We start from the raw sequence: 57,671 nt of genomic DNA on the forward strand, positions 1-57,671 counted from the left end.
AAACCATGATTTCTCGTGGAGTAACTTGCGATGCTGATAATCTTGCGACTTCAGTCTTACAGCACAAGCACCCACACGAATTGCTTGATTCAGTTGTTAAAGAGCGGGTGGTTAAGATCTTTCGTCTCAACCGAGGCGCGCATTCTACAGCGTCTCTTGCCTCTGTCAAGCGGTTATTTTAAGAAGTTTTCAAAGTTTCCTTATCAACTTCAACCACTTGCGCTTCGTTCGACTTAACGTCCCACATCAGCGGGAGGCGAATTCTACAGCGTTACAACCTGCTGTCAACTGCCTTTTTCACCGCTGTCGATTCAAACATCTGAACCGAAGCATTCCTCACTACTTACTTCGTCCAACTCTTTGATTATCAAGGAGTTTTCCGTTTCGTCTGCGCCGGAAGTGGGGCGAATTATAGACACATCCGGAGGGGCGTCAAGCACTTATTTAAACTTTAGTGGGAACGCTACTGCTCTTGACCCGGCGACGCTGGATACGTCCAGCAATTACGGGAATCCTGAGCACTAGAAGCAATACGCCGATCGTTGCATATACAGACCACTCCTTCAGATCCGCCCGCACAATCCACAGCATATGCAGCAAACCCAAGCCCAGAATCAGGTAACTGAGCCGATGAAGTTTCTTCCAGCGGACTCCCAAACGGCGTTGGCTATAGCGATTGGAGGTGACCGCCAGCGACAACAGACCCAGAAAACCAAGCGCGCCGACAATGATGTAGGGCCGTTTGACCAGCTCCACACCCAGTTGGCCCCAGTCGAATCCCAGAATAAAGAAGCCATAGCCCAGCAGGTGCAGCGACACATAGGTGAAACACCACAACCCCAGCTGACGGCGAACCGAAATCCAGCCGGGCCAGCCGGTTGTGCGCTGTAACGGAGTCATGGCCAGTGTGATCAAAAGCAACACCAGCGTTCCCAACCCGAGGCGATCTACCAGCACCTTCCCCGGATCAGGCCCCAAAGCAAAAATCCACGCCTGGTAGAGCCAATACGCGGGTACTACAGCTGCAGCGATGAACACCGACACTCGCCAGTAGATGAAACGCATCAATAGTTTTTCCGTAAATCCAGGCCTGCATAGAGAGAAGCAACCTGCTCCCCATACCCGTTGAACATCTCGGTCTGGCGAATATTCGGGCTGAACAGCCCACTGGGAAGACGACGCTCGTGCGCCTGAGTCCAGCGTGGGTGGTCAACCGTCGGGTTCACATTGGCATAGAAACCGTATTCACTCGCGGCGATGCTCTGCCAGGTGGTCTTCGGCTGCTCGCTGGTCAGACTGATGCGCACGATGGACTTCACGCTTTTAAAGCCGTATTTCCAAGGCACCACCAGACGCAGCGGCGCGCCGTTTTGATTGGGCAGCTCCCGTCCGTACATGCCCACCGCCAGAATCGCGAGCGGGTTCATCGCCTCATCCAGGCGCAACCCCTCTACATAAGGCCAGTCGATCAAAGCAAAGCCGGAGCGCTGGCCGGGCATGGTCTTAGGGTCCTGCAGCGTTTCGAAGCGGATGTACTTGGCATTCGCCGTCGGTTCAACCTGCTTGAGCAACTCGGAGATCGGGAAACCCAGCCACGGAATCACCATCGACCACGCCTCCACGCAGCGCAGACGATAGATACGCTCCTCCAACTGATAAGGCTTCATGAAGTCTTCGAGTGCGTAGCGACCAGGCTTTGCCACCTCCCCGTCGATGACAACACTCCACGGCTCGGTTTTCAGTGAGCCGGCGTTTTGCGCAGGATCACCCTTGTCGGTGCCGAACTCGTAGAAATTGTTGTAGTGGGTCGCGTCCTTGAACGGCGTGATCGTCTCGTCCTTGACGGTAACGGCCTGCCACTTCGTCGCAGGCAATTTGCCTTTGAACCAGTCTGGGGCAGCGCCAGCTTCGACATCGGCGTAGCGCGAAGCTTCTTCGGCTTGGGCCCAACGGGGCATTGCACTGACGGCGAGCCCTGCAAGTGAGCTGCCGAGCAACGCGCGGCGGGAGAGATAAATAGATTCGGGCGTGACATCCGACTCTTTGCAATCGGATGTGGAGGGGATCTTGATCAGCATGATGACTCCGCAGCTATAGAGAACTGAAGCATCTATAGCTGCGGAGTATGCGGCAAATACCGGTCGGCCAACTACCTCTGACGGCGCAGACGCAGCAGGTACTGGATGGGACCAGACGCTGCGTAGCCGAGGAAGATCAGCAGCAGAATGCGCGGCGGATCACTGAACACCACGGCGAACACCAAAACAACGGCCAGAATCGCAACGAACGGCACGCGCCCCTTGAGATCCAGTTCCTTGAAGCTGTTGTACTTGATGTTGCTCACCATCAACATCCCGGCAGCAGCAACCAATAGCGCGACCAGAAACGACAATTTCGAGCCCTGAATGCCGTAATCGCTGAAGGCCCAGACGGTCCCCGCAACGACGCCTGCGGCGGCAGGACTCGCCAGACCAATGAAGTAACGCTTGTCGGCCTTACCCACCTGAGTATTGAAGCGGGCCAGGCGCAATGCTGCCCCCGCAACATAGATGAAGGCGACCATCCAGCCGACCTTGCCCATGTCACCCAGCGCCCAGCCAAACGCCAACAAAGCCGGTGCCACGCCGAAAGCGACCATATCGGACAGCGAGTCATACTCTGCGCCGAATGCGCTTTGGGTGTTGGTCATCCGCGCGACGCGGCCATCCAGACCATCCAGCACCATGGCAACGAAGATGGCGATGGCGGAAAACGCAAAGTACTTGCTCGCGCTCACCTGATCACCGGCACTCAACGCGCTCTGCGCACTCATGGCGCTGATGATTGCGTAGAAGCCGGCGAACAGGTTCGCGGTGGTGAACAGATTGGGCAGCAGATAGATGCCGCGATGGCGCACCTTGCGCCCTTCGGAGTCATGACCCTCTTCAATGTGTTCATCAATCGGTAGCAGGCTTTCGGCGTCAGAAGCCTTGTTCGGCTCTTCGGGACGTTCGCTCATGGACAATACCTTGCAGCTGAAGAATTTCGACAAATGCTTGCGACCGGTCGGCCGACAAACGATGCAGCTTTATACCAGATGAGCCCCCATAACGAAAAAACGCGACCCGAGGGCCGCGTTTTTTCATGCAGGAACTTGATCTGTGATCTTAGTTCTTGGCTTGGTCGACGATCTTGTTCTTCGCGATCCAAGGCATCATCGAGCGCAGTTGCTCACCGATGATTTCCAGGCCGTGCGCCTTGTTGTTGCGACGCTTGGCGGTCATCGACGGGTAGCCGCTGGCGCCTTCGGCGATGAACATCTTGGCGTATTCGCCGTCCTGGATGCGCTTCAGAGCGTTGCGCATGGCCTGACGGGATTCGGCGTTGATGACCTCCGGGCCGGTCACGTACTCGCCGTACTCGGCGTTGTTGGAGATTGAGTAGTTCATGTTGGCGATACCGCCTTCGTACATGAGGTCTACGATCAGCTTCAATTCGTGCAGGCACTCGAAGTAGGCCATTTCCGGCGCGTAACCGGCTTCAACCAGCGTCTCGAAACCGGCTTTGACGAGTTCAACGGTACCGCCGCACAGAACGGCTTGTTCGCCGAACAGGTCGGTTTCGGTCTCGTCCTTGAACGTGGTTTCGATGATGCCGGTACGGCCGCCGCCAACACCCGAAGCGTAAGACAGAGCGACGTTCTTGGCGTTGCCCGAGGCGTCCTGGTAAACGGCGATCAGGTCAGGGATGCCACCGCCTTTGACGAACTCGGTACGCACGGTGTGGCCCGGTGCTTTTGGGGCGATCATGATCACGTCAAGGTCGGCACGAGGAACGACCTGGTTGTAGTGAATCGCGAAACCGTGGGAGAAGGCCAGTGTTGCGCCCTTCTTGATGTTCGGCTCGATTTCGTTCTTGTACAGCTGGGACTGGAATTCGTCCGGGGTCAGGATCATGACCAGGTCTGCAGCGGCGACAGCGGAAGCGACGTCGGTCACTTTCAGGCCGTGAGCTTCAGCTTTGGCGACAGTAGCCGAACCCTTGCGCAGGCCAACGGTGACATCAACGCCGGAGTCTTTCAGGTTGCACGCTTGAGCGTGGCCCTGAGAACCGTAACCGATGATGGCAACTTTTTTGCCCTGAATGATCGAAAGGTCGCAGTCTTTGTCGTAATAAACTTTCATGAAATTCCCCTGATAACTTGGCCGCAAGGCCATTTGCAAAATTAGGTTAGATGCTCAGCACTTTGTCGCCGCGGGCGATACCCGTGACGCCGCTTCGTACGGTTTCCAGAATGGCCGTGGTGCCAATCGCCTGGATGAAGCTGTCCAGCTTGTCGCTTGTCCCGGTCAACTGCACGGTATAGACGCTGCTGGAGACGTCGACGATCTGGCCGCGGAAAATGTCGGTGGTGCGCTTGATCTCGGCACGCTGTGCGCCAGTGGCTTTCACCTTGATCAGCATCAGCTCGCGCTCAATGTGGGCGCTCTCCGACAGATCGACCAGCTTGACCACCTCGACCAGCTTGTTGAGGTTCTTGGTGATTTGCTCGATCACTTCATCATGGCCAACGGTGGTCAGCGTCAGACGCGACAGAGTCGGGTCCTCGGTTGGTGCCACCGTCAGGCTTTCGATGTTGTAGTTGCGCTGCGAAAACAGGCCGACCACACGAGACAGCGCGCCCGGTTCGTTTTCCAGCAATAGCGAAATGATGTGGCGCATGGTTATGTCCGCTCCGTCTTGCTCAGCCACATGTCGCGCATGGACCCGTCTCTGATCTGCATCGGATAGACGTGCTCACTGACGTCAACCTGAATGTCGAGGAATACCAGACGATCTTTCATGGCGAACGCCTCTTCCATCTTCGGCTTCAGGTCCTTGAGATCGGTGATGCGCATGCCGACATGCCCGTAGGCCTCGACCAGCTTCACGAAGTCAGGCAGCGACTCCATGTAGGAATGCGAGTGACGGCCGCTGTAGCTCATGTCCTGCCACTGACGGACCATGCCGAGCACGCCGTTGTTGAGCAGGATGATCTTCACCGGCAGGTTGTACTGCAGGCAGGTCGACAGTTCCTGGATGTTCATCTGAATGCTGCCTTCGCCGGTGACGCAGGCGACATTGTCATTCGGGAAGCTCAGCGCAACGCCCATCGCCGCCGGCAGGCCGAAGCCCATGGTGCCGAGACCGCCGGAGTTGATCCAGCGATTGGGTTTGTTGAAGCGGTAGTACTGAGCCGCGAACATCTGATGCTGACCCACATCGGAGGTGACGTAGGCATCGCCTTTGGTCACTTCACACAGCGTTTCGATCACGGTCTGCGGCTTGATAACGCTTCCGTCGCCGCGGTTGTACGGGAACAGGTCACCGCCGGCACGCCACTCTTCGATCTGCTTCCACCACGTCGCGACCGACTCCTTGTTAGGGGTTTCGGCAAGCTCTTTGAGGGTCGCAACCATTTCGGTCAGCACGCTCTCGACCGGCCCGACGATTGGCACGTCGGCCTTGATGGTCTTGGAGATGGATGCCGGGTCGATGTCGACGTGAATGATTTTGGCGTTGGGGCAGAACTTCGCCGGGCCGTTGATCACGCGATCGTCGAACCGCGCGCCGACCGCAAGAATCACGTCGGCGTGGTGCATCGCCAGGTTGGCTGTGTAGCTGCCATGCATGCCCAGCATGCCGACGAACTGGCGATCAGTGCCCGGATAGGCACCCAGCCCCATCAGCGTGTTGGTGACCGGGGCGTTCAATTGCTGCGCCAGTTCGGTCAATGGCGCCGAACCGTTGCCCATGATCACACCACCACCGGCGTATATGACCGGGCGCTTGGCCGCGACCAGCATTTCCACGGCTTTGCGGATCTGGCCGGAGTGGCCACGAACCGCCGGGCTGTAGGAGCGCAGCTTGGCTTTCTTGGGGAAGATGTATTCGAACTTCTCAGCCGGATTGGTCATGTCTTTCGGGATGTCGACGACGACAGGACCAGGACGACCGGATTGGGCGAGGTAGAACGCCTTCTTCAGGACTTCCGGGATTTCCGACGGGTGCTTGATCATGAAGCTGTGCTTCACGATCGGACGGGAGATACCGATCATGTCGGTCTCCTGAAACGCATCGGTACCGACCATGTTGCTCGGAACCTGGCCGGAGAGGACCACCATCGGAATCGAGTCCATGTAGGCGGTCGCGATACCGGTGATGGCATTGGTTGCGCCAGGACCCGAAGTCACCAGCACAACGCCTGCCTTGCCGGTAGCACGGGCATAACCATCAGCCATGTGAGTCGCGGCCTGTTCGTGACGAACGAGGATATGGCTCACAGCCGGCTCTTTGAACAGCGCGTCGTATATATGCAGGAGGGCACCGCCAGGGTACCCGTAGATGTGCTCTACGCCTTCGTCACGCAAAAAGCGGACGACCATTTCAGCGCCAGATAAAAGCTCCACGTTGTTCACCTCTAAAACGCCAGAATACCGTCCACACAAGCGAGGAGACGGGTCTTAATAGGTTTACTGCAAAGCAGAGCATGAGCGACGGTGGTCGCCGACTACGTCAGCACTGACTGAGCAAGTATTGGGATCGCCCCTTGAGTGTTTCGGGGTCTTCCCACCCAGCGCGAGGTAACGCGTTGCGGGTGTTACGGGTCGGCGCGGGTGTGCGCCTCATGATCTACCGAGACGGTCTGCTTCTGGCAGTCCCTCTACAGCGAACTTTGGATTGTTCGGATTCGCCCCTCCCAAGTCAAGTCATCGATGCGCTTTCTTCGTCCGCCGTCCGCCAAAAGGCACCGAATGAGGTCGTGGCGTCACGCTTGTGATAGGTTTCCGGCCATTGCCACAGAAGAAAGGAACCGGGAATGCGCTGGATGATGCTTGCAGCGACGCTGACACTTGCCGTTGCCCCGGCGGTCGGCCAGGCCGCGCAGATATACAAATGGGTCGACGCTCAGGGCGTCACGCATTTCGACGCACAGCCGCCTGCCGGGCAGACAGCACAGGAAATCGATACAGGGAAACCCGTTGCCGCACCACCTGCCCCGCCGCCGCAAAACCAGGACGGCGCACGTGAGCAGGAGGCGGTCGACGCCAAGGTCAGGAAGCAGGTCGCCGCTCAGGAAGAAAAGCGTAAAGAGGCATGCGACCAACAGCGCACCAACCTGGCCCAACTGCAAAACAACCCTCGGGTACGACAGGAAGTAAATGGCGAGTTCAGGCGGTTCACGGAAGAAGAGCGGCAGGCCCGCATCGCCGAGGTCAACAAGTACCTCGACGATCAGTGCAACTGAGGGTCAGACAGCTTCGGTAATCAACCGGTCGAAGTCTTTCAGCAGCGCCAGCAAGTTGCGCGCATCACGGATACGGCTGGCGTAAACCATCTCTGCCATTTCCAGGATGCCGGAAGCCGTGGGCAACGGCAGGTCCTGCTCAAGGATGATCTTCATGCGTGGCAGGAAGATCCATTGCAGCCACTGATCAAAATCCAGCGTGTCGACGCAGAAGGGTTCACGACTGGACAGCGACTCAGCGCTGGGCGGCACTTCCTTCCACCATCCCAGCACCCGTAATTCGCGCTCGATCAACAGCAACTGGTCGGCGATTTTCGGAAAGCGTTTATCCATTGGCTTTCTGCCGCGCCAGCGCTGCACCGGCAGCGTCACCCTGCTTTTCACGCGACTGCGCAATCAATCCCCAAAGACTGGCTTGAAGACTGGCGCGACCGTTGGCGTAGGTGAGAGCGCGACGGGCTAATTGCTCAGCCTGAGGCGCATCGCCCTGGGCCAGACGCACTTGCGCCAGACGGTAAAGAACCTGCGGCTCACGGGGGGCAACGCGTTGTGCACGTTCAAGGCTGGATGATGCGCCGTTGAGGTCACCACTGGATTGCTGTTGCTGAGCTGTGGTCAGCAACGCCAGCACCGGCCCATCCAGTTGCTCGTCTTCCGACAACCCGCCGCTGGACGCAGACGGAATACCTGTCGGTGCCGACGCCGGCATGTTGTAGGTATTGCTGGTCGCTGGTGGCTGTGTGTACGTGTTGTTAACCGGGGCCTGATTAACCGGCGCCGTATTGATCGGTGCAGTGCTGATCGGCGCCGTGGTCGGTGGCACAAATGTCGAAATAGGTGCGCCACTGGCGTTAGCGCCGCCGGGCACCATGACCGTGACGCCGGAATCTTCCTGGATCGTCTGCGACTGCGCGGGCGCCTGCACCGGCGCGCGATAGGTGTTGTTACGAGTCGAAGAAACGCGCTCGCCGTTTGAAACGCGTGACCCTGAATCCACCACCGGAATCGCACTGCGCGTCTGGGACGCGCAACCGTTGAGCAAAGCCAGAGCCGTTACAGCCGGAATCCACCACTTGTTCACGTCACATCCTCTTTGCTTAATTCAACCAGGCTTAGTTCAACCAGCCCTTGACCCAGTCCATGACCGAATCGGCAGGCGCTGCTGCACCACCGCAAGTCGGGCCGGGTTGCGGCTCACTGCCGCGAATATACGGCATCTGTACGGCGTTCGGGCAGCTGGCGTCGGTACCTTCGCCGGTACTGGCATTGACCCAGGCCTGCACGACGTTATCGGGCATCGCCATGTCCAGTGGCAGCGGATCGGCCTTCTTCATGAAGCTGGTCCAGATCTGCAGTGCGCCAGTGGCCCCGGTAAACGGCGTCTTGCCGTTGTCGTCGCGGCCCATCCAGACGATCGCCAGCAAGTCCTGACTGAAACCGGCAAACCAACTGTCGCGGGAGTCGTTGGTGGTACCCGACTTGCCCGCCAGATTCAGCGTGCTCGGCAGCACGTTGTACACCGATTTACCGGTACCTTCGCGCATCACCCGCTGCATGGCGTTCTGCAAGAGATAGATCGAACCCGGGTCGAAACGTTGCTGAATCTGGAACGGGTAGCGCTTGAGCGGTTCCCCTTCGGCGGTCAGTACGCTGCGAATCCCGCGCAACGGCGTGTTGAATCCGCCGCTGGCGATGGTCTGGTACATCGTCGCCACTTCGATTGGCGTCAACGCGCCAGCACCCAGGAGCATCGAAGGGAAAGCCGGCCACTCGCGGGTGACGCCCAGTTTGGTCAGGGTTTTGAAGACGTTCGGTATGCCCAGGTCCAGACCCAGCTTGGCGCTGGACAGGTTGTAGGAATGCGCCAGGCCCTGATACAGGAAAATGTTGCCGTGGGCTTTGTGATCGTAGTTCTGCGGTTTCCAGATCTGGCCGTCGGCGCCTTTCACCTGAAAAGGCTCGTCGGGAATCCAACTGGTCAGCGAATACTGCTGCGGACGCTCGAGAGCGGTGAGGTAGATGGCCGGCTTGACCAACGACCCGATCGGCCGAACGGCATCCAGCGCCCGGTTGAAACCCGCGAAACCTGCCTGGCGGCTGCCGATCAGCGCCTGGACTTCGCCGGTTTCCGGATTGGTCACGACCATGGCCGTTTCCATCTCATCCGCGCCTTTGCGGCCAGAAATTTTGGCGAAGCTTTCGCGCACGGCGGCTTCGGACTTCATCTGCAGAATCGGATCGAAGCTGGTGAATATCCGCAGGCCCTCTTCGGTCAAGTCTTCGTCGCGGTAGTCCTGACGCAACTGGCGTTTGACCAGATCGAGGAAATCCGGGAACGAGCTGTCGGCCAGCGACCCGACTTTGCTCACGCCCAGCGGCATCTTCTTCGCCGCAGCAACCACTTCAGGCGTCGCGACACCCTGTTGCTCCAGCAGATCGAGGACCAGATTGCGCCTTTCCAGCGCACGCTCCGGGTTGCGGCGCGGGTTGTAATAGGACGGCCCCTTGACCAGACCCACCAGCAAGGCGACCTGATGGAGCTTCAGTTCCGACAACGGCTGACTGAAGAAATACTGACTCGCCAGACCAAAACCATGAACGGCACGTTGACCGTCCTGGCCCACGAACACTTCGTTGAGGTAGGCCTCGAGAATCTCCTGCTTGCTGTAATGGATCTCCAGCAGAACAGCCATCATCGCTTCGGTCAGCTTGCGGGTGATGCTGCGCTCGTTGGTCAGGTAGAAGTTCTTGACCAGTTGCTGCGTCAGCGTGGATCCGCCCTGGCGCATCTGGCCAGCGGATGCGTTGATCCAGAAAGCTCGCAGGATCCCCTTTGGCGACACCCCAAAGTGATGATAGAAATCCCGATCTTCGACGGTCACCAGGGTGTCGAGCAAGTAAGGCGGCGCCTGATCGAGTTTGATCAGAATCCGGTCTTCCAGATTCTTCGGGTACAAGCCGCCGATCATCAGAGGCTCAAGCCGCGCGACAGCAAGCTTGGCGCCATTGGCGGCGGTCAGTTCCGCGACGTAATCGCCGGAGAAGCGCACATGGATCTGCTGCGCCGGGTCAGCACCTTCATAGAACTGAAAGCCGCGGGTATTGAGATCGACATTGTTTCCGTTGACTGCTGCAGCGCCCGGGCCGTTGGCCACGGCTTCGCGGCGGTAGCCCAGCGCATCGAGTTCCAGCAGGAAGTCGTCGCGTGAAAGCTTCTGGCCGACGAACAGCTCCAGTGGCCGTGCATAGACCTTAGCCGGAATGGTCCAGCGCTTGCCCGAGAATTTTTCCTGGACGATGGAATCCAGGTAAACGGCGAAGCAGCCAAGGATCACCAGCCCGACAAGACTGAGTTTCAGGGCCCAGCCCAACAGGCTGCGCAGGCGGCTGTTGCTGGGTTTGGGGGATTTTTTCGGGGTGCGGGATCGGGTCATGGCGGCGGATTATACGCACTTTCAAAGCCCCCGACAGACCACCCTTTAAGCGGTTTGCAGCAATGCCTCCAGCGGCCATAATGGCCGCCTTTCGCTACTTCTCTATCGACTTATCACCTTTCAAGGATCGTCCGTGAGCCAGACACTGATAGCCGCCCTGCAAAACCCCGCCCTGTTTCCTCACCCGGTCGAACAGTTTCAGGTCATCGAGACGCATATTTCCTGGGTGCTGCTCACCGGCCCGTACGTCTACAAGATGAAGAAGCCGGTCAATTTCGGTTTTCTGGACTTCACCAGCCTGCCGGCGCGCCAGCATTTCTGCGAGCAGGAGCTGATGCTGAACCAGCGCCTGACGAACGATCTGTACCTGGAAGTGTTGCCCATCACCGGCAGCATCGAGGCCCCGCAGTTGAATGGCGAAGGCGAAGCGATCGAGTACGTGCTGAAAATGCGCCAGTTCCCGCAGGACGGACTGCTCAGCACCTTGCAAGCCAAGGGCGAACTGACCACCGCGCACGTCGACGATATGGCCCGGCAAATCGCCGAGTTTCATCTCAAGTCGCCCAAAGTCCCAATGGAAAACCCGCTCGGCAGCGCCGACAGCGTCATGGCGCCGGTCACGCAGAATTTCGAGCAGATTCTGCCTTTCCTCAGCGAAAAATCCGACCTCATCCAGCTGGAAGCGCTGGAAGCGTGGGCCAACACCAGCTTCGAGCGTCTCAAACCGCTGATGAACCAGCGCAAGCTAGACGGTTTTGTTCGCGAATGCCACGGCGACATTCACTTGGGCAACGCCACACTGATCGATGGCAAGGTCGTGATTTTCGACTGCATCGAATTCAACGAGCCCTTCCGCATGACAGACGTCTATGCCGACATCGGCTTCCTGGCCATGGACCTTGAAGATCGCGGCCTGAAAAGCCTTTCCCGTCGGTTCGTCAGCCAGTATCTGGAGCTGACCGGCGACTGCGCAGGGCTGCAACTGCTCAATTTCTACAAAGCCTACCGCGCACTGGTCCGCGCCAAAGTGGCGCTGTTCAGCCTGAATGCCGACGCTGACCAGGTGCAGCGCGCCGCGACACTGCGCCAGTATCGCAACTACGCCAACCTGGCCGAAAGCTACAGCGCGATCCCTTCCAACTTTCTGGCCGTCACCCATGGCGTTTCCGCGGTCGGCAAAAGTCAGGTTGCGATGCGCTTGGTCGAAGCGCTCGGGGCGATCCGTCTGCGTTCAGATGTCGAGCGCAAGCGGGCATTTGCCGACCATAAAGACCTGTATTCCGCCGACGTCAGCGCTGCTACTTATCAACGCCTGAATGAGCTGGCCGGTGTTGTGCTCCGCGCAGGCTTGCCGGTGGTCATCGATGCAACCTATTTGAAGCTTGCACAGCGGCAGGCGACTGCGCAGATTGCCGAGGCGATGGGCGTTCCTTTCCTGATCATTGATTGCGCCGCGCCAAAGGCGGTTATCGAGGGTTGGCTGGCACAACGTCGGGCACAGAATCAGGACCCTTCCGACGCAACGATGGAAGTGATTGAGGCGCAGCTGGCCAGTCGCGAAGCGCTGACCGCCGACGAGATATTGCGCAGCCGGCACGTCGAGACCAACGTCAGCGGCGATCTGGACAAGCTGGTCGCGGACATCCGTCAGCATCTGCCGGGCCTGTAACACGCCAGCCAAACCAGTGGTCGAGTCGTGAAGGATATCGCTTCACGGCTCAATACTAGTGGCATTATAGTGGCGTCAGAATTCCAACAAAGGAGACGTCAGATGAACCAGCCCAAACAGCTCGACTCGCCTCTGTTCGCGCTACTGCGAAAGGACGACGTGGCCGCCTTCAACCTCGAACGGCCCAAGCAAGGCCCTGTTGATCTTTCGGCTGGGGATTTTCGTGGTCTCGACCTGCGCGAACTTAATGCCGAAGAGGTCGATTTCAGCGATGCCTACTTCAGGTCCGCAGACCTTCGTGGCGTTGACTTCCGGACAACCAGGCTCGAGGGTGCAAGCATCGCCCACGCTCAGATATCCGGGGCCTACTTCCCGCCAGAGCTGAGTGCTGACGAAATCCTCATGTCGGTCAATTTCGGTACGCGCCTGCGTTATCGCACCCGCTAACGTAATCGCAGCCGCCAAACCTCGCTCTATGCCTCGCCCCGCATGCGCCGCCGTGCCGGGCCCGTGCTCGTCTTTGCTCCTCACTTGATCCCTACCGTTCGGCGGCGCGTGCCGCATCCCACCGACGTTTCCCTGCAGACCGATTCGAGGGCATCTACGCTCAAGGGCAAGGCTCGCCTTTTCAGTTTGAGTCGAGCCTACGGAGAAGTTATTACATGGAATGACTGGAAAGGGCTGCAATCATGGACGACGAATTGTTGGGCATGAAGAATCTGGGGAGGACCTCGGTTCAATGGCTTCACGCTGCGGGTATTCACACTGTTGCTGACTTGCGGCGCCTTGGCGCTATCCAGGCCTTTCGGGCCGTCCAGGTCAGGGGCTTCCGGGTCTCTAAAGCGCTGCTGTATTCACTGGAAGGCGCGCTGTCGAATCGACCCTGGAGCGAGCTGCCCCAAGAGTACAAAGATTTCCTGAACATGGAATTGAAGAGCGCCAGTTCGAGAGCAATCGGGGAATACTAAGCTCACGCAGCGAAATAGTCTGCAGAACGGTCTTGACTTACAAATGAGAATCACTATGATTATCACATCCAGTCGCGAGACTGGCCGATAACCTGAAAGGCTCCTTGGTTCGGACTCTCAGATTATCTCCTCATCAGGCTAATCACGGTTTTTGACCCGGCTCTTTGCCGGGTCTTTTTTTGCCTGTGATTTAAGCGCCTACGCCCAAGTGGCCCAACAGATCATCCAGCAGGCTGGTCGCCCCGAGCCGCAGCCTCCCCTGTTCAAGCCAGCGTGGGCCGAATCGTGCCTTGACCAGATCCATGTGAACCCGCGCTTCGTCAAGCGTGCGCACGTTTCCGGAGACATTGATTCCTACATGCGCGCCCGACTCGGCGATAGCCGCAATCAAAATCCGGCTGGCCTGGGGCGTCGTGTTGAGGATGTGTTTCCCCGTGCTGGTTTTCAGGAAGTTGGCGCCCTCCTGAATCGCCATACAGCTTGCGCCGTGAATGACCTGCGGATCACGCAGCACGCCGGTTTCCAGCGTAACGGTCAATGCTGACCGACCGCACCTGGCTTTGCAGGCGCTGATGATGTCCGCGCCAATCTGCCTGTCCCCGCCAAGCAGAGCATGGAAGGGATAGACCAGATCGATCTCGTCGGCACCCGCGAGGATCGCCGCCTGGGTTTCCGACTCGGCGGAACTCACTGAAGGCGAACCGCTCGGAAAGTTAACCGCGGCCACGACCTTGATCTCCCGCGCATGAAGGCTGTCGAGCGTGCGCCGCGCCAGTCCCACGAATCTGGGCATGACGCAGACGGCGGCAACATACCCCACAGGTGTCAGGGCTCGATGACACAACGCGATAATCTTTTCCGGCGTGTCATCGGCATTCAACGAAGCCAATTCCATCAGGCCAACCGCCAGCTCCGCCAGTGATGCATCGGCCTCGTGCACGTCAATTGCCTCATTTATCTCGTTCATTACACACCCTCAATGCCTTTGCTTGAGGCGACGATAATCGAGAACGGCTGTGCCTGAACGGCCACAAAGACGCAAAAGAGCCGGCCTACGTGATTACAAGAATTGTCCGAAGGACATTGCCCGCACGAGGCTCGGAAATGGGGGGCAAGGTAGAGAAAAGCAGCTCATGCCGGTCGATACGAGCCCATTTCAGCGAGCGATGACCAGCGGATGTCCACGCTCGGGATGGGGCTGCACCAGAACCTCCAGACCAAATACCTGATTCAGCGCTTCAGGCGTCAGCACTTGCTCTGGTGTGCCGGATAAATGCGCGCGACCTTGATCCAGCAACAACAGGTGATCGCAATAACGGGCAGCCAGGTTCAAGTCATGCAGGATGACCATCACCGCGCCACCACGGTCGGCGAACGCGCGAACGGCCAACAGCGTGGTGTGCTGATGCAGCGGGTCGAGCGCCGATGTGGGTTCGTCCAGCAAGAGAATCTGGCCCTCCTCGCCCGGCCACACCTGAGCCAGCACGCGCGCCAGATGAACCCGCTGACGCTCGCCACCCGACAGCGTCAGATAGCTGCGACCCAGCAGGTGAAGCCCATCGGCCGCCGCAAGGGCGCGCTGGATAATTTCACCGTCGCGTTGCTGACCGCTGTCATGGGGCAAGCGGCCCATCGCGACCACTTCCTCGACCTTGAACGCGAAATTCAAAGTCGAGGCCTGCGGAAGTACAGCCAGTCGCCGCGCCCGCTCGGGGCCACGCCATTGATTCAGGGGAATGTCGTCCAGCAGCACCCGGCCGCGGGTCGGGGCAAGCTCGCCGCACAGGGCCGCCATCAGCGTACTTTTGCCGGCACCGTTGGGGCCCAGGACGCCGAGCATCTGACCAGGCGCCAATGCCAGGCCGATGTCCGCAACTACCTGTTTGCCATCACGCATAACGCCCAGGTCATTGGCGATCAACATCAACGACGCCCTCGAACCAGCAGGAAAAGAAAAAACGGTGCGCCAATGAACACGGTGACAATCCCGATCGGCAGCTCCGCCGGCGCCATCACCAGTCGGGCGAAAATGTCTGCGAAGAGCAGTAACGTTGCGCCTGCCAGCGCTGAGGCGGGAAGCACAACGCGGTGGTCCGGCCCGGTCAGCAGTCGCACCAGGTGCGGCACAATCAGACCGATGAAGCCGATCAGCCCCGCCGCTGCAACGGCGGCCCCGACACCGAGCGCGATGCACAGGATCAGCTCTCGCTTGAGGCGTTCGACCTCGATGCCCAGATGGCGCGCCTCCGATTCGCCGAGCAGCAGCGCATTGAGCGCCTTGGCCCGGCGCGGCAGCCAGAGGATCACCGCCATGCAAACCAGCAAAAGAGGCCAGAGCCGGGCATAGCTGGCACCGTTGAGCGTGCCCAGGTTCCAGAAGGTCAGTGTCCGCAGGCTGGCGTCGTCGGCCAGATACGTGAACAGGCCGATCACCGAGCCGGCCAGCGCTGTCATCGCCACACCCGCCAACAGCATAGTGCTGACGCTGGTTCGGCCACTGCGGCGTCCAAGCTGATAGACGATTGCGGTCACGCCTAGCCCACCGACGAAGGCGCAGATTGACAGAAGATACGGCTGGAACGGTTCAGGCATTCCGCCCAGGGATGCTCCGGCGACAATGGCCACCGCAGCGCCCAACGCCGCGCCACTGGAAACACCGACCAGACCGGGATCGGCGAGGGGATTGCGAAACAAACCCTGCATCGCCACGCCGGACAAGGCGAGCACTGCACCTACCGCCAATCCAAGCAAAGTGCGAGGGAGGCGGATCTGGCCCACGATCAGCTCCGCCTGTTGCAGGGTGTCCTCCGCCACAGGCACGCCCACCAGATGAAGAACCGCGCGCAAGGTGTCCATCATTGGCAGGCTGACCGGCCCGAGCGCGAGTGACAGCCATATCGCCAGCAAACAGGCCAAGCCCAGCACGATGAACAGCATTTTGGGGGCGAGATCAAGCTTCATTGAGCGTTCGAGACCCTGGCGTTGAGCGGTGCGGCGTCCGGATACAAGGCCTCTGCCAACGACTTCACGGCGTCCGGCAATCGAGGCCCAAGACCGCCCACCAATAACGTCGGATCAATCTCGATCACGCGTTTATCGCGAACGGCCGCGGTTGCCCCGAGTACCGGGTTTTCACGCAGCAATGCCTCGCGGGGCTGGACGCCGTTTTGAACCCGATCGCTGACGACCAGCACTTCAGGATTCAGCCCGCTCAGTGCCTCAGTGGAAAACACTTTGTAGCCCGTGTGGATCGCCAGGTTGCGGCCGCCAGCCTGGGTGATCAGCCAGTCGCCGACAGTACCCGCGCCAGCGACCATCGGTGCGCTGCCCGCATGGCTGACCAGCAACAGAACACCGGGCGCGGCACGCTTGAGTTGCGTCACGCGCTCATGCTCCGCCGCGAGCCGCTGGATGTATTGGTCGCCCACCTGCCGCGCCTCGCCTTCCTTGCCCAATAAAGCGCCGAGCCTTTCAAGAGTGGCCCGCAGCGCAGGCAATTCTGCATTCGCCGACAGCACCTCTACCTGCACGCCGGCCGTGCGCAGTTGCTGGATGACCGGCGGAGGCCCCATCTCTTCGGTGCCTATCAGAACCTTCGGGCGCAACGTGAGAATGCCTTCCGCCGACAATTGCCGTTGGTAACCAATGCCAGGTAACGACTTGACCGACGGCGGATGCTGGCTGGTGCTGTCCACGCCCATCAGACGCGACTCCCCGCCCAGCGCGACGATCCATTCCGTCAAGGCGCCGCCGGCGCTGACCCAACGCTGCGGCTCGGGTGAAGCGGCCGCTGCCAGGTGGGCGATAAACAGCCCTGCTACGATCGCGATCAATTGAGAGGTGAAGCGCATAAAGGGTGCGTCCTCTATATAAGGAAGGCAAAGTCGATCAACTCAGGGCGCGACTGGCTGGATTTCGTTCATCGACTGGCGGGTTTGACTGCTGGCAGAATGCGCAGCCTGCTACGGCCAAGCATTTGATAATTATTTGCATTTGAGCGTCAAGCGCCAAGGAGACCATGCTGAAATACCTGTGCGACAGCGCTGCGCTGATTGAAGGCAACAGCCTCGGGTTCGAGGTCGATGAGCTCAAGATTCTGGCCGTCCGGCGAGCGGGTCAGGTTTACGTGTACGCCAATCGGTGCCCCCATCGCGGGGTGGCGCTGGAATGGCAGGCCGATGAGTTTCTCGATGCCAGCGCCAGTCTGATCCAGTGCGCCACTCACGGTGCGCTGTTCCTGATCGAGACCGGCGAGTGCGTGGCCGGCCCTTGCGAGGGCAAATCCCTGAGGGCTATCGACTGCGGCGAGGACGCTCAGGGCATCTGGATCAACCCGGTTGCACCGGACTGAGCGGGCGCGCTTCGGTGAGGTGAATCTCAAGGCGCCGATCAAGGCGCACTTCGTCAGGGGTCAGCTCCACGCCATACGCCAGGACTTCTACCCCTGCCGCAGCCGCCTCAAGCAAGGCAGCGGCGTAGGCAGCGTCGATTTCGGCAGCGGGCCGCACGGCATCGATGCCTGTCAGGTTCACGCAATACAGCAACACCGCGCGCACGCCCTCCCGGGCCAAGGCCGCCAACTCGCGAAGGTGCTTTGCGCCGCGCTGAGTGACCGCATCGGGAAACGCAGCGACCCGGCTGTCATCAAAGCCCAGGGTCACGCTTTTGACTTCCAGGTACAGAGGGCCCTCGGGGTAATCCAGACGGAAGTCGACGCGGCTGTTTTCCTGACCGTAGGCGACTTCGCGCTTGAGCGCCGTAAACCCCGCCAACTCCGTGATCACGCCGGCCAGAAGTGCTTCTTCCACCAGCCTGTTGGCGCGCGCGGTGTTGACGCAGGCGAGCCGGCCCTGTGGTGTTTCGGTGATCTCCCAGGTACCCGGCAGCTTTCGCTTGGGGTCATTGGATCGGCTGAACCAGACCCGGCCACCCGGCATCATGCAGTTGAACATGGAGCCCGTGTTGGGGCAGTGAATCGTCAGCCGTTCGCCGCTGGCGGTCTCGATGTCGGCAAGGAAGCGCTTGTAGCGTTGAATCAGCCGGCCTTCTTCAAGGGGAGGAGAGAATCGCATCAGCCTTGCCAGCTCCGCAGGCCACGACCTATTCGCTCGACCGCCTTCTGAAGCCGAGGCAGGCTCTGGGTATAGGCGAAGCGCACATGATGGCCGGCACGGTATCGACCGAAATCCAGCCCGGGAGTAAATGCGACGTGCTCGGTTTCCAGAAAGTGATGACAGAACGCGAACGCGTCGCCGCCGAACGCGCTGATGTCTGCGTATAGATAGAAGGCACCTTCTGGCTCCACGGCAATGTTGAAGCCCAGTTCGCGCAGTGCCGGAAGCAGGAAGTCGCGACGGCGGGCAAACTCGGCACGACGTTGCTCCAGGATCTCCAGGGTCTGCGGCTCGAAACAGGCAAGTGCCGCACTTTGCGCCATGCTCGGCGCGCTGATGTAAAGATTCTGCGCCAGCTTTTCCAGATCACTGACCGCCGCCTCAGGGGCAACCAGCCAACCGAGTCGCCAACCGGTCATGCCGAAATACTTGGAAAAACTATTCAGCACGAAGGCGTCGTTATCGACCTCCAGCACGCTGCTAGCGTCCGTGCCGTAGGTAAGACCGTGATAGATCTCGTCAACCACGAGGTGGCCATCCCGTGCCTTGAGCGACGCGGAAAGCGCGGCCAGCTCATCGCGTTGCAGCAAGGTCCCGGTTGGATTGGCCGGAGAAGCCACCAGCGCACCGACGCTGTCCTCGTTCCAGTATTGAGCGACCAGATCGGCCGTCAGCTGATAACGCACGTCCGGCCCCACGGGCACCAACTGCGCGGCCCCCTCCACAAGACGCAGAAAATGCCGGTTGCACGGGTAACCCGGATCGGCCAGCAGCCAGTGCTTGCCGGGATCGACCAGCAGACTTGCCGCCAGCAGCAACGCGCCCGAACCGCCCGGCGTAATCAGAATTCTGCCCGGATCGACGTTCACGCCGTAACGCTGTGCGTAAAAGCCCGAGATCGCTTCGCGCAACTCCGGCAGACCACGGGCCGCCGTGTAACGGGTCTTGCCAGCGGCCAACGCTGCCTGACCGGCCTTGATGATCGGCTCGGCCGTGGTGAAATCCGGCTCGCCGATTTCCAGGTGGATAACGTCATGCCCCGCCGCTTGCAGTTCATTCGCCCGCGCCAGCAGCGCCATGACATGAAAGGGTTCTATGGCGCGGCTACGCGCACTGTAGGGCTGGGGCATGGGCCTTCCTTTGGTGAGGGGTGGCGAGATAATCCGCCGATTCTACTCATCCGCCCGGGCGGGCTACAGCGTTTATCAGGCTGAGCAGCAGCGACTTGAAGCCGGCAGTCCAGAAAACCGGGGGGTTATGTCGCAGGCGCTAAACTCAGCGCACTGCAAAATAGATAAAACCGGGCGCTCAGGCTGTGGTCATAGTCCACGTGCGTGCTGCGGGCCATCCTCGACAACCGGGAGTAGCGCGCTCCGATTCGATCTGGTAAGTTCGCCCGCTTGCAGCCGCAGGGCCGGCAGGTGTCGGCGATGGATCTTAACCTGTGTAATGGCTTAGAAGAGTGAGAGGCGGTCCGTTCATGCCCACCGAAGAAAAGCAAAAGAGCACCCCGGCAATCAGTGGTTTCGAACCTTACGTCGCGACGAAGGGTGAGGAATACATGGGCGACCCCATGCGCAAGCACTTCACCAAGATCCTGTCCAAGTGGAAACAGGAGTTGATGGTAGAAGTTGACCGCACGGTTGTTCACATGAAGGACGAGGCGGCTAATTTTCCTGATCCTGCAGACCGTGCAAGCCAGGAAGAAGAATTCGCGCTGGAACTGCGCGCCCGCGATCGTGAGCGCAAGTTGATCAAGAAGATCGACAAGACGCTGCAGCTGATTCAGGACAAGGAATACGGCTGGTGCGAATCGTGCGGCGTCGAGATCGGCATCAAGCGACTTGAAGCCCGCCCAACGGCCGACATGTGCGTCGACTGCAAAAGCCTCGCTGAAATCAAGGAAAAGCAGGTCGGTAAGTGATCCTGTTGATCCAGTAGAAAAGGACGCCTCGGCGTCCTTTTTTGTTTCCCGGTACTGATCGCCCAAACACGCGACGGTGTGGGCTGGAAAGCGCCATAAGGGGACGTCGCGCTTTCCCACACGACACGACACGTCGTCCGGTATTTCGTACGTTTTATTTCCAGTACCATCAGCGCCCATGAAAACCCCTTCCTATATAGGGCGCTTTGCGCCGACCCCCAGCGGTTATCTGCACTTCGGCTCTCTGGTCGCGGCGCTGGCCTCCTATCTCGACGCCCGCTCCGTCGGCGGAACATGGCTGATGCGCATGGAGGATCTCGACCCTCCCCGCGAGGTTCCGGGTGCCCAGGCAGGGATACTCCAGACGCTTGAAGCCTACGGATTCGAATGGGACGGTGAACTGGTGAGGCAAAGCGACCGGCATGAGGCTTACCAGGCGATCATCCATCGGTGGTTCAGCCACGGCCTCGCTTACGCCTGCACCTGTTCGCGCAAACAACTGGAAGGCTACAACGGCATTTATCCGGGTTTTTGCCGGAATGCGGGGCACTCATCCGAGGACGCGGCCATACGGATTCGGGTACCTGAGCTGGAATACCGCTTCGAAGACCGGGTGCAAGGCGAGTTTCGTCAACACCTAGGACGCGACTCGGGTGATTTCATCATTCGTCGCCGGGACGGCTTTTACGCCTATCAACTGGCGGTTGTCCTCGACGACGGCTGGCAAGGCGTAACCGACATCGTGCGCGGCGCTGATCTGCTCGACTCCACGCCACGTCAGCTGTATCTGCAAGAACTGCTGGGCCTGCCGCAACCGCGCTACCTTCATGTGCCGCTGATCACCCAACCCGACGGCCATAAACTGGGTAAATCCTACCGCTCGCCGCCACTGCCGCCCGATCAGGCCACGCCGTTGCTGCTACGGGGTTTACGTGCCCTGGGGCAAAAGACGCCGGCTGAACTGGACGCCGCTACGCCCCGGGAGGTGCTGGATTGGGCCATTGTGCACTGGGATGCCGATTCGATCCCCCGCCTGGGCGCAATCGAGGAAGCTCGAATAGACTGAGCTCGCTCGGCCGATTCATAGGGAGCCAGCACAAAGCTGGCGGAAACGTCGCTTGCAGCCCCATCGCCATCCGTTACCATGCCGCTCCGTCATCGTCCGGTCAGTCAACCTGGGAGGCCAAATGTACATTTATCGATTGGTCCTGCTGCTGGTGGTGGGCATCTATCTGTTTTCCCCGGCCATCATGGACTGGTGGATCGACGCTACGGGCGCCTGGTACAGGCCGTACATGCTGTGGCTGATCCTGATTGTCGTGACCTTCATTCTGCAGAGCCAACGAGATGCCGATGAGCTTTAGCCTGACCCAGATGATTCTGGTCAGTGCCGCCTACCTGACGGTGCTGTTCGGCGTTGCCTGGATCAGCGAACGTGGCCTGATCCCGCGCTGGATCATCCGTCACCCCCTGACCTACACGCTGTCACTCGGCGTCTACGCCAGTGCGTGGGCGTTTTACGGCACGGTGGGGCTGGCTTACGAATACGGCTACGGTTTTCTGTCGAGTTACCTAGGGGTGTCCGGCGCGTTCCTGCTCGCCCCCGTCCTCCTCTACCCCATTCTCAAAATCACCCGCACCTACCAACTCTCGTCATTGGCCGATCTGTTTGCGTTCCGCTTTCGCAGCACCTGGGCGGGCGCACTGACAACCATCTTCATGCTGATCGGCGTCTTGCCGTTGCTGGCACTGCAGATCCAGGCCGTGGCGGACTCCATCGGCATTCTCACCCGGGAACCCGTACGCAACTACGTGGCCTTCGCGTTCTGCGTACTGATTACGCTGTTCACCATCTTCTTCGGCTCGCGCCACATCGCCACGCGGGAAAAACACGAAGGGCTGGTCTTCGCCATCGCCTTCGAGTCGGTCATCAAGCTTGTGGCCATCGGCGGCATCGGTCTCTATGCGCTGTATGGCGTGTTTGATGGGCCGCAGAGCCTTGAACAATGGCTGCTGCAAAATCAGAGCGCACTGGCGGCGTTGCACACGCCATTGCAGGAAGGGCCGTGGCGAACGCTGCTGCTGGTGTTCTTCGCCTCGGCCATCGTGATGCCGCACATGTATCACATGACCTTCACCGAAAACCTCAATCCGCGCTCGCTGGTCAGCGCCAGCTGGGGTTTGCCCCTGTTTCTGCTGCTGATGAGTCTGGCGGTACCTCTGGTGCTGTGGGCCGGTTTGAAACTGGGCGCCACCACCAGTCCTGAATACTTCACTCTGGGCATTGGCATTGCCGCCCACAGCAAGACCCTTGCCTTGCTCGGCTACATCGGCGGGCTTTCCGCGGCGAGCGGGCTGATCATCGTCACCACGCTGGCGCTGTCCGGCATGGCACTGAACCACCTGGTGCTGCCGCTTTACCAGCCGCCTGCCGAAGGCAATATCTACCGCTGGCTGAAGTGGACCCGGCGCGGCCTTATTGTCGCGATCATCATGGCCGGCTTTGGCTTCTATCTGTTGCTGGGCGCCAAGCAGAATCTGGCGAACCTGGGCATTGTCGCGTTCGTGGCAACGCTGCAATTCCTGCCCGGGGTGCTCTCGGTGCTCTACTGGCCGGCCGCCAACCGACGCGGTTTCATGGCCGGTCTCATCGCTGGCATAGCGGTCTGGACCGTCAGCATGTTGCTGCCGCTGATCGGCGACTTCCAGGGGTTCTACATCCCGCTGCTGAACATGATTTACGTGCTGGATGACACCAGCTGGCACATGGCAGCGATCGCCTCTCTGGCGGCCAACGTGCTGGTGTTCACCCTGATTTCACTGTTCAGCAATCCCAGCCCCGAAGAGGCAAGTGCCGCCGAGGCTTGCGCAGTGGACAACGTTCGCCGCCCACAGCGTCGCGAACTGCACGCGGCCTCCCCTCAGGAGTTCGCCACTCAATTGGCCAAGCCCTTGGGCGCGAAGGCTGCGCAGAAGGAAGTCGAACAGGCGCTGCGGGATCTGTATCTGCCGTTCGACGAGCGCCGACCTTATGCGCTGCGGCGTTTGCGCGACCGTATCGAAGCCAACCTTTCCGGGCTGATGGGTCCCAGTGTTGCGCAGGACATGGTCGAGACATTTCTGCCTTACAAGTCCGGCAGTGAGAACTACGTCACCGAAGACATCCACTTCATCGAAAGCCGCCTTGAGGATTACCACTCCCGCCTCACCGGCCTGGCGGCCGAGCTCGACGCCCTGCGCCGTTATCATCGCCAGACCCTGCAAGAGCTGCCGATGGGGGTGTGCTCCCTGGCCAAGGATCAGGAGATCCTGATGTGGAACAAGGCCATGGAAGAGCTGACCGGCATCGGCGCTCAGCGCGTCGTCGGGTCACGGCTCGAGACCATCGTCGATCCCTGGAAGCAGCTGCTGCTGGGTTTCATCAACGTCCCTGACGAGCACTTGCACAAGCAGCGCCTGGGCCTCGACGGTCAGACTCGCTGGCTCAACCTGCACAAGGCCGCCATCGACGAGCCGCTTGCGCCGGGTAACAGCGGGCTGGTGATTCTGGTTGAAGACCTGACCGACACCCAGATGCTTGAAGACAAGCTGGTGCACTCCGAACGACTTGCGAGCATTGGCCGACTGGCCGCCGGTGTTGCCCACGAAATCGGCAACCCGATCACCGGCATTGCCTGCCTGGCGCAGAACCTGCGCGAAGAACGCGAAGAAGACAGCGAGCTGACGGAAATCAGCAGCCAGATCATCGAGCAGACCAAGCGCGTTTCCCGCATCGTGCAGTCACTGATGAGCTTCGCCCACGCCGGCGGACATCAACACGCCGACGAACCGGTGTGCCTGGCAGAGGTGGCGCAGGATGCCATTGGTCTGCTGGCGCTGAACCGGCGCAATTTCGAAGTGCAGTTCTATAACCTGTGCAACCCGAACCACTGGGTGGAAGGCGATCCACAACGTCTCGCACAGGTTTTGATCAATCTGCTGTCAAACGCCCGCGACGCATCGCCCGCCGGCAGTGCGGTACGGGTGAAAAGCGAAGCCTCCGAACACACGGTCGATCTGATCGTCGAAGACGAAGGCAGTGGCATTCCGAAAGCCATCATGGACCGCCTGTTCGAACCTTTCTTCACCACCAAGGATCCGGGCGAAGGAACAGGACTGGGGCTCGCGCTGGTCTATTCCATCGTTGAAGAGCATTATGGACAAATCACCATCGACAGCCCGGCTGACCCCGAGCACCAACGCGGAACCCGAATTCGGGTGACCTTACCGCGACATGTCGAAGCGACGTCCGCCGTGAACTGAGACCGTCGAGAGAACCGAATCAATGCCTCACATTTTGATCGTGGAAGACGAAACCATCATCCGCTCCGCCCTGCGTCGACTGTTGGAACGTAATCAGTACCAGGTCAGCGAAGCCGGATCCGTGCAGGAAGCTCAGGAACGTTTCAGCATCCCGTCGTTTGACCTGATCGTCAGCGATTTGCGTCTGCCCGGCGCGCCCGGCACAGAGCTGATCAAGCTCGGCCAAGGCAAGCCCGTGCTGATCATGACCAGTTACGCCAGCCTGCGCTCGGCCGTGGACTCGATGAAAATGGGCGCGGTGGATTACATCGCCAAACCCTTCGACCATGACGAAATGCTGCAGGCCGTCTCGCGCATCCTGCGCGATCGCCAGACACTGCAAAGCATGCAGGCTGAACGCGCTGCCACCGGCAAGACTTCGCCCGGTGACAAAGCCGGCCCGGACAACAGCAACGGCGAGATCGGCATTATCGGCTCGTGCCCGCCGATGCAGGACATGTACAGCAAGATTCGCAAAGTCGCGCCGACTGACTCCAACGTGCTGATTCAGGGCGAGTCCGGTACGGGTAAGGAGCTGGTAGCGCGCGCGCTGCACAACCTGTCGCGTCGGGCCAAGGCCCCGATGATTTCGGTCAACTGCGCAGCGATTCCGGAATCCCTCATCGAATCCGAGCTGTTCGGTCACGAAAAAGGGGCGTTCACCGGTGCCAGCGCCGGTCGCGCCGGTCTCGTTGAAGCGGCTGATGGCGGCACCCTGTTTCTCGACGAAATCGGCGAACTCCCGCTGGAAGCTCAGGCAAGACTTCTACGCGTACTGCAAGAAGGCGAAATTCGCCGTGTCGGCTCGGTGCAGTCGCAGAAAGTCGACGTGCGCCTGATTGCAGCGACTCACCGCGACCTCAAGAGCCTGGCCAAAGTCGGCCAGTTCCGCGAAGACCTGTACTACCGCCTCCACGTGATCGCGCTGAAACTTCCCGCATTGCGTGAGCGCGGCGCGGACGTCAATGAAATCGCCAATGCGTTTCTGGCGCGGCAAAGCCTCAAGGCCGGCCGTAATGACCTGCGTTTTGCACCGGATGCCGAGCAAGCGATTCGACACTATTCGTGGCCGGGTAACGTGCGGGAGCTGGAGAATGCAGTCGAGCGCGCGGTGATCCTGTGCGAAAGCCCGGACATTTCTGCAGAGCTGCTGGGCATCGATATCGAGCTCAGCGACCTCGACGTCAATGAGTTCATCGGCCTTGCACCGCAGACGTCAGGCTCGTCGAGTTCCACGGCTGGCGAGCCAACCGAAGACTTGTCGCTGGAGGACTATTTCCAGCACTTCGTTCTGGAGCATCAGGACCACATGACGGAAACCGAGCTGGCTCGCAAGCTGGGTGTCAGCCGCAAGTGTCTGTGGGAGCGTCGCCAACGCCTGGGCATTCCGCGACGCAAGACCGGAGTGGCCAGCGAAACGTGAGTATCCCTGCGCGGGCTCTGGCACGCGGGTTACGGGTGATGTGAAAAAACTGTTACCTCGTAAAAGGGTGACGTAACAAATCCGGGGCGTACGGTAACGAACCCCCGGTTTTTTTTCGCCCGTGCAAAATAGCGTCAATTTGCCACACCCTTGAATTCAGCGGCGTGTAGCGCGTTTTTCCAAAGTTGGCACAGGTACTGCTATAGGTATTCGTACAAGAACAACAAAAATCAGTCACCCGCTACATCAACATAATAAAAACAAGACGAATCGACTCACGCATAACAAGAACAACACGGCGGAGGCGCAGCTAACTGATTCTTTTGGAGAGGCGTTGCATTTGGGACTTGTCCCGCAACCAGGCCGAGAACAACAAAAACTACCCTTAGGTAGAGCCTGAACTGGTTGGATCGGTAGATCACTGCTGCACAGCGACCAAAGCAATCCGTTTGCTCTTGACTCCCGATTGGGAGGTTTCACTGGCGAAAGCCGTGAATTGGGCGGTTAACAACAATAAAAAGCCCATCAGACAATAAAAATAAGAGCACGCACTTTGGGGGAGCTTCGGCTCCCCCAGTAGCATCTGCGATAAACCCTTCCCCGCTCGACACCCCGCACCAAGCCCACAGCCAGCCCCGCATGCCCCCATCGCGCTGCCTCCTACACCATCCCTCGACTAAATGCTAGAATCCCCGCCCATCGTGCGGTCACTCTTCGAAATTGGCCGAATATTCCTTCAAACAGTGCCTCCCATGCTGAAGAAGCTGTTCCAGTCATTCCGTTCCCCACTGCGCAAGCCGCAGCAACATGTGCGCACAACGCCTGAAGTGCTCAGCAGCAGCCAGCATTCGTTGCAACGCAATCAATTCAGCCGCTATGCGGTAAACATCGTCGAGCGCCTGCAGACCGCCGGCTACCAGGCCTATCTGGTTGGCGGCTGCGTTCGCGACATGATGCTCGGCATCACGCCCAAGGACTTCGACGTCGCCACCAGCGCCACGCCCGAGCAGATTCGCGCCGAATTTCGCAACGCCCGTATCATCGGCCGCCGCTTCAAGCTGGTTCACATCCATTTCGGCCGTGAAATCATTGAAGTCGCCACCTTCCGCGCCAATCACCCGATCGACGACGAAGATGAAGACAGCAACCAGTCTTCACGCAACGAGAGCGGGCGCATTCTGCGTGACAACGTCTACGGCACTCTCGAAGACGACGCCCAGCGTCGGGACTTCACGATCAACGCCCTGTATTACGATCCGGTCACCGAACGCGTCCTCGATTACGCCAATGGCGTTCACGACATCCGCAATCGCCTGATTCGCCTGATCGGTGACCCCCAGCAGCGTTACAAGGAAGACCCGGTGCGCATGCTGCGGGCCGTGCGCTTCGCCGCCAAGCTGGATTTCGGCATCGAGAAGCACAGCGCCACGCCCATTCGCCCGTTGGCGCCCATGCTGCGCGACATCCCTTCGGCGCGTCTGTTTGAAGAAGTCCTGAAGCTGTTCCTCTCCGGTTACGCCGAGGCGACGTTCGAGATGCTCGTTGATCTTGAACTGTTCGAGCCGCTGCTCCCGGCCAGCTCCAAAGCGCTGGAACACAACCCGACTTACACCCACACGCTGATCAGCGAGGCGTTGGCCAATACCGATCTGCGCATCAAGCAGAACAAACCGGTCACGCCGGCGTTCCTGTTTGCCGCATTGTTGTGGCCTGCCCTGCCCGCTCGCGTGTTGCGTCTGCAAGAGCGCGGCATGCCGCCGATCCCGGCCATGCAGGAAGCGGCTCACGAGCTGATCACCGAACAATGCCAGCGGATCGCGATTCCGAAACGCTTTACCATGCCGATCCGCGAGATCTGGGACATGCAGGAACGTCTGCCGCGCCGCTCGGGCAAACGCGCCGATCTGCTGCTGGAAAACCCGCGTTTCCGTGCCGGCTACGACTTCCTGTTGCTGCGCGAATCCGCTGGCGAAGAGACCGACGGCCTGGGTGAATGGTGGACGGACTACCAGGACGCCGATGATTCCGGACGCCGCGACATGATTCGTGACCTGGGCAGCAAGCCCGACGCGACCGGCCAGGGCCCGCGCAAACGTCGTCGCAGCAGCAGCGGCAAGCGTAAACGCGCCGGCGTCGACGGGGCGGAATAACAGCCGATGATCGAGCGCGTTTACGTCGGCCTGGGTAGCAACCTGGCCGACCCCGCCGAACAGTTGCGCGAAGCAATCAAGGCCATGGCGCTGTTGCCGCAAAGCAGCCTGTCAGGCTTTTCCTCTTTTTATGTCAGCGACTCGCTGTTACCGGGTCAGCCGCGTTACACCAATGCCGTCGCGGCCCTCGACACCTCGCTGCCGCCGCTCGCGCTGCTCGACGCCTTGCAAGGGATCGAAAACGATCAGGGCCGCGAGCGCCTCGAACGGTGGGGGCCGCGCACGCTGGACCTCGACATCCTGCTGTTCGGCGATCGCCTTATCGATGAGCCGAGGCTGAAGGTGCCGCATTATCAAATGCAGGTGCGCGCGTTTGTGCTGTACCCACTGGCCGAGCTGGCGCCGGGGATCACCCTCGCGGATGGCCGCGCGCTGAATGATTTGCTTGCCCAGTGCCCGTTCGAAGGCCTGGAGCGATTGCCGAGCTGACGCCGTTCTGCGGGCACGTTGAAACCGGCAACACCCGGAATTGACTTCCCGCCCCCTCCTCACGAAGATAAGCGTCCCAAAGCCGGACGACCGGCCAAAAGGCGCGGATCAGGCCGTTGCAAACATCGCGAAACGACGATGTGCCTGCCTCCCAAGATGAATCACGCGTTGCTCGCCGCAGTATTCACAGCGCCTGAATGAGGACTTTCCATGCCCGATATCACCGTTACGTCCCTGCTGGCTCTTAAGCAAAAAGGTGAAAAAATCACCATGCTGACCTGCTACGACGCGACTTTTGCCCACACCGCCAGCCAGGCCGGCGTGGAAGTGCTGCTGGTCGGCGACTCGCTAGGCATGGTCCTTCAGGGCCACGACAGCACGCTGCCCGTCACCACCGCTGAGATGGCGTACCACGTGGCCGGCGTCAAACGCGGCAACCAGGGCGCGCTGATTCTGGTGGATCTGCCGTTCATGTCCTACGCCACGCACGAGCAGACCTTTGCCAACAGCGCCACGCTGATGCAAGCGGGCGCGCACATGGTCAAGATCGAGGGCGCGGCGTGGCTCGCCGACTCGATCCGGCTGCTCGCTGAACGCGGCGTTCCCGTCTGTGCACACATGGGCCTGACGCCTCAGGCGGTCAACGTGCTGGGCGGCTATAAAGTGCAGGGGCGTCTGGAGTCGCAGGCGCGGCAGATGCGGGCCGACGCGGTTACCCTTGAGCAGGCCGGCGCCGCGATGATTCTGCTGGAGTGCGTGCCGAGCGAACTGGCCCAGGAAATCACCCATGCCGTGAAGATTCCGGTGATCGGGATTGGCGCCGGCAGCGCCACAGACGGCCAGGTGCTGGTGCTTCATGACATGCTCGGCCTGTCGATCTCCGGTCGTGTGCCCAAGTTCGTGAAGAATTTCATGGCCGGTCAGCCGGACATCCAGTCAGCGATCGCCGCTTACGTCAGCGCGGTCAAAGACGTTAGCTTCCCCGCCCCAGAACACGGATTCTCGGCATGAACACAGTTAAAACCGTTCGCGAATTGCGCGCCGTCGTCGCCCGCGCACGCAGCGAAGGCAAGCGCATCGCCCTGGTGCCCACCATGGGCAACCTGCACAGCGGCCATATCGCGCTAATCACCAAAGCCGTTCAACGGGCTGATTTCGTGATCGCCAGCATCTTCGTCAACCCGCTTCAGTTCGGTCCCAACGAAGACCTCGCGTCGTATCCGCGCACACTCGCCGCCGATCAGGAGCAATTGCTTCAAGCCGGTTGCCATCTGCTGTTTACGCCGACGGTTGAAGAAATGTACCCCCATGGCATGGCCGATCAGACCATCGTGCGCGTGCCGGTGGTGTCCGAAGGCCTGTGTGGCGGCAGCCGTCCTGGCCATTTCGACGGCGTATCGACGGTGGTCAGCAAGCTGTTCAACATGGTGCAGCCAGACATCGCGATTTTCGGTCAGAAGGATTTCCAGCAACTGGCCGTCGTCAATGCCCTGGTGCGTGACCTGAACATGCCCATTCAAATCATCGGCGAACCCACCGTGCGTGCCGCCGATGGCCTGGCCCTGTCGTCGCGCAATGGCTACCTGACTGAAGACCAGCGCGCTGCGGCGCCTGCCTTGTACCGCGTCATCAAGCAGATCGGCACGGCATTGCAGAATGGCGAGCAGGATCATCAGCAGTTGATCAGCGATGGCGTCAAGGCGCTCGAAGCAGCGGGTTTCCGTCCTGATTATCTTGAGATTCGCCATGCAGTCAGCCTGCGTCCTGCGACCCCGGATGATCATGATCTGGTTGTGCTGGGCGCGGCGTTCATGGGCAAGACGCGCCTGATCGACAACCTGCATCTGGTCAAGGAATAACCTGCACAACCAGCTCGAGGACGCGCCCGGTCACGTGTAAAGCAAAAGTCACGTGATTGGAGGGCCATCTGCGCCTATGCTCAGTGCGCGAAACCGATTGTGCAGCGCAGGCGTTGGCCTTCGCAGGGCGCTGGCGATGAACTTAGCCAGACCCGTAATGCCATACCGATACAGTTCGTGTCAGACCAGCAACTCTACTCTGTGAGAAAAAGTACCGAGCAAAGGTAAAGCAAGGCGCAGACATCGGCGTTGCCGGGGACTAGTCTCTGACGCACCCACGAATTCATGTCCAATCCTGCTTTTCAGTGTCCAAAAGGCAGTTCAAGTACAAGGAAACCCGCAGCGATGGCGTACTACCGCACTCCTCATGACGTCACTACCCTGCCCGCCTGGCAGGCGCTCAAAGATCACCGTGAAGCGATGCAGAATTTCAGCATGCGCGAAGCGTTCAACGCAGACCCGAAGCGTTTCAACGAATTCACCCTCAGCAGTGCCGGTCTGTTTCTCGACTACTCGAAGAACCTGATCACTGCCGAGACCCGTCAGTTGCTGGTCAATCTGGCCAATGAAGTCGGCCTGAAAGAAGCCATCAAGGCGCAATACGACGGCGAACTGGTCAACGCTTCGGAAGGTCGTCCGGCGCTGCACACCGCGCTGCGTCGTCCGGTGGGCGACAAGCTGCTGGTCAACGGCGTGAACGTGATGCCGGAAGTGCACAAGGTGCTGAACCAGATCACTGATCTGGTCGGGCGCATCCACGACGGTCTGTGGCGCGGCTACACCGAAAAGCCGATCACCGACGTGGTCAATATCGGCATCGGCGGCTCGTTCCTGGGTCCGGAGCTGGTGTCCGAGGCGCTGCTGTCCTACGCGCAGAAAGGCGTTCGCTGTCATTACCTGGCGAACATCGACGGCACCGAGTTGCACGAGCTGACTCAGAAGCTGCGCGCCGAAACCACGCTGTTCATCGTTTCGTCCAAGACCTTCACCACCCTCGAAACCCTGAAGAACGCCACCGCTGCCCGCGCCTGGTACCTCGCTCAGGGCGGGTCCGAAGCCGAGCTGTATCGCCACTTCATCGCGGTGTCGAGCAACAACGCCGCGGCGGTTGCGTTCGGCATTCGTGAAGAGAATATCTTCCCGATGTGGGACTGGGTCGGCGGCCGTTACTCGCTGTGGTCGGCCATCGGCCTGCCTATCGCGCTGGCGATCGGCATGTCCAACTTCAAGGAGCTGTTGTCCGGCGCCTACACCATGGATCAGCACTTCCAGAACGCCGAGTTCGAAGAGAACATGCCGGTGCTGCTGGGCTTGCTGGGTATCTGGTATGGCAACTTCTGGGGCGCGCAAAGTCACGCGATCCTGCCGTACGACCATTACCTGCGCAACATCACCAAGCACCTGCAACAGCTGGACATGGAATCCAACGGCAAGAGCGTTCGCCAGGACGGCGTGCCGGTCAAAACCGACACGGGCCCGGTCATCTGGGGTGGCGTCGGCGCGAACGGCCAGCATGCTTACCACCAGCTGCTGCACCAAGGCACCCAGATGATCCCGGCCGACTTCATTGTGCCGATCGTCAGCTTCAACCCGGTGTCCGACCACCACCAGTGGCTGTACGCCAACTGCCTGTCCCAGAGTCAGGCGTTGATGCAGGGTAAAACCCGCCCCGAAGCCGAAGCCGAACTGCGCGCCAAGGGCGTACCGGAAGAGGAAGTGCAGCGTGTCGCGCCGCACAAGGTCATTCCGGGCAATCGTCCGAGCAACACCATTGTCGTCGAGCGCATCAGCCCTCGCCGCCTGGGCGCACTGGTCGCGATGTACGAGCATAAAGTGTTCGTGCAAAGCGTGGTCTGGGGCACGAATGCCTTCGACCAGTGGGGTGTTGAACTGGGCAAGGAGCTGGGCAAAGGCGTTTACAGCCGCCTCGTCGGCACCGACGAAACGGTCGCTGAAGACGCTTCGACCCAAGGCCTGATCAACTACTTCCGCGGTCGTCACCGCGGCTGATCTGCCATCCTGAAAAACCTCGAAACCCGCTGTCTCGCAAGAGGCAGCGGGTTTCGTGCGTCTGGGTGCCTCAGTCTTCTATGTCGGGAAGCACGGTCGGGTCGAGTTGAACGGTGTGCTGCGCCGGGTTGCGCACGCAGAGGAACTGATCGTCACGCGGCCCTTCCTTCGGGCCGACGCGGCGCAGGTGCATCAACGATCCGCACCAGGGGCATTGCGCGGTGAGACGATTCACCCTCAGACGCCCCGCCTGGCTGATTTCAAGATAGTGCCGGGAGCCGAAGAAGTGCTCGAATTTGCGTCGACGAAGCACGGCTGACATTGCGACGGCCATGACTGCGACGATGAACGAAAACATGAACAAGGTTGACCACGAGCTCTGCCCGCCCAAGGCCGGCTGGAACAGGGTGAAGTACAGCCCGATCAGGCTGGCAAGACCGGTGATGTAGCCGAAGACCGACACGTTATGACTGTCGAGGCTGCGCCCGCCAAACGCCGGATGGCGCTCAATGTGCAATTGCTCGGGTGTAAACGTGGGTCGCTCGTTTTGACTGATATTTACGTGGGCGCCACGAAAATCGCCGACGCCGGCGTTCAGGCTGTTGTCGCCGCTTTGAGTGCCATGGTTATCGTTGGACAAAAGGGGGCTCCTGAAGCATCACCGCTGGAATGGCCGGCGATTGTCACTGCGTTCACAGGTGCCGGACATCAGCCCGATCCTGAACCTGGGTGGGAATCAGAGACACTTGCTGTCATACATTTCCGAAGGAGAAAGCTCGGGGCTTCATCTGAGCAGTCACCACACAACCAGGCGATAAAGGGCTTAAATTATCATCGTCATTCATGCAACCATGCTCTCCCTTGATCCGGCTGCCCGTTCTGTTTCCTACATCCCATCACGCCCGGGCCGGCGCCGCGTCGCACACTTCTGAGGATTCGCACATGCAAGACGTCGTAATCGTTGCCGCTACCCGCACCGCGGTGGGCAGTTTCCAGGGTTCGCTGGCGAATATTCCTGCGGTGGATCTCGGCGCTGCCGTCATCCGTCAACTGCTGGCGCAGACCGGTCTGGACGGTGCGCAGGTCGATGAGGTGATCATGGGCCAGGTGCTGACGGCGGGGGCCGGGCAGAATCCTGCACGTCAGGCCGCGATCAAGGCGGGGTTGCCGTTCACGGTGCCGGCCATGACGCTGAACAAGGTCTGCGGTTCGGGGCTCAAGGCGCTGCATCTTGGGACTCAGGCGATTCGCTGCGGCGATGCGGAAGTGATCATCGCCGGCGGCCAGGAAAACATGAGCCTGTCCAACTATGTGATGCCGGGTGCGCGAACCGGTCTGCGTATGGGCCACGCGACGATGGTCGACACGATGATCAGCGACGGCCTCTGGGATGCGTTCAACGATTACCACATGGGCATCACGGCCGAGAACCTGGCCGATAAATACGACATCAGCCGTGAGGCGCAGGATGCATTTGCTGCTGCGTCGCAGCAGAAGGCCGCCGCAGCCATCGAGGCCGGGCGCTTCGTGGATGAAATCACCCCGATCCTGATCCCGCAGCGCAAAGGCGATCCGCTGTCCTTCGCCACCGACGAGCAGCCACGCGCAGGCACGACTGCTGAATCCCTGGGCAAGCTCAAGCCGGCCTTCAAAAAGGACGGTTCGGTCACGGCGGGCAATGCGTCGTCGCTGAACGACGGTGCGGCAGCGGTCATTCTGATGAGTGCCCGCAAAGCAGAAGAACTGGGCTTGCCGGTGCTGGCGCGGATTGCCGCTTACGCGAACGCCGGCGTTGACCCGGCGATCATGGGCATCGGCCCGGTGAGCGCCATCCGCCGCTGCCTGGACAAGGCGGGCTGGTCGCTGGACGAGCTGGATCTGATCGAAGCCAACGAAGCCTTTGCCGCGCAGTCATTGTCGGTTGGCAAAGAGCTGGGCTGGGACATGAACAAGGTCAACGTCAACGGCGGCGCCATCGCCATCGGCCACCCGATCGGCGCGTCGGGCTGCCGCGTGCTGGTGACCCTGCTGCACGAAATGATCAAGCGCGACGCGAAAAAAGGCCTGGCGACGCTGTGCATTGGCGGCGGACAAGGCGTGGCGCTGGCGTTGGCCCGTTAACAAGGGCGAATCCAACCCCCCTCCTTGCCCGGGGGAGCAGGAGCGTGGCTTGTCCCGCGATCTGGCGCGCAGCGGCAGTAAATCGGTGTCTGAGCTGCATCGGGCGGGAACAGGTCGTTGAGTTGCACGGCTGCTTCGCAGCCGATCGCGGGACAAGCCACGCTCCTACAGTCTCCGGTCAGAATTCAAGCAACTCAGCGCCATCTGACCTTCACTGCCAGCCAAACTTGCGCACATAGAACCCTTTCACCGCCTGGGTCAGCGCCACGTACGCGATCAGGATCACCGGCAGGATGGCGAAGTACAGCGGTGGCAGCGCCTGCAACTTGAAGTAGTGCGCCAGCGGGCCCATCGGCAGGAAAATGCCCACGGCCATGATCACCCCGGTCATCACCATCAACGGCATCGCCGCGCGGCTTTGCAGGAAAGGGATTTTCGGCGTGCGGATCATGTGCACGATCAGCGTCTGCGTCAGCAGGCCCACAACAAACCAGCCCGACTGAAACAGCGTCTGATGCTCAGGCGTGTTGGCGCCGAACACGTACCACATGACCGCAAAGGTGGTGATGTCGAAGATCGAGCTGATCGGCCCGAAAAACAGCATGAAGCGGCCCACATCCGCGGGCTGCCAGCGCTGGGGCTTTTTCAGCAATTCCTCATCGACGTTATCGAACGGGATGGCGATCTGGGAAATGTCATACAGCAGGTTTTGCACCAGCAGGTGCATCGGCAGCATCGGCAGGAACGGAATGAACGCACTGGCGACCAGCACCGAGAACACGTTGCCGAAGTTCGAGCTGGCCGTCATCTTGATGTACTTGAGCATGTTGGCGAAGGTCCGGCGCCCTTCCAGCACACCCTCCTCCAGCACCATCAGGCTCTTCTCCAGCAGAATGATGTCGGCGGCTTCCTTGGCGATGTCCACCGCAGTGTCCACGGAAATACCGATGTCGGCCGTGCGCAGCGCAGGCGCGTCGTTGATGCCATCGCCCATGAAACCTACCACGTGCCCGTTGGCCTTGAGCAGCCGAACGATGCGCTCCTTGTGGGAAGGCGTCAGCTTGGCAAACACGTTGGTGGTCTCGACCGCGACCGCCAGCTCAGCGTCGCTCATGCGTTCGATATCACCCCCCAGCAGCAGGCCCTGACGCTCCAGCCCGACTTCGCGGCAGATCTTCGCGGTGACGCGCTCGTTGTCGCCGGTCAGCACTTTCACCGCCACGCCGTGCTCGGCCAGCGCTTTAAGCGCCGGTGCCGTGCTTTCCTTCGGTGGATCGAGAAACGCCACATAACCGATCAGGGTCAGGTCGCTTTCGTCAGCCAGGCCGTAGGTGTCGCGGCCTGCCTCCATAGGACGCGCGGCGACGGCCACCACGCGCAGACCTTCTTCGTTGAACGCAGCGGTGACGCTCAGAATGCGCTCGAGCAGTTCAGGCGTCAGCGCTTCTTCGGCATCGCCGTGGCGCACGCGGTTGCACACGCCCAGCACTTCTTCCAGCGCGCCTTTGCAGATCAGCAGATGCGGCTCGCGCTGCTGTTGCACCACCACCGACATGCGCCGGCGATTGAAGTCAAAGGGGACCTCATCGACCTTGCTGAACGCGGTGCCGACTTGCAGCTCGCGGTGAATCTCGACGTGCTCAAGCACCGCGACGTCCAGCAGGTTTTTCAGGCCGGTCTGGTAGTAGCTGTTGAGGTAGGCCATTTCCAGAACGTCGTCGGACTCGTCGCCCCAGACGTCGACATGGCGTGCGAGAAAAATCTTGTCCTGGGTCAGCGTGCCGGTCTTGTCGGTGCACAGCACGTCCATGGCGCCGAAATTCTGGATGGCGTCGAGGCGCTTGACGATGACTTTCTTGCGCGACAGAAACACCGCGCCCTTGGCCAGCGTCGAGGTGACGATCATCGGCAGCATTTCCGGCGTCAGGCCGACAGCGATGGACAGCGCGAACAGCAACGCCTCCATCCAGTCGCCCTTGGTGAAGCCGTTGATGAACAGCACCAGCGGCGCCATCACAAACATGAAGCGGATCAGCAGCCAGCTGACTTTATTGACCCCGGCCTGAAACGAGGTCGGGGCACGGTCAGTGGCGCTGACCCGTTGCGCCAGCGCGCCGAAATAGGTGTGGTTGCCGGTGGCCAGGATGACACCCGTCGCCGCGCCGGACACCACGTTGGTGCCCATGAACAGAATGTTTTCCAGGTCCAGCGGGTTGCCCGTATCGAGGTCCTGACGCCGCGCGAATTTCTCCACCGGCATGGACTCGCCGGTCATCGCGGCCTGGCTGACAAACAGGTCCTTGGCGCTGAGCACGCGGCAGTCCGCAGGGATCATGTCGCCGGCAGACAGCACGATCAGGTCGCCCGGTACCAATTGCTTGATCGGCAACTCGATGCGCTTTTGCTTTGCGTTATCGGCAGCGTCGAACGAGCTGTCGGCGCGGCGCATGACGGTCGCGGTATTGCTGACCATCGCCTTGAGCGCGTCGGCGGCCTGATTGGAGCGCGCTTCCTGCCAGAAACGCAGCAGCGTGGAGAGCACGACCATGGAGAAAATCACCGTGGCGGCTTTCATGTCTTCGGTCAGCCACGAGATGAACGCCAGCAGGGTCAGCAGCAGGTTGAACGGGTTTTTGTAGCAGTGCCACAGGTGCACCCACCACGGCAGCGGCTGTTCGTGCTCGACTTCGTTGAGGCCGTGTTGCTCGCGCAGGCTTTGCGCTTCGGTTTCGGTGAGACCGTCGGCGTGGCTGCTCAGGCGTGCGAGCAATTCAGGCACATCGCTGCTGGCGCCGCCGGTCAGGGTTTGCGCGAGGGTGGGCGGCACTTCGCGGCTGACGGTGGCGTCGGTCACGCTGTCGAGCGTCGCCAGCCGACGGAAGTGCCGGCCGAGTTTGCGGGTGCGGACAAAGTCTGCGAGAAATTCTTTCAGGAGGGTGTACTTCATGGTTATGTCCCCTGGACTGAAGGCTGCTGGAGCTGAAAGCACAGGAACCTTGAGCAGGTACGGCCGACCTCGGGCGCCGCGCTCGTTCATGAGCAGGCACCGCAGGCTGGCCCGCGCAGCAAAAAGCCGCGCGCGTCCGATGCGCAGACGAACGACAGATGTGTCGGTCATCACGCTGGATGGGGCGTCAGGGAAAGGACAGGGAAGCGGGCTTCTGATCAGAGTCCGCTGGCACTGCCGCTTCTCACGTTGTCGGCGAGATAGCGGCAGTGAAAAGACTGCGCGTTATCGTGCCGAGGATGGGCCGGTCGTTAGCACCGGCTGACGTCTGTCACTCGAACAAGTACCCACTGTGGGTCTCCGCATTGGTTGAAAACGGGCGAAGCATACGCCCGGGTTTTATGAGAGTAAATCGCCAGTACGGAGGGTGTGGGGGATAATGCGGATGTCTTCAGGGAAGGTTCAGGAAGCGGCGGATGACGCCCTTGTAGGAGCGCGCTTGCCCGCGATGGCGTCAGATCTGACACACCAAGGTCGGCTGACTCACCTCAGTTTCTGTAGGAGTGAGCTTGCTCGCGATGGCGATAGGTCTGCGAAGAGGATGTGGTCTGACACGCCGCTATCGCGAGCAAGCTCACTCCTACAGGGGTTTTGCGAAAGTCCGTAGAAGCTTGCTGGCGAACAGGCGGCAACACCGGCATTGGCCTTGCTGATAAACTCCCACGCCCTCATTCCTGCCCCAAGGCCGAGCATGTCTTCGTTGAATCAGGCGCTCAGCGTCGCCCTCGATAATCGTCAATCCCTGCTGGCGGAACTGCACGCCCAAGGCACCGATTGTTATCGCCTGTTTCACGGCAGCCAGGAAGGCGCGAGCGGGCTGACCGTCGATCGCTACGGCCCGCAACTGCTGGTGCAGAGTTTCCACAACAGCCTGGATCTCGACTCGCTGCTCGCGCTGCATGCCGCCGTCAATGCGCGGCTGGGCCTGGAACTGATGCTGGTTTACAACGACCGTTCCCAAGGCAACTCGCGGGTCGACCGGACTGACCCGATCTATAAAGCCGACGACGCTGCGCTGGCGGATCTGGTCGGTCATGAGTGGGGCCTCAATTACCGGGTGCGCGGTCGTCATGCCGGGCAGGACCCGCTGCTGTTTCTCGACCTGCGCAACGCCCGTGGCTGGGTCAAGCAACATGCCGCTGGCAAGAGCGTGCTCAACCTGTTCGCCTATACCTGCGGCGTCGGCCTGAGCGCGGCAGCGGGTGGCGCACGCGAGGTGTGCAACCTGGATTTCGCCGAAGGCAACCTGGCCGTCGGGCGCGAGAACGGCCTGCTCAATCCTCATCTGCCGACCATGCAATTCGTCCAGTCCGATTACTTCCCGGCCATTCGCCAATTGGCCGGGCTGCCCATCGCTTCCCGTCGCGGCCACAAGCTGCCGAGTTACGTACGCCTTGAGCAACGCCAATACGATCTGGTCCTGCTGGACCCGCCTGCCTGGGCCAAGAGCGCGTTCGGCACGGTGGATCTGCTGCGTGATTACCAAAGCCTGCTGAAACCCGCGCTGCTTACCACTGCCGAAGATGGCGTGCTGATCTGCTGCAACAACCTGGCGAAGGTCAGCCTGGACGACTGGCGCGAGCAAGTGCTGCGTTGCGCGAGCAAGATCGGCCGTCCCGTGCGCGACTGCCAGGTGCTGACACCGGGCGCCGACTTTCCGTCACAGGATCAACAGCCCCCGCTCAAGACATTGATCTTGCAGCTGTGATGCGTGATCTGGCCTAAGGAAATTTCACACACGGATTGAAGCGACTGGATTCGGAACCAGATTGGCGTGCCATACTCCAAGGACCTCCCATCGAGAGAGTCGGCGACCTACATGCCCAAAGGATTGAAACGCGCCATCGGCGCCCTGCTGGCCGTCTTCGCCATTTACAGCGTGCTGGGGTTTCTGATCCTGCCAGGCGTTGCATTGCGAATCATCAATCAACAGCTGGCCAATTACAGCACGGTGCCCGCCAGGCTGGACCGTCTCGAACTCAACCCCTACAGCCTTGAAGTCACCCTCTGGGGCCTGAACATCGGGGCGCCCGGCAAGGAACAAATCGGTTTCGCGCGGCTTTACGCCAACCTGCAAATCGACAGCCTGTGGACCAAAGCGCTGCACCTCAAGGCGGTCGAACTCGATAAACCCAAGACCGAGTTGCTGTTCGCCAAGGACGGAACGCTCAATCTGGCCGGGCTCTTCAAGCTGCCCGCCAGCGAACCCGCCAAACCCGACGAACCCTCAAGCAAGCCATTTCCGCTGCGCATCGGCGAGATCAAGCTGGCCGACGGTTACGTGCACTTCCAGGACATGCGGCCCAGCGAGCCCATCGAGTTTCTCTACGACGCGCTGAATTTCGAGCTGAAAAACCTCAGCACGCTGCCGGAAGACAACGCCGACATGACCTTGGTCGCCGCTGGGCCTGAAGGCGGTCAGATCGACTGGGTCGGGCGCATCAGCCTGGTGCCGATCGCGTCGGAAGGCACGCTCAAAGTCACCGACGGCAAGATGAAAGTCTGGTGGCCCTACGTTCGCGATGCCCTGCCGCTGGTGCTCAAAGACGGCGTGCTGAATTTCAATACCCACTACAAACTCAGTCTGGCCAAGGAAACCGAGCTGCTGCTGGACAACACGTCCCTCAGCGTCGCGCCTTTTGCCATCGATGCCCCGGACGGCAGACCGCTGGCGCGCCTGAAAAAACTGAGCGTGAGCGAGACGTCGATCGATCTGGCCAAGCAGTTGGTCACCGTCGGCAAGATTCGCAGCGAAGGCCTGGAAACCTGGGCGACGCGTGAGTCGGACGGTGAGCTGGACTGGCAGAAGCTGTTCGCCAGCCAGCCTTCTAAAGCGCAGGCGAAAAAGGTTGAGGCTGAAAAGCAGCAGCCCGCCACCGCCACCGGTACTGAAACCACCGCCAGCGCAAAACCAGCGGCGCCGAGCAAGCCCTGGCAGGTGTTGCTGCGCGATACGCAGCTGCGCGACTACCGCATTCACCTTGCCGACAAAGTGCCGAAAGAGCCTGTCGCGATTGATGTCGGCCCGCTGAACCTGGACCTCACCGGTTTCGACAGCCTCAACAAGTCGCCCTTCAAGCTCAAACTCGACACCGGCGTGGGCAAGCAAGGCAAGCTGACCGCCGAGGGCGAGGTGAATCTGGCGCCGGTGCGCGCCAATCTCAATGTCACCACCCGCGATATCGACTTGCGTGTCGCGCAGTCCTACGTCACGCCGTTCATTCGTCTGGAAGTGCGCAGCGGCATGCTCAACAGCGATCTGGCGGTGGACCTGAAAAGCACCGAGCCGTTGGCGCTGGGCATTACCGGCAAGGCGCAGGTGGATCAGCTGCACACCCTCGACACCCTCAAGTCTCGGGACTTCGTGAAGTGGCAGCGTTTGAACGTCGAGGGGCTGAATTTCCAGCTGGGCGATAGCCTGACCATCGCTTCGATCAACGTCGATCAACCCTATGCGCGCTTCGTGATCGCTGACGATCGCTCGACCAACATCGACGACCTGCTGATTCCCCAGCCTGCTGATCAGGCGCCTGCCGCGCCGAAAGCCAAGGCCGCCGCCAGCAGCGAAAAGCCGATGGGCATTCGCATTGGCGAGGTCAACATCACCAACGGCTCGGCGAACTTCGCCGACTTCAGCCTGACACCGAACTTCGCCACGGCCGTTCAGCAGCTCAACGGCAAGATCGGCACGCTGGATAACCGTCAGGACAAACCGGCGACGGTGAATATCAACGGCAAGGTTGATCGCTATGCGCCGGTGACGATCAAGGGCGCGCTGAACCCGTTCAACCCGATGGCGAGTCTGGACATCGCCACCAGCTTCAAGCGTGTGGAACTGACCACGTTGACGCCCTACTCCGGCAAGTTCGCCGGTTATCGTATTCGCAAGGGTCGTTTGAATCTGGATCTGCATTACCTGATCACCAAAGGCCAGCTTAAGGCCGAGAACAAGGTGGTGGTCGAGCAGCTGCAATTGGGTGAAAAGGTCGACAGCCCGGACGCGGTGAACCTTCCGCTGAAACTGGCGATTGCCCTGCTCAAGGACACCGATGGCAAGATTTCCATTGAGCTGCCCGTGACAGGCGATCTCAACAATCCGCAGTTCAGCGTGATGCCGATTGTCTGGCAGACCCTGCGCAATCTGGTGGTGAAGGCTGCGGCGGCGCCGTTCAAATTCATCGGTGGATTGATCAGCGGCGGTGGCGGATCGGAGGATTTGGGTACCGTGGCCTTCGCGCCGGGGGCTGATGAGTTGAGCCCTGAAGCGATGGCTTCGCTGGACAAGCTGGCGGCAGGCTTGAAAGCGCGCCCGGCGTTGCGTCTGGAGATTGAAGGCACCAGCGCTGAAGCGAGCGACGGGCCGTTGATTGCCCAGCAACGGCTTGAGCGCGAATACCAGAGCACGTACTACAAGATTCTCCAGCGTCGCGGCGACAAGGTGCCTGCGCAGCCGAGTGATCTGACGGTGCCTGCGGATGAAAAGGCGCCGATGCTTGAGGGCATCTATCGCACGCGCCTGAAACAGCAGCCGCCGGCCGAGTGGGTGAATCTGGGCAAGGAAGAGCGTCAGAACAAGCTGCGCGAGGCGGTGCTCAAATCCTGGAGTTCGAGCGCGCTGCTGTTGCGTCAGCTCGGTCAGGCCCGGGCCGGAAGCATCAAGGACTATCTGGTCGACAAGGGCCAGCTGGCAGACGAGCGGGTGTATTTCATCGACACCACCCTCGGCCAGCCGGAAAAAGACGGCCGCGTCATCAGCCCCCTGCACCTCGACAGCGAGTAATGATTTTGACGAATGCGATAACGAGGATGGCGTTGATTCTCGGTATGACGGCGCTGGTTGGCGCGGCCCAGGCAGATACATTGCGCTGCGGCAGCCAGCTGATCAGCGTCGGCGACCGAATGTTTGAAGTGCAGCAGAAATGCGGCCAACCGGTCAGCCAGGACATCATCGGCTACAAGGAAACCGTCAATCACTACCGCCAGGTGGATCAGGTGCAAGTCCAGGAATGGATCTACGGCCCGAGCAACGGCATGTACCAGTATTTGCGGTTTGAAGGCGGGCGCTTGGTGAGGATTGATAGCAAACGCGGGAGGTAATAGCGCACTCCGCTACTCTTCAGTGGGACCGCGCGCTGCAAGCCCTGTAGGAGCCGGCTTGCTGGCGAACCGGGTGGGTCAGTCACTGCTGCGGGGCCTGGATTAATGCCTTCGCCAGCAAGCCGGCTCCTACAGATCTTTGCTCGGCGAAGCTCTATCGTCAGCCGGGAAAACGGCGATCAAGCTGGCCGTTTCCCGGCTGAAGCCGGTCCCACTGAGTCATCGGACAGCCATCAACGCTCGTGCAATGCCTCGGCGCGGGCTTTGAGGACGGGTTTGAGCATGTAGCTCAGGATGGTTTTCTTGCCGGTGATGATGTCCACCGAAGCGACCATGCCGGGGATGATCAGCAGCGGGTGCTCATCGGTGCCGAGATGGCTGCGGTCGGTGCGCAGTTTAATCACGTAGAAGGTGTTCTTCTTCTCTTCGTCCTGAATGGTGTCAGCGCCGATCTGTTCCAGCTTGCCTTTCAGCCCGCCGTAGATCGTGTAGTCATAGGCCGTGAACTTGATCATCGCTTCCTGCCCCGGGTGCAGGAAGGCGATGTCTTGCGGGCGAATGCGCGCTTCTACCAACAGCGTGTCATCCAGCGGCACCACTTCCGCGATGTCGCTGCCCGGCTGAATCACGCCGCCGACGGTGTTGACCAGCATCTGCTTGACCACGCCACGCACCGGCGATGTCACCATCGTCCGGTTAACGCGGTCTTCGAGCCCCTTGGCTGTCGACTGCGCTTTCGAAAGGTTGGTGCGGGCTTCGTTCAGTTGCGTCAGCGCGTCGCTGCGGAATTTGCCACGGGTTTCATCGATCTTGCGCTGCACCTCGGCAATCGCCGCTTGGGCGCGAGGGATCGCCAGTGTGGTGCCGTCCAGCTGACCACGGGTTTCCACCTCGGAGCGCTTCAGCCGCAGGATGTCCACCGGCGACACCGCACCCTGGGACACCAACGGCTCGGACATGCCGATCTCCTGGCGCAACAGGCCCAGGCTGCTGCGGTACTGCTCCTGCTTGGAGGCAAACTCGCGCAATTCCTGCTGACGTTGAATCAATTGCTGCTGCAAGCCACCGATCTCATCGACCAGTTGCTGACGACGGCTCTTGTACAACGACTCTTCGTTGGACGCCTGATTCGGCACCAATTTGCGCGCTTCGGCGCTGATATTCAGGGGACGATCATCCACCTCGGCGCTCAGACGCTCAACGCGCAGCTGCATGGCCAGGCGGTCCGCTTCGGTTTCGCCCACATTGGACGCAAAGCGGGTGTCATCGAGACGAATCAGCGGGGCGCCGGCGTCGACGATCTGGCCGTCATGGGCGTAGATCTGCGCGACGATGCCGCCTTCCAGGTTCTGGATCTTCTGGATCTTGGTCGACGGTATGGCTTTGCCCTCGCCCTTCGTCACTTCATCGATCACGGCATAGTTAGCCCAGACCAGCAAAAAGACGAAGAACAGGATCACGGCCCAAATGGTCAGCCGCACGATGCGCGGAGCGTCGTCGACCAGTGCCTTTTTGACTTCGGGGAGTGCCTGGCCTTCCAGCGAAGGCGAGCCTTTGAAGTAGCCGAAGATGCCGCCACCGGAGTTTTGACCTGACTTAAGCAACACTGATCTGCCCCTTCTTCAACGCTTCCATAACGGCGGCTTTCGGGCCGTCGGCAACGATCTGGCCGCGGTCGATGACCACCAGGCGATCAACCAGGCTGAGCAACGAAGCTCGGTGTGTCACAAGAATCACGGTCTTTTTCTCGATAACGCCATACAGGCGCTGCTTCAAACGCTCTTCGCCGGTGTTGTCCATGGCGCTGGTGGGTTCGTCGAGCAACAGGATCGGCGGATCGAGCAACAAGGCCCGCGCCAGAGCGACGTTCTGCCGCTGACCACCGGACAGATTCTGGCCGCGCTCACCCACTTGCAGCTCGTAGCCCTGCGGATGCAGGCTGGCAAACTCATGCACGCCAGCCAGCTCAGCGGCCTGCAGCACCATCTCGTCGTCCACGTAACGCGCGCCGGAAATCAGATTGTCGCGCAGCGTGCCCGACAACAGTTGAATGTCCTGGGCGACGTAGCCGATGTTGTGGCGCACTTCGCTGACGTCGATCTGGCGAATGTCGACGCCATCGACCAGCAGCGAGCCTTCGTCCGGCTGATACAAACCGACCAGCAGTTTGGCCAGGGAGCTTTTGCCTGAACCGCTACGGCCGATGATGCCGACCTTCTCGCCCGGGCGGATCACCAGATTGATGTTGCGCAGCGCCAGGTTCTGCTGGTTCGGGTACGTGAACTCAAGGTTGCGGAATTCCATGGCGCCTTGCAGGACCTGACGGCTGAGCGGACGCTCGTCGAAGTTGCGCTCCTGCGGCAGCTCCATCATCTGATCGACCGACACCATGGTGACTTTCGCCTGCTGATAACGGGTCAGCAGACCGGACAGTTGCGCCAACGGGCCCAGAGCGCGACCGCTGAGCATGTAGCACGCCACCAGGCCGCCCATGCTGAGGACGCCGTCCATGATCATGTAGACGCCGAAACAGATCATCGCCACACCGGCCAGCTGCTGGATCAGCAGGGTGATGTTCATGGCCAGACCGGAAAGCACTTTGACGCGCAGTTCCAGGCGGCTGAGCGTGCCGATGGTGTGTTCCCACTGGTACTGACGCTCGCTTTCGGCGTTGTTGACCTTCACCGCATCAAGGCCGGCGAGGGTTTCGATCAGGCTGGACTGACGCTCGGCACCCAGCGCCATGGTGCGCTCAAGGGTCGAGGTCAGCGGCTTTTGCAGGAAGTGGCCAATGCCCAGCGCCAGCGGGAAGGCGATGATCGGAATCCATACCAGATGCCCGCCCAGCAGCGCGATCACCAACAGGATGATCAGCGTGAACGGCAGGTCGATGAGGCTGGTCAGGGTCAGCGACGTGAGGAAGTCACGCATGCCCTGGAACTCATGGATGTTCTGGGCATAACTGCCGACCCGTGCCGGCCGAAACTTCATCGCCATGCCGACGATACGCTCGAACAGCGTGGCGGAAATGATCAGGTCGGTTTTCTTGCCGGCCAGGTCCAGGCACAGACTGCGCAGGCCCTTGAGCAACAGGTCAAACAGGAACGCGCCACAGATACCGGTCGCCAGCACCCACAAGGTTGCGGTGGCCTGGTTGGGCACGACACGGTCGTAGACGTTCATCACGAAAAGAGGGGTAGCGAGCGCGATCAGGTTGATCACGAAGCTGGCAGCGATCGCGTCGACGTAAAGCCAGCGAGACAGCTTGAGGGTGTCCTTGAACCAGGAGCGAGCGCGGGGAATGAGCGAGCCCTGGGTCACGTCAAATTTATGTTGCGGTTGAGCGAAAAACACCCGACCGCTGTAGTCCTGCGCCAGCGTTTGGGTTTCGATCAGCACTTCGCCGCCGTTGCTTTCGCTGATCAGCAGGCGGGCCGATTCGCCCTCCCAACCGAGCAGAACGGCAGAGCGCCCTTCTTTGAGCAGCAACAAGGCGGGCAATGCGATTTCGGGAATCTGATTGAGCTTGCGTTGCAGCAAACGCCCCTGCAAACCTGCCCGGGCTGCGGCGCGAGGCAGCAGATCCGGGCTCAGGCGCTGGTCGGGCAATGGCAGACCGGTGGTCAGCATCGCCCGACTGGCCGGCTTGTGATGCAGGGCGCAGAGTGTCAGCAGCCCGTCGAGTAACGGATCGTCGTGCTGGCTGCGTGGATCATGACCTAATTGAGCCGAAGGTAATTCCAAGTCCACGCTGACACTCTCTTTCTTAACGGTTAAAAGAAGCTGACTCCGTCAAGAATCAGTTCATGCCCGGCAGCTGAACTGTCGGTTTCACATCGTTCTGCACAACCGATGCCATCGGGGCCACGACGCCTTGGCTTTTCAACAGAGTGCCCATGTCCGCCTTGATGCGGTACTGGGTGTACGTCTGCAGGTTCTTCAGCTGCACCAGACGCTGTTGCGCCGTGAACAACTCGTTCTCGCTGTCGAGAAGGTCGAGCAGGGTACGCTCTCCCAGACTGAATTGCTGCTGGTATGAGGTACGCACGCTGTTGGCACGCTCGACGTACTGCTGAGCGATCGGCACCTGGGCGTTGGCGTTGTTGTAGGCGTTCCAGGCCAGGCCCAGTTCTTCATTCAACTGACGCAGCGCATTGTTGCGGATATCCAGTGCCTGACTCGACAGGTACGACTTGGATTGCAGGTCGGCCTTGTTGCTGCCACCGGCGTACAGGTTGAAGCGCATGCGCACCATGGCTTCCCAGCCATTGTTGTGGCCTTCGTCGCCGCCAATGTTGTTATCGGCATTGCGGCCCAGTTCTGCATCGAAACGCGGGTAGTAATTGGACTGCGCCGAGGTGTACTGCTTTTCAGCGGCAACGATGTCGGCTTCGGCCGAGCGCAGCACCGGGCTGTTTTCCAGCATCTGGCGGCGGGCTTCGTTGAGATCGGCGGGCATCATGGCGAACGGCGACGGCGCTTCCAGCTGGTCAGCTTCCAGACCAACGGCACTCAGGTAGTTGGTTTGGGCGTCGGCCAGATTGGTTTGTTCGGTGATCAGGTTGTTACGAGCCTGTGCCAGACGGGCATCGGCCTGGTCCATATCGGCCATACGACCCACACCGCGGGAAGTACGGAGTTTGATTTGGTCGTAAATACGTTCGTGACTCTTCAGGTTTTCTTCGGCCAGCCGAACCATTTCACGTTGAGTAAGAACATCCAGATAGACCTGTGCAACAGTCAAAGCGGTACGTTCGGTCGTATTTAACAGCGAATACGCCCGGGAATTGGCGGTGGCTTGTTGACGCGCAACTTCGTTACTTGTTGCAAAGCCATCAAACAGCATTTGCTGAAGACGGATTTGCGACTCGCCGCGGTCCAGCGTCTGGTAATCATGACGACCGGTCGAGGCACGGGTGCTTGGCGTATCGGAACCGGCCCGGCCGTAGCCCGCCGTAACATCGACACGCGGCAGGTAGCCGCCTTTTGCAGCGCGCAGCGCGTAGTCCTGGGCGATACGGGCATTAATGCCGGCCTGCACCTCGGGATGCTCGTCCATGGCTTTCTGCATGGCGGACTGTAGCGTCTGAGCCTGACTGAAGCCGGCACACAGGATAAGGGGTACAGCAGTGAAGAGGTGCTTACGCATTTTGGTGATTTCCCGAGAACGTACTTGTTCAAAATGCAGCAATACACACTGCCGCATCGTAAAAATGGCCATTGAAGTGATCGTTTCGAGAGTGTTCTGAAGGGCGCTTGCGATCACACTGCAGAAATACGCGATCTCATCAAATATCAATGTGACATTACGGATGCGATTGTTTAGGATGTCGCCGAATAGGTCAATACTTTGGCAGAAAGTTAATTCCTGCGCCGACCTGCTGTTAATAAATTGACGCCAGATTACGAGCAACTTAATAAGTTCCCTAACTTGTTATCTGGCAATGAAACAAATGCGAATCTTTACGTATTCCAGTAATGAAGCGGCGTTAGTAAAGGCCGGCCAGCATGATGGATACCAACTGAACGGTAATTTCGGAGAGTCACCCCCATGAGCAGTGTTGTTGCCATCGTCAAAAGCATTGTTGGCCAGGTCGTCGCAGTTTCCCCGGAAGGGATTCGTCGTGTGCTCATCGAGGGTGACCGGTTGTTCACCGGCGAGCAGGTTCTGACAGGCCCGGGAGGCGCAGTCACGCTGCAGCTTGCTGATGGCCGTCAACTGGACATCGGCCGCGACAGCCAGTGGAGCGCAGACGCCCCGGCTTCCACCACCAACCTTGCCGAAGCCACCGCACAAGCGGCACCGTCCGTTGCTGAATTGCAGCAGGCCATCGCGGCCGGCGCCGACCCGACCAAAGACCTCGAAGCCACTGCAGCAGGTCCGCAAGCAGCGCCAGGTGATGGCGGCAACGCAGGCGGCGGCCACAGCGTGGTGATGCTCACCGAGACCGCGGGCGAAGTGAATCCGACCATCGGCTTCCCGACCAACGGCCTGGGGACGACGGCCGTTCCGCCGCCTACGCTGAGCAACGGCCTGGCGATCGACAACGGTAACGACAACGGCGGCACCCCCGTCGCGCCTACGCCTACGGGCACCCTGACATTGACCGCCACCCAGACACTGACCGAAGCCGGCGGCGCGCTGGTTTACACGGCGAACATCACACAGGCCCCGACGTCGGACCTGACGGTCACCCTGTCCAACGGATCGACCATTGTCATCCGTGGCGGCGACACGTCGGGCTCTACCACTGTTCAACTGGCTGACAACAATACGCCGTACATCGACCCGTCAGTTATCAGCACTACCATCACGGGCACAACGGGCGGTGGCGGTCTGGTCGTGACGACCGACCCGACTCCGGCGGTGACTACCATCACCGACACCATCGACACCACCACGGTCAGCCTCAGCGCTGCGCCGACGTCTGTCGAAGGCACCTCGATCACTTACACCGCCACGCTGACCAACCCGGCACAGACTCCGGTCAACGTCACGCTGTCCGACGGCTCGACCATCACCATCCGTGCGGGCGAGTCCACTGGCTCGGTTGTCGTCGCAGCTCCCGCCAATGACGTCTACAACACCAACACCGTTATCAACACCACGATCACCGGCGCGACCGGCGGCAACTTCGAAAACCTGGTGCCGGATACGGCGCCGGCGGTGGTGCAGATCGTCGACAGTATCGACACCACCGTTGCCAGTATCACCGGCACCCAGTCGGTGACTGAAGGCCAGACCGCCACGTACACCATTACGCTGAGCAACCCGGCGCAGACCGAAGTCACGATCAACCTGACGTACAGCGGCACCGCAGCCAACGGCACCGACTACACCCAAGTGGTCAGCGTGAAGATCCCTGCCAACAGCAGCAGCGTCACCTTCGACCTGAACACCCTTAATGACACGATCCCGGAAGGCGTTGAAAACGTCACCGTGGCGATCGGCGCCATCACCGGCGGCAACTTCGAGAACATCGTTGCCAGCGCGACCAATGGCAGCGTCACCACCACCATCATCGACAACGACGCTCTGCCGGTTGTCGACCCGAATGGCGGCGGCAACGGCACCAACAGCGAAACCACTTTCACCGAAGGCCAGGCCGGCGTTTCGATCGCCGACCAGTTGACCGTCACTGACGCCGACAGCCCGACCCTGCAAGGCGCGAAAGTCACCCTGACCAACGCTCAGGACGCCGACACCCTGGTGGTGGGCAGCCCGAACGCGAACATCGCGGTCAGCACCGCCACCGTCAACGGCCAGATCGTGCTGACCCTGACCGGTGCCGCCACCGCCGCCGAATACGAAGCCGTGATCAAGTCGATCACCTTCCAGAACGGTAGCCAGGACCCGAGCGTCGTTGATCGCACCATCACTGTGACCGTCAACGATGGCCAGAATGATTCCGTACCGGCCACCAGTATCGTGCACGTCGTCGCCGTCAACGACGCCCCGACCGTCTCGTTTACCAGCACCGATTACGTCGAAAACGGCGCGCCTCAGGCACTGGTCAACAACCTGCAGATCGGCGACGTCGACGGCGGCCAGCTGAGCGGCGCGAAGATCACCGTGACCGGCGTTCAGGCCGAAGACCTGATCGCTTCGCCGTCCTTCCAGGGTGGCAACACCGGCACCACGGCTTCGGGCATCAGCTACACGCTGGGCAACGACGCCAACGGTAACGTCGTCATTCAGTTGAGCGGCAACGCCTCGATCGCCGACTACACCACGCTGATCAACTCGATCACCTACGCCAACAGCAGTGACGCCCCGATCACCACCCCACGCGGCGTGACGATCGAAGTGACTGACGTGGACACCCACGGCACCAACAATCTGACGGGCAGCGCCACCGGCGAAGTCGATATCACCCCGGTCAACGACGCACCGACCGTCATCGACGCCTCGGGCAAAGGCGACGAAGACACCACCATCGCGGTCAAGCTGACCGGCACTGATGTCGACGGCACCATTGACCACTTCAACCTGGTCACACTGGCGGCCAACGGCACGTTCTATGCCGATGCCGCCGGTACCCAGGCGCTGACCAACCTCAGCAACATCGCCGCCACCGCCAACGGCGCGACGATCTACTTCAAGCCGAACGCCAACTGGGCGGGCGACACCAGCTTCACCTACACCGCGGTCGACAATCAGGGCCAGCCAGCCGGCGCGCCAGCCAACGGCATCATCAACGTCACACCAGTGGCCGATGCTCCGATCGTGACCGTGGCCGACGCCCAAGGCGCTGAAGACACGGCGATCAAGCTGACCTTGAGCACCGCGCTGGTTGACACCGACGGCTCCGAATCCCTGGGCCCGTTCGTCGTGTCGGGTATTCCAGTTGGCGCCGTGCTGACGGATGGCACCCACAGCTACACCTCGATCCCGACAGGCGATGGCGCGGTCTACATCAATGGCTGGGACCTGACCAACCTGACGATCACGCCGCCGAAAGACTTCAACGGCCCGATCACCCTGCAAGTGAGCTCGACGTCCACCGAGGGCGCCAACAAGGATTCGGCCACCACGACCCAGTCTCTGGTCGTCAACGTGACGCCAGTGAACGACGGCCCGGCGGTCAACTTCGACAGCGTGACCTACACCGAAAACGGTGCGCCAGTTGCGCTGGTCAATAACTTCAGCATCACCGACATCGACAGCACTCAGCTGAGCAGCGCGAAGATCACACTGACCGGCATTCAGGCTGAAGACCTGATCGTTTCCCAGTACTACAAAGGCACCAACAGCGGCGATACCGGCCTGGGCATCACCTACACGCTGAGCAACGACGCCAACGGCAACATCGTGATCGACCTGGTGGGCAATGCCTCGGTCGCCAACTATGAGACCGTGATCAAGTCGCTCACGTACGCCGACAACAGCGAAAACCCGAGCACCGTCCCGCGTGGCGTGAGCATTTCCGTCACCGACCTGGACGCCAACGGCACCACTAACCTGACCGCCGTGCACGATGGCCAGATCAACGTGATTGCCGTCAACGACGCGCCGACCGTTAACGCGGCTGTGGGCCAGGGCAACGAAGACACCGCCATCGCGGTCAAGCTGACCGGCGCTGATGTCGACGGCACCATTGACCACTTCAATCTGGTCACCATGGCCGAGCACGGCACGTTCTACGCCGATGCCGCCGGTACCCAGGCGCTGACCAACCTCAGCAACATCGCCGCCAGCAACAACAGCGCGACGATCTACTTCAAGCCGGACGCCAACTGGGCCGGTGACACCAGCTTCACCTACACCGCTGTCGACAACCAGAACCTGCCAGCCGGCGCGCCAGCGAACGGCATCATCAACGTTACGCCGGTGGCCGATGCCCCGATCGTCACCGTTGCTGACGCCCAAGGTAATGAAGACTCCGCGATCAAGCTGAACGTGAGTACCGCGCTGGTCGACACCGATGGCTCGGAATCCCTGGGCCCGTTCGTCGTGTCAGGTATTCCGGTTGGCGCCGTGCTGACGGATGGCACCCACAGCTACACCTCGATCCCGACAGGCGATGGCGCGGTCTACATCAATGGCTGGGATCTGACCAACCTGACGATCACGCCGCCGAAAGACTTCAACGGCCCGATCACCCTGCAAGTGAGCTCGACGTCGACCGAAAGCGCCAACAAGGATTCGGCCACCACGACCCAGTCCCTGACCGTAAACGTCGGCCCGGTCAACGACGCACCCACCGTCACCTTCACCAACCCTGACTACGTCGAAAACGGCGCGCCTCAGGCATTGGTCAGCAATCTGCAGATCGGCGACGTCGACAGCGCTCAACTGAGCAGCGCGAAAATCACGCTGACCGGCATTCAGGCTGAAGACCTGATCGTTTCCCAGTACTACACCGGTGCAAACAGTGGCACCACTACTCTGGGCATCAGCTACAACCTCAGCAACGATGCCGATGGCAACATCATCATCGACCTGACCGGCAAGGCGTCGATCGCCGACTACACCACGCTGATCAACTCGATCACCTATGCCAACAGCAGCGATAACCCAAGCACTGCCCCACGTGGCGTGACCATCGAAGTGACCGACGTTGATGCCAATGGCACCAACAACCTGTCGGGCAGCGCCACCGGTCAAATCGACGTGACCGCGGTCAACGATGCGCCGGTTGTTAACGCTGCGTCGGTCAAGGGCAACGAAGACACCACCATCGCCGTCAAGCTGACGGGCTCTGACGTCGACGGCACCATTGGCCACTTCAACCTGGTTACTGCGCCTGCACACGGCACCTTCTACTCCGACGCTGCCGGTACCCAGCCGCTGACCAACTTGACCAACATTACCGCGACCAACAACGGCGCGACGATCTACTTCAAGCCGGACGCAAACTGGGCAGGCGACACCAACTTCACCTATACCGCTGTCGACAACCAGAACCTGCCAGCCGGCAACACGGCAACTGGCACGATCAATGTCACGCCAGTGGCTGATGCTCCGATTGTTACCGTCACCACCGCCCAGGGCGATGAAGACACCGCGATCAAGATCAGCGTGGGCACTGCACTGGTCGACACCGACGGTTCGGAAAGCCTGAGCGGCCTGACCGTGGGCGGCATACCGGTCGGCGCTGTGCTGACCGATGGCAAAAACAGCTACACCTCGATCCCGACCGGCGACGGCAAAGTCGTTATCCAGGGCTGGGACCTGACCAAGCTGACCCTGACACCACCGGCTGACTTCAACGGCTCGATCACGCTGCAAGTGAGCTCGACATCGACTGAGCTGACCGGCCAAAAAGCGACCACGACTGAGTCCCTGACCGTCAACGTCGCGCCAGTCAACGATGCGCCTGTCGTCAACCCGGCCACCGGTAATGGTAGCGAAGACACAGTCGTTGCGGTCAAACTGACCGGCTCTGACGTGGATGGCACCATCGACCACTTCAACCTGGTCAACACGCCTGCCAACGGCACCTTCTACTCCGACGCTGCTGGCACTCAGCCGCTGACCAACTTGACCAACATCACCGCCACCAACAACGGTGCGACGATCTACTTCAAGCCGGACGCGAACTGGAACGGCACCACGCCATTCACGTACACCGCTGTCGATAATCAGGGCACGGCTTCCACAACCCCGGCCACGGGCACCATCACGGTGACGCCAGTCAACGACGCACCGGTCGTGAATTTCGGCAGCATCACCTACACCGAAAACGGTGCGGCGACGCCGATCGTCAAAGACTTCAGCATCACCGACGTCGACAGCACTCAGCTGAGCAGCGCGAAAATTACGCTGACCGGCATTCAGGCTGAAGACCTGATCGTCTCCCAGTACTACAAAGGTGGCACCGACGGCACCACCGGCACCACCGATCTGGGTATCAGCTACAAGCTGAGCAACGACGCCAACGGCAACATCGTCATCGACCTGACTGGCAAGGCTTCGGTCGCCAACTACGAAACCCTGATCAAGTCGATCACCTACGCCGACAACAGCGAAAACCCAAGCACCACGCCACGCGGCGTGACCATCGCTGTGACCGACGTGGATGCCAACGGCACCAACAACCAGACGGTTGTTCACGACAGCCAGATCAACGTGATTGCCGTGAACGACGCGCCGGTTGTTAACGCCGCCACCGGCAATGGCAACGAAGACACTATCGTCGCGGTCAAGCTGACCGGCTCCGACGTGGACGGCACCATTGACCACTTCAACCTGGTCAACACGCCTGCCAACGGCACCTTCTACTCCGACGCTGCCGGTACCCAGCCGCTCACTGGCACCACCAGCATCACCGCCACCAACAATGGCGCGACGATCTACTTCAAGCCGGACGCGAACTGGAATGGCACCACGCCGTTCACCTACACCGCTGTCGACAATCAAGGTCTGCCCGCCGCCACTCCAGGCACTGGCACAATCAACGTCACGGCCGTCAATGACGCGCCGGTGGTCAACTTCGGCAGCATCACGTACACCGAAAACGGTGCACCGATCGCGATCGTCAACAACTTCAGCATCACCGACGTCGACAGCACAGAGCTGAGCAGCGCGAAGATCACGCTGACCGGTATTCGGGCTGAAGACCTGATCGTTTCCCAGTACTACAAAGGCGGCACCGATGGCACCACCGGTACCACCAGTCTGGGTATCAGCTACAAACTGAGCAACGACGCCAACGGCAACATCGTCATCGACTTGACTGGCAAGGCTTCGGTTGCCAACTACGAAACCCTGATCAAGTCGATCACCTACGCCGACAACAGCGAGAACCCGAGCACCGCACCGCGCGGCGTGACCATTGCTGTGACCGACGTGGATGCCAACGGCACCAACAACCTGACCGTCGTACACGACAGCCAGATCAACGTGATTGCCGTGAACGACGCGCCGGTTGTTAACGCCGCTTCGGGTGCAGGTAACGAAGACACCACCATCGCGGTCAAGCTGTCTGGCTCAGATGTTGATGGCACTATCGGCCACTTCAACCTGGTCACTGCGCCTGCACACGGCACCTTCTACTCCGACGCCGCCGGCACCCAACCGCTGACCAACTTGACCAACATCGCCGCCAGCGGCAATGGCGCGACGATCTACTTCAAGCCGGACGCTAACTGGGCCGGTGACACCACCTTCACCTACACCGCGGTCGACAACCAGAACCTGCCCGCCGGCAACACGGCAACTGGCACGATCAACGTCACGCCTGTGGCGGATGCCCCGATCGTCACCGTCACCAACGCCCAGGGCGATGAAGACAGCGCCATCAAGCTGGAACTGAGCGCTGTACTGGTGGACACCGACGGTTCTGAATCCCTCGGCCCGGTCATTGTGGGCGGCATTCCAGTGGGCGCGGTGCTGAGTGATGGCAACGGCCACAGCTACACCTCCCTCCCTGTTTCTGAAGGCGGCGATGGCGAGGCTTACCTCACCGGCTGGAACCTGAGCACACTGACCATCACGCCGCCGAAAGACTTCAACGGCTCGTTCAACCTGCAAGTGAGCTCGACGTCGACCGAAGGCGCCAACAAAGATTCGGCCACCACGACGCAGTCACTGACTGTGAACGTCGCGTCGGTCAACGATGCACCGGTCGTTAACACAGCCACCGGCAACGGCAACGAAGACACGCTCGTTGCGGTCAAGCTGACCGGCTCTGACGTGGACGGCACGATCGACCACTTCAACCTGGTCAACACGCCTGCCAACGGCACGTTCTACTCCGACGCGGCTGGCACTCAGCCGCTGACCAACTTGAACGACATCACCGCCACCAACAACGGCGCGACGATCTACTTCAAGCCGGACGCGAACTGGAATGGCACCACGCCGTTCACCTACACCGCTGTCGATAATCAGGGCACGGCTTCGACCACCCCGGCAACCGGCACCATCACCGTAACGCCCGTCAACGACGCGCCTGTCGTCGACTTCGGCAGCATCACCTACACCGAAAACGGTGCAGCGACGCCGATCGTCAAAGACTTCAGCATCACCGACGTCGACAGCACTGAGCTGACCAGCGCCAAAATCACGCTGACCGGCATCAAAGGCGAAGACCTGATCGTTTCGCAGTACTACAAAGACGGTACGTCTGGCGACACGGGCCTGGGTATCAAGTACACCCTGAGCAACGACGCCAACGGCAACATCGTTATCGACCTGACCGGCAAGGCTTCGGTTGCCAACTACGAAACCCTGATCAAGTCGATCACCTACGCCGACAACAGCAACAACCCGAGCACCGCACCGCGCGGCGTGACCATCGCGGTTACCGACGCTGATGCCAATGGCACCAGCAACCTGACCGTCGTTCACGACAGCCAGATCAACGTGATTGCCGTCAACGATGCGCCGGTGACCAAGCCAGCAGCGGCCACGGGCGACGAAGACAACACCGTCGCGGTCAAGCTGACCGGCACCGACGTCGATGGCACCATTGACCACTTCAACCTGGTCAACCTGGGTCAGCACGGTACGTTCTACGCCGATGCCGCAGGCACTCAGGCACTGGACGGCACCAGCGTCATCAAGGCGACCGGCAACAGCGCAACCGTCTACTTCAAGCCGGATGGCGACTGGAGCGGCAGCACCCAGTTCACCTACACCGCCGTCGACAATCAGGGTCAGGCAGACACCACACCGGCCAACGGCACCATCACGGTCAACCCGGTCACCGACACCCCTGCCCTGTCCCTCGTGGGCGATCAGACCGTGGCTTCGCTGAACGTGAACGGCGCGACGACGACCGTGATCGGCAACATCGGCAGCGGCGCGTGGCACACCGACAACAGCGGCGGCACCGTTGAGATCCACACCCCGGGTACCTACGGCGTTGCCGGCAACAGCAACAACAGCCAGGTGCTGGAGCTGGAGCGCAACAGCGGCGACCCGAGCAATCTGTACACCAACATCGACGCCAAAGCCGGCGCGACCTACACCGTTTCGCTCGATTATTCGGTCCGTGCAGGCGCGGTCGACAACTCGCTGATCAACGTCTTCTGGGGCGGCAAGCTGGTCGGCACGCTGACCAATACCGTGGTGGGTCTGAAGACCTACACCTTCGACGTGCCGGTCACCACCGACGGCAGCGCGAAGCTGGAATTCAAGGCCGGCGACGCGAACTCCTTCGGCGGCGTGGTCAACAACATCAGCGTCACCGAGCACCTGAACAGCGGCCTGGAAGACAACGCGATTCTGCTGTCGACCATCAAGGCAGCGACCACTGACGTCGACGGTTCCGAAACCCTGACCGTCAGCATGAAGGGCATTCCGGTGGGCGCTTCCCTGAGCGACGGCACGCACACCTTCAACGCCACTG

At 60.4% G+C, this 57,671-nt stretch carries 41 protein-coding genes (1 of these 41 running past the window's edge); 21 read left to right on the plus strand and 20 right to left on the minus strand.

Features of this window, described 5'->3' with window-relative positions:
• A partial coding sequence (locus tag ACQKEN_RS10980) for a hypothetical protein (RefSeq protein ID WP_427685473.1) occupies window positions 1-182 on the plus strand: 182 nt, incomplete at its 5' end.
• Window positions 183-444: 262 nt separating this feature from the next.
• Here ACQKEN_RS10980 and msrQ read toward each other — a convergent pair.
• The 6 genes from msrQ to ACQKEN_RS11010 form a co-directional block, all read right to left on the minus strand.
• A complete protein-coding gene (msrQ, locus tag ACQKEN_RS10985; protein ID WP_427685474.1) occupies window positions 445-1,065 on the minus strand; it encodes a protein-methionine-sulfoxide reductase heme-binding subunit MsrQ in 621 nt (206 codons plus the stop codon).
• Entirely contained in the window at window positions 1,065-2,078 is a 1,014-nt protein-coding gene (gene msrP / locus ACQKEN_RS10990; RefSeq protein ID WP_427685475.1) for a protein-methionine-sulfoxide reductase catalytic subunit MsrP, read from the minus strand. Before msrP ends, msrQ begins: the two co-directional genes overlap by 1 nt.
• Before the next feature lie 71 nt (window positions 2,079-2,149).
• The gene (pssA, locus tag ACQKEN_RS10995) at window positions 2,150-2,998 is read right to left on the minus strand and encodes a CDP-diacylglycerol--serine O-phosphatidyltransferase (protein WP_427685476.1); all 849 of its coding nucleotides are present in this window, start codon (window positions 2,996-2,998) and stop codon (window positions 2,150-2,152) included.
• A 148-nt stretch (window positions 2,999-3,146) separates the two neighbouring features.
• Window positions 3,147-4,163 carry a ketol-acid reductoisomerase gene (gene ilvC / locus ACQKEN_RS11000; protein ID WP_037018564.1) on the minus strand — a complete coding sequence of 339 codons (1,017 nt, stop codon included), beginning with the start codon at window positions 4,161-4,163 and terminating at the stop codon, window positions 3,147-3,149.
• Between the two features lie 46 nt (window positions 4,164-4,209).
• The gene (gene ilvN / locus ACQKEN_RS11005; protein ID WP_093469284.1) at window positions 4,210-4,701 is read right to left on the minus strand and encodes an acetolactate synthase small subunit; all 492 of its coding nucleotides are present in this window, start codon (window positions 4,699-4,701) and stop codon (window positions 4,210-4,212) included.
• 2 nt (window positions 4,702-4,703) lie between these two features.
• A complete protein-coding gene (locus tag ACQKEN_RS11010) occupies window positions 4,704-6,428 on the minus strand; it encodes an acetolactate synthase 3 large subunit (RefSeq protein ID WP_133776149.1) in 1,725 nt (574 codons plus the stop codon).
• A gap of 410 nt (window positions 6,429-6,838) precedes the next feature.
• Here ACQKEN_RS11010 and ACQKEN_RS11015 point away from each other — a divergent pair, with 410 nt between their 5' ends.
• Window positions 6,839-7,267 (plus strand): DUF4124 domain-containing protein, encoded by a 429-nt coding sequence (locus tag ACQKEN_RS11015; RefSeq protein ID WP_427685477.1) that lies wholly within the window; start codon window positions 6,839-6,841, stop codon window positions 7,265-7,267.
• Window positions 7,268-7,270: 3 nt separating this feature from the next.
• Here ACQKEN_RS11015 and ACQKEN_RS11020 read toward each other — a convergent pair whose 3' ends face one another.
• From ACQKEN_RS11020 to mrcB, 3 genes are read right to left on the minus strand one after another with little or no spacing between them, the layout of a single operon-like run.
• Window positions 7,271-7,600, minus strand: a complete 330-nt coding sequence (locus ACQKEN_RS11020) for a YqcC family protein (protein ID WP_427685478.1) — start codon at window positions 7,598-7,600, stop codon at window positions 7,271-7,273.
• Window positions 7,593-8,348, minus strand: a complete 756-nt coding sequence (locus ACQKEN_RS11025) for a tetratricopeptide repeat protein (RefSeq protein WP_427685479.1) — start codon at window positions 8,346-8,348, stop codon at window positions 7,593-7,595. The genes ACQKEN_RS11020 and ACQKEN_RS11025 overlap by 8 nt, the downstream gene beginning before the upstream one ends.
• Window positions 8,349-8,379: 31 nt before the next feature.
• On the minus strand, window positions 8,380-10,701 hold the full coding sequence (mrcB, locus tag ACQKEN_RS11030; RefSeq protein WP_427685480.1) for a penicillin-binding protein 1B: 2,322 nt from the start codon (window positions 10,699-10,701) through the stop codon (window positions 8,380-8,382).
• Window positions 10,702-10,834: 133 nt separating this feature from the next.
• On the opposite strand from mrcB, the gene ACQKEN_RS11035 reads away from it, so the two are divergent.
• From ACQKEN_RS11035 to ACQKEN_RS11045, 3 genes are all read left to right on the plus strand, one after another.
• Window positions 10,835-12,370: a bifunctional aminoglycoside phosphotransferase/ATP-binding protein gene (locus tag ACQKEN_RS11035; protein ID WP_427685481.1), complete on the plus strand. Its 1,536-nt coding sequence runs from the start codon at window positions 10,835-10,837 to the stop codon at window positions 12,368-12,370.
• 102 nt (window positions 12,371-12,472) lie between these two features.
• Window positions 12,473-12,817 (plus strand): pentapeptide repeat-containing protein, encoded by a 345-nt coding sequence (locus ACQKEN_RS11040; RefSeq protein ID WP_427685482.1) that lies wholly within the window; start codon window positions 12,473-12,475, stop codon window positions 12,815-12,817.
• Between the two features lie 242 nt (window positions 12,818-13,059).
• Complete coding sequence (locus ACQKEN_RS11045) at window positions 13,060-13,338, plus strand: TfoX/Sxy family protein (protein ID WP_427685483.1); 279 nt, start codon at window positions 13,060-13,062, stop codon at window positions 13,336-13,338.
• 190 nt (window positions 13,339-13,528) lie between these two features.
• On the opposite strand, the gene deoC is transcribed toward ACQKEN_RS11045, so the two are convergent.
• The 4 genes from deoC to ACQKEN_RS11065 form a co-directional block, all read right to left on the minus strand.
• Window positions 13,529-14,305: a deoxyribose-phosphate aldolase gene (gene deoC / locus ACQKEN_RS11050; RefSeq protein ID WP_427685484.1), complete on the minus strand. Its 777-nt coding sequence runs from the start codon at window positions 14,303-14,305 to the stop codon at window positions 13,529-13,531.
• Window positions 14,306-14,494: 189 nt separating this feature from the next.
• Window positions 14,495-15,262 carry a heme ABC transporter ATP-binding protein gene (locus ACQKEN_RS11055; protein WP_427685485.1) on the minus strand — a complete coding sequence of 256 codons (768 nt, stop codon included), beginning with the start codon at window positions 15,260-15,262 and terminating at the stop codon, window positions 14,495-14,497.
• A complete protein-coding gene (locus tag ACQKEN_RS11060) occupies window positions 15,262-16,245 on the minus strand; it encodes a FecCD family ABC transporter permease (RefSeq protein WP_427685562.1) in 984 nt (327 codons plus the stop codon). Before ACQKEN_RS11060 ends, ACQKEN_RS11055 begins: the two co-directional genes overlap by 1 nt.
• A gap of 50 nt (window positions 16,246-16,295) precedes the next feature.
• Window positions 16,296-17,189: a heme/hemin ABC transporter substrate-binding protein gene (locus ACQKEN_RS11065; RefSeq protein WP_427685486.1), complete on the minus strand. Its 894-nt coding sequence runs from the start codon at window positions 17,187-17,189 to the stop codon at window positions 16,296-16,298.
• A gap of 170 nt (window positions 17,190-17,359) precedes the next feature.
• Here ACQKEN_RS11065 and ACQKEN_RS11070 point away from each other — a divergent pair, with 170 nt between their 5' ends.
• Window positions 17,360-17,689 (plus strand): Rieske (2Fe-2S) protein, encoded by a 330-nt coding sequence (locus ACQKEN_RS11070; protein WP_427685563.1) that lies wholly within the window; start codon window positions 17,360-17,362, stop codon window positions 17,687-17,689.
• Here the strand turns inward: ACQKEN_RS11070 and sfsA are convergent.
• Together sfsA and ACQKEN_RS11080 are read right to left on the minus strand one after the other, a co-directional pair.
• A complete protein-coding gene (gene sfsA, locus ACQKEN_RS11075; RefSeq protein ID WP_427685487.1) occupies window positions 17,667-18,410 on the minus strand; it encodes a DNA/RNA nuclease SfsA in 744 nt (247 codons plus the stop codon). The two genes, ACQKEN_RS11070 and sfsA, sit on opposite strands and share 23 nt — an antisense overlap.
• Entirely contained in the window at window positions 18,410-19,582 is a 1,173-nt protein-coding gene (locus ACQKEN_RS11080; protein ID WP_427685488.1) for a pyridoxal phosphate-dependent aminotransferase, read from the minus strand. Before ACQKEN_RS11080 ends, sfsA begins: the two co-directional genes overlap by 1 nt.
• A 350-nt stretch (window positions 19,583-19,932) precedes the next feature.
• Here ACQKEN_RS11080 and dksA point away from each other — a divergent pair, with 350 nt between their 5' ends.
• The 10 genes from dksA (at window position 19,933) to pgi (ending at window position 32,648) form a co-directional block, all read left to right on the plus strand.
• Window positions 19,933-20,376, plus strand: a complete 444-nt coding sequence (gene dksA, locus ACQKEN_RS11085) for an RNA polymerase-binding protein DksA (protein WP_065988293.1) — start codon at window positions 19,933-19,935, stop codon at window positions 20,374-20,376.
• A 178-nt stretch (window positions 20,377-20,554) separates the two neighbouring features.
• A complete protein-coding gene (gluQRS, locus tag ACQKEN_RS11090) occupies window positions 20,555-21,442 on the plus strand; it encodes a tRNA glutamyl-Q(34) synthetase GluQRS (protein ID WP_427685489.1) in 888 nt (295 codons plus the stop codon).
• 121 nt (window positions 21,443-21,563) lie between these two features.
• Window positions 21,564-21,740: a hypothetical protein gene (locus tag ACQKEN_RS11095; RefSeq protein WP_002552060.1), complete on the plus strand. Its 177-nt coding sequence runs from the start codon at window positions 21,564-21,566 to the stop codon at window positions 21,738-21,740.
• Window positions 21,724-24,678: a sensor histidine kinase gene (locus ACQKEN_RS11100; RefSeq protein ID WP_427685490.1), complete on the plus strand. Its 2,955-nt coding sequence runs from the start codon at window positions 21,724-21,726 to the stop codon at window positions 24,676-24,678. The genes ACQKEN_RS11095 and ACQKEN_RS11100 overlap by 17 nt, the downstream gene beginning before the upstream one ends.
• A 22-nt stretch (window positions 24,679-24,700) precedes the next feature.
• The gene (locus tag ACQKEN_RS11105) at window positions 24,701-26,140 is read left to right on the plus strand and encodes a sigma-54-dependent transcriptional regulator (protein WP_427685491.1); all 1,440 of its coding nucleotides are present in this window, start codon (window positions 24,701-24,703) and stop codon (window positions 26,138-26,140) included.
• A gap of 752 nt (window positions 26,141-26,892) precedes the next feature.
• Entirely contained in the window at window positions 26,893-28,290 is a 1,398-nt protein-coding gene (locus ACQKEN_RS11110) for a polynucleotide adenylyltransferase PcnB (RefSeq protein WP_427685492.1), read from the plus strand.
• 6 nt (window positions 28,291-28,296) lie between these two features.
• Window positions 28,297-28,779, plus strand: a complete 483-nt coding sequence (folK, locus tag ACQKEN_RS11115) for a 2-amino-4-hydroxy-6-hydroxymethyldihydropteridine diphosphokinase (RefSeq protein ID WP_427685493.1) — start codon at window positions 28,297-28,299, stop codon at window positions 28,777-28,779.
• A 210-nt stretch (window positions 28,780-28,989) separates the two neighbouring features.
• On the plus strand, window positions 28,990-29,790 hold the full coding sequence (gene panB / locus ACQKEN_RS11120) for a 3-methyl-2-oxobutanoate hydroxymethyltransferase (RefSeq protein ID WP_427685494.1): 801 nt from the start codon (window positions 28,990-28,992) through the stop codon (window positions 29,788-29,790).
• A complete protein-coding gene (panC, locus tag ACQKEN_RS11125; RefSeq protein ID WP_427685495.1) occupies window positions 29,787-30,638 on the plus strand; it encodes a pantoate--beta-alanine ligase in 852 nt (283 codons plus the stop codon). The genes panB and panC overlap by 4 nt, the downstream gene beginning before the upstream one ends.
• 345 nt (window positions 30,639-30,983) lie before the next feature.
• Window positions 30,984-32,648, plus strand: coding sequence for a glucose-6-phosphate isomerase (pgi, locus tag ACQKEN_RS11130; RefSeq protein ID WP_427685496.1), 1,665 nt, complete (start codon window positions 30,984-30,986; stop codon window positions 32,646-32,648).
• Window positions 32,649-32,718: 70 nt separating this feature from the next.
• On the opposite strand, the gene ACQKEN_RS11135 is transcribed toward pgi, so the two are convergent.
• Complete coding sequence (locus ACQKEN_RS11135) at window positions 32,719-33,288, minus strand: hypothetical protein (protein ID WP_427685497.1); 570 nt, start codon at window positions 33,286-33,288, stop codon at window positions 32,719-32,721.
• Window positions 33,289-33,590: 302 nt separating this feature from the next.
• On the opposite strand from ACQKEN_RS11135, the gene ACQKEN_RS11140 reads away from it, so the two are divergent.
• Window positions 33,591-34,769: an acetyl-CoA C-acetyltransferase gene (locus ACQKEN_RS11140; RefSeq protein ID WP_427685498.1), complete on the plus strand. Its 1,179-nt coding sequence runs from the start codon at window positions 33,591-33,593 to the stop codon at window positions 34,767-34,769.
• Window positions 34,770-34,980: 211 nt separating this feature from the next.
• Here ACQKEN_RS11140 and mgtA read toward each other — a convergent pair whose 3' ends face one another.
• Complete coding sequence (gene mgtA, locus ACQKEN_RS11145; RefSeq protein WP_427685499.1) at window positions 34,981-37,716, minus strand: magnesium-translocating P-type ATPase; 2,736 nt, start codon at window positions 37,714-37,716, stop codon at window positions 34,981-34,983.
• A gap of 751 nt (window positions 37,717-38,467) precedes the next feature.
• Here mgtA and ACQKEN_RS11150 point away from each other — a divergent pair.
• The 3 genes from ACQKEN_RS11150 (at window position 38,468) to ACQKEN_RS11160 (ending at window position 42,873) form a co-directional block, all read left to right on the plus strand.
• Window positions 38,468-39,484 carry a class I SAM-dependent rRNA methyltransferase gene (locus ACQKEN_RS11150; protein ID WP_427685500.1) on the plus strand — a complete coding sequence of 339 codons (1,017 nt, stop codon included), beginning with the start codon at window positions 38,468-38,470 and terminating at the stop codon, window positions 39,482-39,484.
• 111 nt (window positions 39,485-39,595) lie between these two features.
• Window positions 39,596-42,556 (plus strand): DUF748 domain-containing protein, encoded by a 2,961-nt coding sequence (locus ACQKEN_RS11155; RefSeq protein ID WP_427685501.1) that lies wholly within the window; start codon window positions 39,596-39,598, stop codon window positions 42,554-42,556.
• Between the two features lie 26 nt (window positions 42,557-42,582).
• Window positions 42,583-42,873, plus strand: coding sequence for a DUF2845 domain-containing protein (locus ACQKEN_RS11160; protein ID WP_427685502.1), 291 nt, complete (start codon window positions 42,583-42,585; stop codon window positions 42,871-42,873).
• A 233-nt stretch (window positions 42,874-43,106) separates the two neighbouring features.
• Here ACQKEN_RS11160 and ACQKEN_RS11165 read toward each other — a convergent pair whose 3' ends face one another.
• The 3 genes from ACQKEN_RS11165 to ACQKEN_RS11175 are packed head-to-tail and all read right to left on the minus strand — an operon-like array spanning window position 43,107 to window position 48,022.
• Window positions 43,107-44,480, minus strand: a complete 1,374-nt coding sequence (locus ACQKEN_RS11165; RefSeq protein ID WP_265388236.1) for an HlyD family type I secretion periplasmic adaptor subunit — start codon at window positions 44,478-44,480, stop codon at window positions 43,107-43,109.
• On the minus strand, window positions 44,470-46,623 hold the full coding sequence (locus tag ACQKEN_RS11170) for a type I secretion system permease/ATPase (protein WP_427685503.1): 2,154 nt from the start codon (window positions 46,621-46,623) through the stop codon (window positions 44,470-44,472). The genes ACQKEN_RS11165 and ACQKEN_RS11170 overlap by 11 nt, the downstream gene beginning before the upstream one ends.
• A 49-nt stretch (window positions 46,624-46,672) precedes the next feature.
• Window positions 46,673-48,022, minus strand: a complete 1,350-nt coding sequence (locus tag ACQKEN_RS11175) for a TolC family outer membrane protein (RefSeq protein WP_427685564.1) — start codon at window positions 48,020-48,022, stop codon at window positions 46,673-46,675.
• 402 nt (window positions 48,023-48,424) lie between these two features.
• On the opposite strand from ACQKEN_RS11175, the gene ACQKEN_RS11180 reads away from it, so the two are divergent.
• Window positions 48,425-57,671: the 5' portion of a retention module-containing protein gene (locus ACQKEN_RS11180; RefSeq protein WP_427685504.1), read on the plus strand. It continues 5,210 nt past the right edge of the window; 9,247 of the gene's 14,457 nt are visible here — the first part of the coding sequence; the start codon lies at window positions 48,425-48,427; the stop codon falls past the right edge of the window.

This window comes from Pseudomonas sp. NPDC078416 (assembly GCF_050268485.1).
Classification (GTDB): Bacteria; Pseudomonadota; Gammaproteobacteria; order Pseudomonadales; family Pseudomonadaceae; genus Aquipseudomonas.

What these genes read in the sequence shown, in the direction of transcription:
- deoC (WP_427685484.1), bottom strand. Translation starts at nt 14,305, where the DNA reads ATGAACGAGATAAATGAGGCAATTGACGTGCACGAGGCCGATGCATCA.
- msrQ (WP_427685474.1), bottom strand. Translation starts at nt 1,065, where the DNA reads ATGCGTTTCATCTACTGGCGAGTGTCGGTGTTCATCGCTGCAGCTGTA.
- msrP (WP_427685475.1), bottom strand. Translation starts at nt 2,078, where the DNA reads ATGCTGATCAAGATCCCCTCCACATCCGATTGCAAAGAGTCGGATGTC.
- ACQKEN_RS11140 (WP_427685498.1), top strand. Translation starts at nt 33,591, where the DNA reads ATGCAAGACGTCGTAATCGTTGCCGCTACCCGCACCGCGGTGGGCAGT.
- gluQRS (WP_427685489.1), top strand. Translation starts at nt 20,555, where the DNA reads ATGAAAACCCCTTCCTATATAGGGCGCTTTGCGCCGACCCCCAGCGGT.
- ACQKEN_RS11110 (WP_427685492.1), top strand. Translation starts at nt 26,893, where the DNA reads ATGCTGAAGAAGCTGTTCCAGTCATTCCGTTCCCCACTGCGCAAGCCG.
- dksA (WP_065988293.1), top strand. Translation starts at nt 19,933, where the DNA reads ATGCCCACCGAAGAAAAGCAAAAGAGCACCCCGGCAATCAGTGGTTTC.
- ACQKEN_RS11065 (WP_427685486.1), bottom strand. Translation starts at nt 17,189, where the DNA reads ATGCGCTTCACCTCTCAATTGATCGCGATCGTAGCAGGGCTGTTTATC.
- pgi (WP_427685496.1), top strand. Translation starts at nt 30,984, where the DNA reads ATGGCGTACTACCGCACTCCTCATGACGTCACTACCCTGCCCGCCTGG.
- ACQKEN_RS11080 (WP_427685488.1), bottom strand. Translation starts at nt 19,582, where the DNA reads ATGCCCCAGCCCTACAGTGCGCGTAGCCGCGCCATAGAACCCTTTCAT.
- folK (WP_427685493.1), top strand. Translation starts at nt 28,297, where the DNA reads ATGATCGAGCGCGTTTACGTCGGCCTGGGTAGCAACCTGGCCGACCCC.
- ACQKEN_RS11150 (WP_427685500.1), top strand. Translation starts at nt 38,468, where the DNA reads ATGTCTTCGTTGAATCAGGCGCTCAGCGTCGCCCTCGATAATCGTCAA.
- ilvC (WP_037018564.1), bottom strand. Translation starts at nt 4,163, where the DNA reads ATGAAAGTTTATTACGACAAAGACTGCGACCTTTCGATCATTCAGGGC.
- ACQKEN_RS11095 (WP_002552060.1), top strand. Translation starts at nt 21,564, where the DNA reads ATGTACATTTATCGATTGGTCCTGCTGCTGGTGGTGGGCATCTATCTG.
- pssA (WP_427685476.1), bottom strand. Translation starts at nt 2,998, where the DNA reads ATGAGCGAACGTCCCGAAGAGCCGAACAAGGCTTCTGACGCCGAAAGC.
- ACQKEN_RS11055 (WP_427685485.1), bottom strand. Translation starts at nt 15,262, where the DNA reads ATGTTGATCGCCAATGACCTGGGCGTTATGCGTGATGGCAAACAGGTA.
- ACQKEN_RS11105 (WP_427685491.1), top strand. Translation starts at nt 24,701, where the DNA reads ATGCCTCACATTTTGATCGTGGAAGACGAAACCATCATCCGCTCCGCC.
- mgtA (WP_427685499.1), bottom strand. Translation starts at nt 37,716, where the DNA reads ATGAAGTACACCCTCCTGAAAGAATTTCTCGCAGACTTTGTCCGCACC.
- panB (WP_427685494.1), top strand. Translation starts at nt 28,990, where the DNA reads ATGCCCGATATCACCGTTACGTCCCTGCTGGCTCTTAAGCAAAAAGGT.
- ilvN (WP_093469284.1), bottom strand. Translation starts at nt 4,701, where the DNA reads ATGCGCCACATCATTTCGCTATTGCTGGAAAACGAACCGGGCGCGCTG.
- ACQKEN_RS11015 (WP_427685477.1), top strand. Translation starts at nt 6,839, where the DNA reads ATGCGCTGGATGATGCTTGCAGCGACGCTGACACTTGCCGTTGCCCCG.
- ACQKEN_RS11100 (WP_427685490.1), top strand. Translation starts at nt 21,724, where the DNA reads ATGCCGATGAGCTTTAGCCTGACCCAGATGATTCTGGTCAGTGCCGCC.
- sfsA (WP_427685487.1), bottom strand. Translation starts at nt 18,410, where the DNA reads ATGCGATTCTCTCCTCCCCTTGAAGAAGGCCGGCTGATTCAACGCTAC.
- ACQKEN_RS11045 (WP_427685483.1), top strand. Translation starts at nt 13,060, where the DNA reads ATGGACGACGAATTGTTGGGCATGAAGAATCTGGGGAGGACCTCGGTT.
- panC (WP_427685495.1), top strand. Translation starts at nt 29,787, where the DNA reads ATGAACACAGTTAAAACCGTTCGCGAATTGCGCGCCGTCGTCGCCCGC.
- ACQKEN_RS11175 (WP_427685564.1), bottom strand. Translation starts at nt 48,022, where the DNA reads ATGCGTAAGCACCTCTTCACTGCTGTACCCCTTATCCTGTGTGCCGGC.
- mrcB (WP_427685480.1), bottom strand. Translation starts at nt 10,701, where the DNA reads ATGACCCGATCCCGCACCCCGAAAAAATCCCCCAAACCCAGCAACAGC.
- ACQKEN_RS11020 (WP_427685478.1), bottom strand. Translation starts at nt 7,600, where the DNA reads ATGGATAAACGCTTTCCGAAAATCGCCGACCAGTTGCTGTTGATCGAG.
- ACQKEN_RS11155 (WP_427685501.1), top strand. Translation starts at nt 39,596, where the DNA reads ATGCCCAAAGGATTGAAACGCGCCATCGGCGCCCTGCTGGCCGTCTTC.
- ACQKEN_RS11040 (WP_427685482.1), top strand. Translation starts at nt 12,473, where the DNA reads ATGAACCAGCCCAAACAGCTCGACTCGCCTCTGTTCGCGCTACTGCGA.
- ACQKEN_RS11160 (WP_427685502.1), top strand. Translation starts at nt 42,583, where the DNA reads ATGGCGTTGATTCTCGGTATGACGGCGCTGGTTGGCGCGGCCCAGGCA.